The sequence below is a fragment of the Azospirillum rugosum genome (assembly GCF_017876155.1).
GTDB classification, from domain to species: Bacteria; Pseudomonadota; Alphaproteobacteria; order Azospirillales; family Azospirillaceae; genus Azospirillum; species Azospirillum rugosum.
In genome coordinates, this window is record NZ_JAGINP010000023.1 from 112758 (window position 1) to 157271 (window position 44514).

The window sequence follows — 44514 nt, forward strand, 5'->3', positions numbered from 1 at the left end:
ACGCCGGACGGCGCGAGCCGCCGCCGAAACCACCGCGATCGCCGCCCCGATCCGAAAAGCCGCGATCGCTGCCCCGATTTCCGCCCCGGTCCGCAAAACCGCGGTCACCCCGGTCGCGGAACCCGCGGTCGCCGCCCCGATCACCGCCCCGATCACCAAAGGACGGGCGCGGACCCTGCGGGCGGTCGCCCTGCGGACGCGGGGGGCGGGAGGGGGCGGCGGTGGAGGTGTCCACCGAATGCAGGACGCTGACCTGGTTGCCCTTGCGGCCTTCCACCACGTCCACCACGACGGTGGCGCCGTCCGGCAGGGCGTCGAAGCCGGCGGTGCCGACGATGGCGGCGGGGATGAGGGCGTCGGGGGAGCCGTCCTCGAACTTGACGAAGCCGAATCCGCGGTTCGGATCGTACCACTTCACGGTGGCCTGGACCTGGGTGCCGAGGACGACGGGCTGGCGGTACACGTGCTGGCGCGGCGGTTGACGGTGCATGAGACCCACTGAACTCCAAGAGGCGACGCTGACGCCGGCACGCGATCCGGCGCTCCGCAAAAGACATCGCCTGTCCCGCGCGGAATCACAAGACCGCAGGCGGGCCGAAACGCCCGCCCGCGGCCGGTATTCCCAATTTGCTTCAGCGGGCCAGCCGGTCCGGCGCCGGCGGCGGCTCCTCCGGCGGGACGGGGATGGCGTCCGGCGGGTCGCCCATCGGCGGCCGCGACGGGTCATCAGGAACGTCCGGAGGCTGGACGGGCGGCGGAACCGGCATGTCCGGCGTGGGCGGAGCCGGCGGGTGGGGACCGAGTCGGACCGCCCCCTCCACCAGCAGCTTGCCCATCAGCGGCGCCATCATCAGCCGCCCCCGCCCGTGCCGCCGGGCGTGGTCTGCGTCAGCCGCTTGGCCTGGGTCAGGCTTTCCATGCACTGCGCCTCGTCGCCGCGCTTGGCGGCGGAGCGCGCGGCGGTCACCAGGGAGTCCAGCTGGGCGTTCTGTGCCGCCTGGCCCATGGCGCCGCTCGACCCACTGCCGCCGCCCGGCCCGGCGTCGGGCCGCAGGGCGGGTGCCGTCGGCATGTTGCCGGTGCCGGCGCGCGGCGGCTCGATCACAGCGGTGTCCCCGACGGCGGGTGGCGCCACCACCCCGCCGGACTGGGCCAGCTTCTCCGAACTGGCGGTGCCGGAGCCCCCGCCGTCGCTGGCGCTCGGCGATCCGGCGGTCGAGCCGGCCGTCGAGCCGGAGGTGCCCGGCGCGGCCGGGGCCGCGGTCGGTGGCGGCGTGGTGGACAGGCTGTGGTCGGCGGCGAAGCGTTCCACCTGGTCGGCGCAGGACTGGGCCGAGGCGGCCCCGGCGCCACCCAGCGTCAGCCCCGCGGCGGCGAGCACCCCCAGAAGGGCGCGCCGCGGCGCAGTCCTCGTCAGGCCCGTCCTCATCAGGCGTTTCCCGATCATGGCGCGATTTCTCCATCAGCGGTTCACCCAACTCAACCGTGGCGAAGCCCCTGGGGTTCCCGACAACCGCGGATCGGGCCTTCGCCCGGCCTGTCGAACGTTTTTCGCGTGTTCGGCCTTGCGGCGGGTGCCATTCCGGCCCGCTGCCCTGTTGAAGGTCCGTTACGGGGTCGTTCGGGAGGGAAAGACCGCCATGCAAGCCGCTGGAAGCAAGGCCTGGACCGCGACCAAATGGGCGCTGGTGACGCTGGCGCTGGTGGGCACCACCGGCTTCATGGCCCTGAACCGGGGGGAGACGATCAACGCCGTCTGGCTCGTCGTCGCCTCGGTCTGCGTGTTCCTGATCGCCTACCGCTTCTACAGCCTGTACATCGCGCGGTCCGTGCTGCGGCTGGAGGCCGACCGGGTGACGCCCGCCGTGCGCTACAACGACGGGCTCGACTACGTCCCCACCGACAAGTACGTGCTGTTCGGCCACCATTTCGCGGCCATCGCCGGGGCCGGGCCGCTGGTCGGGCCGGTGCTGGCGGCGCAGATGGGCTGGCTGCCCGGCACCATCTGGATCCTGGTGGGCGTGGTGCTGGCCGGGGCCGTGCAGGACTTCGTGGTGCTGTTCGCCTCCACCCGGCGCGACGGCCGCTCGCTGGGCGACATCGCGCGGATGGAGATGGGGCCGGTGGCCGGCGTGATCGCCATGATCGGCGTGCTGCTGATCATGGTCATCCTGGTGGCCGTGCTGGCGCTGGTGGTGGTCAAGGCGCTGGTCGGCAGCCCATGGGGCACCTTCACCGTCTTCGCGACCATCCCCATCGCCATGTTCATGGGCGTCTACAGCCGCTTCATCCGGCCGGGCCGCATCGGGGAGATGTCGGTGATCGGCTTCGTCCTGCTGATGGGCAGCATCGTCTTCGGCCAGACGGTGAGCGAGAGCCCGACGCTCGCCCCGCTCTTCACCTATTCCGGCACGGCGCTGGCGCTGATCATCATCGCCTACGGCTTCTGCGCGTCGGTGCTGCCGGTGTGGTTCCTGCTGGCCCCGCGCGACTACCTGTCCACCTTCCTGAAGATCGGGGCCATCGCCGGTCTGGCCATCGGCATCCTGTTCGTCTGGCCGGAGCTGAAGATGCCCGCCGTGACGCCCTACATCGACGGCACCGGCCCGGTCTTCTCCGGTGCCTTGTTCCCCTTCCTGTTCATCACCATCGCCTGCGGCGCGGTGTCGGGCTTCCACGCGCTGATCTCGTCGGGCACCACGCCGAAGATGCTGGAGAACGAGACGCAGGCCCGCTTCATCGGCTATGGCGGGATGCTGACGGAGGCCTTCGTCGCCATCATGGCGCTGATCGCCGCCTGCATCCTGGATCCCGGCGTCTATTTCGCCATGAACAGCCCGCCGGCCCTGATCGGGACCGACAGCGTGCAGGCGGCCCAGACCATCACCGGCTGGGGCTTCGCCATCACGCCGGACGCGCTGGACCAGATCGCCCGCGACGTGGGCGAGCACACGATCCTGTCCCGCGCGGGCGGCGCCCCGACGCTGGCCGTGGGCATGGCGCACATCCTGTCGAGCGCCGTCGGCGGGCAGGCACTGATGGCCTTCTGGTACCATTTCGCCATCCTGTTCGAGGCGCTGTTCATCCTGACCACGGTGGACGCCGGCACGCGCGTGCTGCGCTTCATGATCCAGGACCTTTTGGGCACCGCCGTCCCCTTCATGCGGCAGACCCACAGCTGGGGCGCCAACCTGATCGCGACGTCGCTGGCGGTGGCCGCCTGGGGCTATTTCCTCTACCAGGGCGTGGTCGATCCGCTGGGCGGCATCAACACGCTGTGGCCGCTGTTCGGCATCGCCAACCAGATGCTGGCGGCCATCGCGCTGATCGTCGTCACCGTGGTGCTGTTCAAGATGAAGCGGCAGGCCGGCGCCTGGGTGACCATCCTGCCGACCGTCTGGCTGCTGGTCTGCACCCTGACCGCCGGCTGGCAGAAGCTGTTCCACCCCGACCCGAAGATCGGCTTCCTGTCGCACGCCGACCGCTTCTCCGCCGCCATGGCGGAGGGCAAGCTGCTCGCCCCCGCCAAGACGGCGGAGGAGATGGGGCGCGTCCTGGTCAACGACTACGTGGACGCGGCGCTGACCGGCCTGTTCATGGCGGTGGTGATCGCGATGGTCGTCTTCGGCCTGATCTGGATCCGCCGCGCCATGGCGGAGCCCCACGCCACCGCGCAGGAGGTCACCGGCCCGGCCGGTGCCGCCACCGCCCGACCGAGGGGGATGAGCCATGCATGAAGCCATGGATCTCTGGCTCGCCATGCGGCGGACGGCGCGGCTGATGGTCGGGATCCCCGACTACGACACCTACGTCGCCCACCGGCGCGAGACCCACCCGGACGAGCCCGTCATGACCTACGAGGAGTTCTTCCGTTACTGCCAGGACCGCCGCTACGACCCGCGCAACGCGCGCGGCTGTTGCTGAGGAGACATTGCAAAGGAGTGCTTGCTTGATGGACGAACCCCGCGAGGGCAACGCCGACGTCAGCCCCGAGGCGGAGGCCTTCTACACGGAAAGCCTGAAGCTGCTGAAGGACTCGAGCGTCCCCTTCCTGCTGGGCGGCACCTACGCGGTCAGCGCCTACACGGGCATCACCCGGCCGACCAAGGACATCGACGTCTTCTGCCGGGGCGGCGACTTCCCGCGCATCCTGGCCTATTTCCAGGACCGCGGCTTCACCACGGAGATCGAGGACGAGCGCTGGATCGGCAAGGTCAAGCACGGGGAGCTGTTCTTCGACGTGATCTTCAACTCCGCCGCCGCCATCAACCCGGTCACCGACCGCTGGTTCGAGGAGGACCACCGCGCCATCATCTGCGGCGCCGACGTGCAGCTGATCCCGCCGACGGAAATGGTCTTCTCCAAGTCCTTCGTGCAGATGCGGCACAAGTACGACGGCCCCGACGTCGTGCACATGATCCTGAAGCAGCACGAGCGCATCGACTGGAAGCGCCTGCTCGGCCACATGGAGCAGTATTGGGAGGTGCTGCTGATGCACGTCCTGAACTTCCGCTTCATCTACCCGACGGAGCGCGACCACATCCCCGCCTGGCTGTTGCAGGAGCTGCTGGACCGCCTGAACGAACGCGCCAAGCTGCCCGTGCCGCAGACCCGCATCTGCCGCGGCCGCCTGTATTCGCGCGAGGATTACCTGATCGACGTCACCGAATGGGGGTTCGCCGACGTCGTCGGCGAGGAATCGAAACATGGCTGATGGAACCCTGAAGATCGCCGCCATCGGCGACATCCACGTGGGCGAAACCTCCGTCCACCCTTACCGGGAGCTGTTCCGCGAGATCGCCGACCGGGCGGACGTGCTGGTGCTCGCCGGCGACCTGACCAACCACGGCAAGCCGCGCGAGGCGGAGGTGCTGGCCGAGGATCTGCGCGGCATCGGCATCCCCATCGTCGCGGTGCTGGGCAACCACGACTATGAATGCGGCCATGTGGAGGAGCTTCAGCACGTGCTGGAGCAGGCCGGCGTCCACTTCCTGGACGGCAACCCGCAGGAGATCCGCGGCGTCGGCTTCGCCGGGGTGAAGGGCTTCGGCGGCGGCTTCGAGAACCGCATGCTGGACGCCTTCGGCGAGCCGACCATCAAGCAGTTCGTGCACGAGGCGGTGAACGAGGCCATGCGTCTGGAAAGCGCGCTCCGCCAGTTAGAGACGGAGCGGACGATGGTCGTCCTGCACTACGCCCCCATCGCCGAAACGGTGCGGGGCGAGCCGCCGGAGATCTTCCCCTTCCTGGGCTCCTCCCGGCTGGCCGAGACCATCGACCGCTTCCACGTGCAGGCGGTGGTGCACGGCCACGCCCACCACGGCAGCTACGCCGGCAAGACCATGCGCGGCACCCCGGTCTACAACGTCGCCCAGACCATCGAGAAGGAGTCTGGCCGGCCCTACGCGCTGATCGAGGTGTGAGGGGAGAAGCGCCGGGCGTTGGGCCCCCCTCCCGACCTCCCCCCATCTTCGACGGGGGGAGGAGTTGAGCGCGATCCCGGCGGAGTTCCCTCCCCCGTCGAAGATGGGGGAGGGTTAGGGTGGGGGCCCAATGCGACCGCTCCCCACGCTCCACGCTCCACACCCCCCTCCCCACACCCCCGCCATGCGAGTTTCACGCTGGCCTTTGCGCGAATCGCCATCGTAGGGTGCGGCCACCATGCCGCACCTCCCCTCTTCCATCCCCCCGTCATGATGATCGCCAACCTTGCCGCGCTCGGCGCCGCGCTCTGCTGGGCGGCGGGCGGGCTGATCGCCATCGGGCCGGTGCGCGCCATCGGGCCGATCGCCTTCAACCGGCTGCGCATGACCTGCGCCTTCCTCGGCCTGTCGGTCGCCACCACGGCGCTCGGCACCTGGCACACGCTGGACCTGAGCGCCGCCGCCATCCTGGCCTTGTCGGGGGCGGTGGGCATCGTCGGCGGCGACACCGCGCTGTTCTGGGCGCTGGGGCGCATCGGCCCCCGGCGCAACTCCGTCATCTACGCGACCAACGCGCCGCTGACGGCCCTGCTCGCCTGGGTCCTGCTGGGGGAGGCGATGGGGCCGTGGACGGCCATCGGCATCCTGCTGGTGACGGCCGGCGTCATGCTGGCGGTCCTCTTCCGTTCCGGCAACCAAAGCCACGACTGGGAGGCGGTGCGCGGGCGCCTGCTGGTCGGGGTCGGCGCCTGCCTCGTCGCGGCCTGCTGCCAGGCGGTGGGCTCGATCATCGCCAAGCCGGTGATGGCCGCCGGCACCGACCCGATCGCCGCGGCGGCGGTGCGCGTCGGCACCTCCGGCCTGCTGCTGTTCGCGGGCGGGCTGCTGCCCGGCCAGCGCTTCGGCTTCGGGGCGGAGCTGACGCCGCGGCTGGTCGGGCAGGTGGCGGTCAACAGCTTCATCGGCCTGGGGCTCGGCATGACGCTCCTGCTGATCGGGCTGGCGCACGGCAACGCCGGCATCGTCGCCACCCTGTCGGCGACCAGCCCCGTGCTGATCCTGCCCATGCTGTGGGTCTGGACCCGCCAGCTTCCCGGCGCCGGCGCCTGGGCGGGCGCCGCCGTCGCGGTGCTGGGCGTGGCGCTGATCGTCAACCGCTAGACCAACCTCACTCCGCGTCCGGCTGCTGTTCCGGCATCGCGTCGGCGAAGGCCGGCAGCGCGAGACAGGCCTCCTCGATCCGCAGCAGGGTCGGGTAGCCGGACAGGTCGCTGCCGAAGCGGCGGGCGTTGTAGAGCTGCGGCACCAGCGCCACGTCGGCCAGAGTCGGCGTGTTGCCGTGGCAGAAGCGCCCGGTTTCCGGCTCCCGCGCCAGCTGGGCCTCCAGCCCCGTCAGGCCGACGGTGATCCAGTGCCGGTACCAGCTGTCCACCTCCGCCTGGAAGTGCCCCATGCCGCCCTTCAGGTGCTGGAGGACGCGCAGGTTGTTCAGCGGGTGGATGTCGCAGGCCACCGCCAGCGCCAGCCCGCGCACCCGCGCGCGGTCCAGCGGGTGGGCGGGCAGCAGCGGCGGGTTCGGGTGCGTCTCGTCCAGATACTCGATGATGGCGAGCGACTGGGTGAGCACCCGCCCGTCCACCTCCAGCGCCGGCACGAGCTTGTGCGGGTTGAGGTCGGCGAAAGGCTCGGCGCTCTGCTCCCCCTTGCGCAGGTGGACGAAGGCCTGTTCGGCCGTGACGCCCTTCAGGTTCAGGGCGATGCGCACCCGAAAGGCGGCGGAGGAGCGGAAGTAGGTGTGAAGCTTCATGATCCCTCCCGATTCTTATCAGCCGCGGTCCCGGCTGCCCGGAACCGTCGGATTTCGTGACACAAACCATGCCATTGTTCCGGCTACATATGTATCATGTGCCACCTATGCATCATGTGGTCGCCCAGCCGAGAGTTCCCCGCCGCATGCCCCGCCCCCGCCGCCCGGACGACCTCGTCGCACCGCTGCTCGACACCATCGCGCCCCGCGCCAAGTCGCTGATCGTCACGGTCTACGGCGACGCGGTGCTGCCGCATGGCGGGTCGGCATGGCTGGGCAGCCTGATCGAGCTGCTGGCGCATTTCGGGTTGAGCGAGCGGATCGTCCGCACCTCCGTCTTCCGGCTGTGCAAGGACGACTGGCTGATCAACACGCAGATCGGCCGGCGCAGCTACTACCGCGTGACGGAAAGCGGACAGGAGCGCTTCGCGGCGGCGGGCCGGCGCGTCTACGCCCCGCTGAACCGGGTGTGGGACCGCGGCTGGCACCTGCTGATGCTGCCCCCCGCCGCGCTGGACGCGGAGTCGCGCGACCGGCTGCGGCGGGAACTGGTCTGGCTGGGCTTCGGGGCGGCGGCGCCCAACGTCTTCGCCCATCCCGACTACGACGAGGCGGCGATGCACCGCCTGCTGGGAGAGCTGGGCGTGGCCGACAAGGTGGTGCACCTGAAGGCCACCCACGACCGCGCCGCCGGCCCCGGCGCGCTGCGCGAGATGGTGCGCGGCTTCTGGGACGTGGACCGGCTGGAGCACGACTACGCCGGCTTCCTCGGCCGCTTCCGCCCGGTCTGGCAAGCGCTGGCGGCGGACGAGGCCACCGACCCGCGCGTCGCCTTCGTGCTGCGCACGCTGATGATCCATGACTTCCGCCGCATCCTGCTGCGCGACCCGATGCTGCCGCCCGACCTGCTGCCGCCGGACTGGCCGGGGCAGGAGGCGCGCACCCTGGCGCGCAACCTGTACCGGCGGCTCCGCCAGCCGTCGGAATCCTTCCTGATGACCGCGCTGACCACCGCCAACGGCCCGCTGCCGGAGGCGCAGCCGTCCTTCGACGCGCGTTTCGGCGGCCTGACGGACGGCGACGGGGACGGTCAGCCGGACGTCCGGCTGTAACGCACGACCTCCTGCTCGATGGCGCCGAAGACGGACGCGCCGGCCGCGTCGAACATCTCGATCCGCACGCGGTCGCCGAAGCGCAGGAAGGGGGTCTGCGGCTTGCCGTCCCGGATCGTCTCGATGGTGCGCATCTCCGCGATGCAGGAATAGCCGGCCCCGCCCTCCCTCACCGGCTTGCCCGGCCCGCCGTCCAGCTTGTTGGACACGGTGCCCGACCCGATGATGGAGCCGGCCACGAGGCTCCGCGTCTTCGCCGCGTGCGCCACCAGCGTCGGGAAGTCGAAGGTCATGTCCACGCCGGCATCGGGCCGGCCGAACAGGTCGCCGTTCAGGTGCGTGACCAGCGGCCGGTGGAGCTTGCGGCCGTCCCAGGCCGCGCCCAGCTCGTCCGGCGTCACCGCCACGGGGGAGAAGCTGGAGGCCGGCTTGCTCTGGAAGAAGCCGAAGCCCTTGCCCAGCTCCGCCGGGATCAGGTTGCGCAAGCTGACGTCGTTGACCAGCATCAGCAGCCGGATGTGCCCGGCCACCTCGTCCGCCGACACGCCCATGGGCACGTCGCCGGTGACCACCGCGATCTCCGACTCGAAGTCGATGCCCCAGGCCTCGTCCGCCACCGGGATCGGGTCGCGGGGGCCCAGGAAGCCGTCGGAGCCGCCCTGGTACATCAGCGGGTCGGTCCAGAAGCTCGGCGGCATCTCCGCCCCGCGCGCCTTGCGCACAAGCTCCACATGGTTGACGTAGGCCGATCCGTCCGCCCACTGGTAGGCGCGCGGCAGCGGCGAGGCCGCCTTGGCAGGGTCGAAGGGCTCCCCCGCCGCCGGGTCGGCGTTCAGGGCGCGGTAGGCCTCCTCCAGCGCCGGCGCCACGGCCGCCCAGTCGTCGAGCGCCGCCTGCAAGGTCGCGGCAATATCGGGCACGGCGCGGCAGCGCGCGAGATCGGTCGACACCACGACGAGCGTGCCGTCCCGGCCGCCTTCTTTCAGGGTTGCCAGCTTCATGCCGGGTCTCTCCTCCCCTTGTTCCTGTTGTCCTTGAAGCTAGTTTCAACTGAAACTGTTGCAAGCAGAAAATCGCGGCGCAGGATGGTGCTTTGCAACCGTCCGCAACCTCTCCAACCTCAGGCCCGACGACCCATGGCTTCCCCCCGGCGCAAGCGCAGCGACACCGAACCCTCATCAACCGGGACCGCGAAGCTTCACCTGACCCGCTTCCTGCCCTACCGCGTCTCGGTCCTGTCCAACGTGGTCAGCCACACGGTGGCGAAGCTCTACGACAAGCGGTTCGGCATCACGATCCCGGAATGGCGCATCATCGCCGTGCTCGGCAGCGGGGAAACGCTGAGCGCGGGGGAGATCGCGCAGCGCACGGCCATGGACAAGGTGCAGGTCAGCCGCGCCATCAGCCGCATGCTCGACTCGGCGCTGATCCTGCGCGAATCGGGCGACACCGACCGGCGCAAGGCCCTGCTGACCCTGACGCCGAAGGCCCTGGAGATTTACGCGGAGATCGTGCCCCTGGCACTCGCCTACGAGGCGCAGCTGACCAGCGCCCTGACGGAGGAGGAGGCCACGCAGCTCGACCGCCTGCTGATCAAGCTGCAAGCCCAGGCCGACCAGCTGGCCGCCACCCCCAACACCCCGTAGGTCGGGTGGAGCGCCAGCGCAACCCAACACACGCCGCCACGCAGACGCTGTTGGGTTTCGCTGCGCTCCACCCAACCTACGATGCTCACGCAAAATCCTTGAAGCTGTCGGCCGCCGCGCGGTCGTAGCCCTGGCTGGCGCGCAGGAGCTGCTGCGTGTAGCCCTCCCGCGCCTCGCCGCGGCGCAAGGACGCCGCGTCCATCTCCTCCACGATGCGGCCGCGGTTCATGACGGCCAGCCGGTCGCACATGCCGGCGACGACCGCCAGGTTGTGGCTGACCAGCACGTAGGTCAGGGCGTGCTCCGCCCGCAGGCGCTTCAGCAGGTTCAGGATCTCCGCCTGCACCGACACGTCGAGCGCGGAGGTCGGCTCGTCCAGCAGCAGCACGCGCGGCTCCAGCACCAGGGCGCGGGCGATGGCGACGCGCTGGCGCTGCCCGCCGGAGAGCTGGTGCGGATAGCGGAAGCGGAACTGCGGCCCCAGGCCGACGTCGCGCAAGCTCCGGTCGATCCGCGCGTCGGCGTCGCCCAGCCGGTGGATGGCGATGGGCTCCGCCAGGATGCGGTCGATGGTGTGGCGCGGGTGGAGCGAGCCGTAGGGGTCCTGGAAGACCATCTGGCAGGACTTGAAGAAGGCCTTGTCGCGGTGCCGCGTCTGCGGCTTGCCGTCCACGGCGATGGTCCCGGTCCAGTCGTGGTTCAGCCCGACGACGGCGCGCAGCACCGTGGACTTGCCCGACCCCGACTCGCCGACCAGCCCGAAGCTCTCGCCCGGCTTCACGTCGAAGGACACGCCCTGGACGGCCGTCACGGCGTCGGCGCCATGGCCGAAGGTGACGCGGAGGTCCTGTACGGTGATCATCGCTGATCCTCCGCCAGCCCTCGTCCCCTCTCCCCTCTGGGGAGAGGGTTAGGGTGAGGGGGTCCGGCTTTTGCCGAACTCTCCGGTCCCCCGACATGGCCCCCCCCCCCCCCCCCCCCCCCCCGGGGGGGGGGGGGGGGGGGGGGGGGGCCCCGGCTTTTGCCGAACTCTCCGGTCCCCCGACATCCCCCTCACCCCGACCCTCTCCCCGGAGGGGAGAGGGAGAGATATCCTCCAACCAAGCGGGGTCGCGGGCCAGCACCGGCAGCTCCGCCCGCGTGTCGTCCAGGCGCGGCAGGCTGTCGAGCAGGCCGCGGGTGTAGGGGTGCTTGGCCGCGTGCAGCTCCGACGCGCGGCAGGTCTCCACGACGCGGCCGGCGTACATGATCAGGATGCGGTCGCAGAAGGACGCGACGAGGTTCAGGTCGTGGCTGACGAAGATCATGCCCATGCCGCGCTTCGAACACAGCTCGTCCATGATCGCCAGCACCTGCATCTGCACCGTCACGTCGAGCGCGGAGGTCGGCTCGTCGGCGATCAGCAGGTCGGGGTTGGGGATCAGCATCATGGCGATCATGATGCGCTGGCCCATGCCGCCCGACACCTCGTGCGGGTAGAGGCCGTAGACGCGCTCCGGGTTGCGGATGCGCACGGCCTCCAGCATCTCCAGCGTGCGCTGCTTGGCCTCCGCCTTGCTGGCCTTGGAATGGACGCGGTAGGCCTCGGCGATCTGGGCGCCGATGGTCATGACCGGGTTGAGGGAGAATTTCGGATCCTGCATGACCATGGAGATGCGCCGGCCGCGGATGTCGCGCAGCCGCTTCTCGGGTGCGGTCAGCAGGTCCTCGCCCTGGAAGGCGAGCTTGTCGGCGGTGACGATGCCCGGCGAGGGGACCAGCCGCAGGATGGCCCGCCCGGTCATCGACTTGCCGGAGCCCGACTCGCCGACGATGCCCAGCTTTTCCCGCCCCACGGTGAAGGAGACGCCGCGCACCGCCTGCGTCACGCCCGTGCGGGTCGGGAAGGAAATGCGGAGGTTCTCGACCTCCAACAACGGTTTGTCGCTCATCAGCCCTTCGGATCCAGAACGTCGCGCAGGCCGTCGCCCAGCAGGTTGAAGCCCAGGCTGACCACGAAGATGGCGATGCCGGGCATGGTGGCGACCCACCACTGCTCCAGCACATACTGGCGGCCGGTGGCGATCATGGCGCCCCATTCCGGCGCCGGCGGCTGCGCGCCGAGGCCGAGGAAGCCCAGCCCCGCCGCGGTCAGGATGATGCCCGCCATGTCCAGCGTCACCCGCACGATCAGCGAGGAGGAGCAGAGCGGCACCACATGGCCGAGGATGATCCGCGCCTTGGACGCCCCCTGCAACCGCACGGCGCTGATGAAGTCGCTGCGGCGGATGGTGATCGTCTCGGCCCGCGCGATGCGGGCGTAGGGCGGCCAGGAGGTGATGGCGATGGCGATGATCGCGTTCTCGATCCCCGGCCCCAGCGCCGAGACGAAGGCCAGCGCCAGGATCAGCTTCGGGAAGGCCAGGAAGATGTCGGTGACGCGCATCAGCACCGTATCGACCCAGCCGCCGAGATAGCCGGCGACCGTGCCGATCAGCAGCCCGGCCACCGGCGCCGTCACCGCGACCAGCAGGACGATCATCAGCGTCAGGCGCGACCCGTAGAGGATGCGCGACAGGATGTCCCGCCCGAAGGCGTCGGTGCCCAGCCAATGCGCGCCGCTCGGCGGCAGCAGCCGCTGCCCGAGATCCTGGGCGAGCGGGTCGTAGGGGGCGAGCCACGGCGCGAGCACCGCCATCGCCACCAGCAGCAGCACGATGCCCAGCCCGACCACCGCCAGCGTGTTGCGCGTGAAGGTCAGCCAGCCGAGGTAGAGCCGCCCCAGCTTCGCCTGGGTGCGGGACTGCGGCGTCTCCGTCGTCAGCCAGGCGCGGAGCCCGCCGGCACCGGCCGCGGAGGCTTGCGTGTGGACGCTCATCGGGCCCTCGGATCAAGCAGTCGGTACAGCAGGTCGGACAGCAGGTTCAGGCCGATGAAGACCGCACCCACCACCAGCGTGCCCCCCAGCACCGCGTTCATGTCGGCGCTGAGCAGCGAGTTGGTGATGTAGAGCCCCAGCCCCGGCCAGGCGAACACCGTCTCCGTCAGCACCGAGCCCTCCAGCAGGCCGGCGTAGGACAGCGCCACCACCGTGGTCAGCGGCACCGCGATGTTGCCCAGCGCGTGGCGCCAGATCACCCGCGCTTCCGACAGGCCCTTCACGCGGGCCGTCGTGATGTACTCCTGCCGAAGCTGGTCCAGCATGAAGCTGCGCGTCATGCGCGCGATGTAGGCCACGCTGTAATAGCCGAGGATCGAGGCCGGCAGCATCAGATGGTACAGCGCGTTCCAGAACACGTCCGGTTCGCCGGCCAGCAGAGCGTCGACGGTGATGACACCGGTGACCGGATCGACGACGCCTTCATAGAAGACATCCACCCGCCCCGGCCCCGGCGCGAACTCCAGCCGCGCGTAGAAGACCAGCAGAGCCATCAGGCCCAGCCAGAAGACCGGGATCGAATGGCCGATCAGCCCGATCACCCGGATCAGATGGTCCGGCCAGCGCCCGCGGTGGACCGCGGCCATCACGCCGGCCGGCACGCCCAGCACCACGCCGATGATCACGGCGGCGGTCGCCAGCTCCAGCGTCGCCGGGAAGACGCGCAGCACGTCCTCCAGCACCGGGCGGGAGGTCAGCACCGACGTGCCGAAGTCGCCCTGCAGCACGTCGCCGACGTAGCGCAGGAACTGCTGCCACAGCGGCAGGTCCAGCCCCAGCTCCTGCCGGACGCGGGCGTAGGTGTCGGCGGACACGCGGTCGCCGACCACGGCGATCACCGGGTCGATGGGCACCACCCGCCCGATCAGGAAGGTGACGAGCAGCAGCCCGAGGAAGGTCAGCGCGACGGAAGCGAGCAAACTCGCCCCCCGCACCACATGGCGCCGTCCCGGCACCCCCGGACGTTTCAAAATAGCGGCCAAGCTTCACCCTGGTTCAAAAGAAATTCCCTCTCCCCTCCGGGGAGAGGGAAGGGTGAGGGGGCAGTCCCTCTCCCCTCTGGGGAGAGGGTGGCCCGCAGGGCCGGGTGAGGGGGTCCCGCACCTCCCGCACGTCCGGCAAAAGCGCATCCCCCTCACCCTAACCCTCTCCCCAGAGGGGAGAGGGAATGAAGTGCGGGAGAGATAAAGGTCAGCCTACTTCTTGCTGACCTTCCAGTAGTAGTTGCTGTCGAAGCTCGGGCCCCAGACGAGGCCGCTGACGTTGCTGCGCTCCGCGATCACCTCGGTCTGCTGGAACATGATCACGAAGGGCGAGTCGTCCAGCACCGTGCGCTGAAGCTCGTCGTACATGGCGGCGCGCTTGGCGGTGTCGCGCTCCTGCACGGCGGCCTCGGTCTTCTTGGTCAGCTCCGGGATGTCCCAGGCGTTGCGCCAGGTCAGCGGCTTGGCCTTGGCGTTGTCGCTGTTGTCCGGGTTGGCCGCGAAGGTGTCGGCGTTGGTGTGCGGGTCCTGGTAGTCGGCACCCCACTGGTACAGCAGCATGTCGTGGTTGCGGGCGCGGTACTTGGTGACGACCTGCTTGCCGTCGGCCGGCAGCAGGTTGATCTTCACGCCCGCCGCCGCGGCGCTGCCCTGGATGGCCTGGGCCATGTCCATGCTGGGCGATGTGTTGCGCACGTCCATGGTGATGCTGAAGCCGTCGGGATAGCCCGCCTGTTTCAGCAGCTCCTTCGCCTTGGCCGGGTCGTACTTATAGGGGTTGTCGTTGACCGCCCCCAGGAAGCCCTTGGGCAGGAAGGCCTGATGGACGGTGCCAAGGCCGTTCATGATGGTCTTGGCCATGCCGTCGTAATCGACGAGGTACTTCATGGCCTTGCGCACCTCGGGCTTGGCCAGGATCTCGTTCTTCTGGTTCAGGCCGAAGTAGTAGAGCGTGCCCTTGGGCGACTGCACGATGCGGATCTTGTCGTTGCCGCGCAGCGGCTCGAACTGCTCCGGCTTCAGGTTGCGGGCCACGTCCACGTCGCCCTTTTCCAGCAGCAGGCGCTGGGTCGCCGGCTCCGCGATGTGGCGGACCAGGACGCGCTTCACCGCGGGGGCGCCGCCCCAATAGTTGGGGTTGGCGTCGAAGGACAGCAGCTCGCTCGCCTTCCACTGCTTCAGGACGAAGGGACCGGAGCCGGCGGAGTTGGTCTTCAGCCAGGCGTTGCCGAAGTCGCCGTTGACCTCCTTGGTCTTGACCAGCTTGGCATCGACGACGGAGGTGACGTCGGCGGTCATGCAGTAGAGCACGAAGGTCGGCGCGTAGGCCTTGTCGGTCTCGAACACCAGGGTGCGCGGGTCGGTGGCGCGGACCTTCTGGTCCACGTTCTCCGGCGTCAGGCCGAACTGGGTCAGGATGAAGGCCGGGCCCTTGTTCATCTTCACGGCGCGCTGGAACGACCAGGCCACATCCTCGGCCGTCAGCGGGTTGCCGGAATGGAACTTGATGCCGTCGCGGATCTTGAAGGTGAAGGTCTTGCCGTCGTCGGAGACGGTCCAGCTTTCCGCCACGTGGCCGTTGATCTTGCTGACGTCGTTGACGTCGAAGGTGACCAGACGGTCATACACCTGCGAGCCGTATTCGGCGCCCGACAGCTCGAAGATTTCGCCGGGGTCGAGCGTCACGATGTCGTCGAACTGCCAGGCCATCACGAAGGTGTCCTTTGGCGTCTCCGCCAGGACCGGACCGGCGCTGGTGCCAATGGCGGTGACGGCTGCCGCACCAAGGGCAATGACGGCCGCGCCGACGAGGCGGCGAGCAAACGGATTCATGATCTCCATACTCCCTGCGAGAGCCCAGACGGATCGAATTCTCTTTGGAATTCTTGGCACTAACCGCAGCGATGATCCGGCGGCACGGGACGGTCTGTCAAGCGGCGGCGGGTCATAAGGGTCTTGCCGGGGCCGCCCCACCCTCCACATCACTCCGACCACAAGGAGGACCGTCATGGACCAGGACCACGAAAACGGCCAGTCGCGCGTGCCCAAGCCGCCGAGCCGCGACGAGGTGGAGAAGATCAGCGACGCGCAGAAATACATCACCGACGACTGGACCGGCGACGGCGGAACGCCGAAGGACGACACCGGCGAACGCCCCGAGGACCGCAAGGACGGTTGAAGCCCCCTGCCCCTTGCGCGTAGCGTCGGGCGGGACCACCACGCGCGGGAAGCATCATGATCGGGAACGACGGCAAGCCGGTGTCGAAGGAGGCCTTGCGCCAGCACCTCGCCGCCTACAACACGCAGTCGCGCGGCTCCAAGGAGTTCGCGGCGATCCCGCGGGCGCTCGTCACCGTCTGCGACAACCTGAAGATGGGCAAGACCACCTACGTGAAGTGCCTGGAGGGGCAGTTGCAGCTGTCGCGCCGCAAGGACAACAGCGTGCAGGCGGGGTGAGGTGAGCGCCGGGAGTTGGGGCCCCCTCCCAACCTCCCCCCACTTCGCGGGGGGAGGGGCTTTGGTCGCGGAGCGGCGGCAGTCCCCTCCCTCGCCGAAGGTGGGGGAGGGTTAGGGTGGGGGCCCAGTGCAACCACTCCCCACCACCCCACTCACCCCACCCGCTCCACCGCGAACACCACCGCCGTGTCCGGCCGGCCCAGCGCCACGCGCACCCCTCCGAACCCCAGCATCCGCCCGCTGAGCGGCGGGCTTTCCCGGCCCCAGGGCAGCGCGCCGTCGGGCACCGGCTCCGGCACGCGCAGCACGTAGGTTGCCTCCGGATCGAGCCCCGGCAGACGCACCAGGATCGGCACTGGCCGGGTGACCAGCCGCGCGACGAGGAACAGCGCCTCCCGGCGATCCTCGGAAACCACGCCGTGCCCGGTGGCCTCCGCCCCGTCCAGGTCCAGCCGCAGCGATCGGCCGCCGTGCAGCAGCGCGCGGTGGCGCTTGTGCAGCGCGATCCAGGCGGCGAGGTCTGCCAGTTCCGAGTCGTCCAGGCCGCGGATGTCCCACTCCACGCCCATATGGCCGAACAGGGCGACGGCGGCGCGGAAGCCCAGGTCGTTGCGGCGGCCGGTGACGGTGCAGCGCTCCCGCCCGACATGGGCGCCCATGACCTCCGGCGGGAAGAACAGGCCGAAGCCGCGCTGGATCGCCAGCCGGTCGTGGGCGTCGTTGCTGTCGCTGACCCAGACGCGTTCCGTCCGCTCCAGGATGCCCCAGTCGGCCCGGCCGCCGCCGGACGCGCAGGTCTCGATCTCCACGGCGGGGTGGGCGGCGCGCAGCCGGTCGATCAGCGCGTAGAGCGCCCGGACATGCCGGCCCCAGGCCGGTTCCCCAGCCACCGCCGCCGGAGCGATGTCGCGGTTCATGTCCCATTTCAGGTAGGCGATGAAACCCGGACGGAGCAGCGCGTCGATCCGGTCGAACAGATAGTCCGCCACCTCCGCCCGCCCGAGGTCCAGGACATACTGCCGCCAGGGCGCTGGCGGGCGCGCAGGGTCGGCGGCCTGCGGCAGCTCCAGGATCCAGTCGGGATGCGCGCGGAACAGGTCGCTGTCGGGGTTGACGTTCTCCGGCTCCACCCACAGGCCGAACTCCATGCCGCGGGCGCGCACGGCGTCGGCGATGGGGGCGAGGCCGTCCGGGTACTTGCCGGCGTCCGGCCACCAGTCGCCGAGCCCGGCGCGTTCGTTCACCCGGCCGTGGAACCAGCCGTCATCGATGACGAAGCGCTCCACCCCCACCCGCGCCGCCCGGTCGATCAGGTCCATCAGCGCGCCGCGCTCGTGCCCGAAATAGATGGCTTCCCAGATGTTCAGATGCACCGGGCGGGGGCGCAACGGCTGGCGCGGCAGGATGCGGCGGCGGACATGGCCGTGGGTGCGGGCCATCAGCCCGTTCAAGCCATCCTCCGCCAGCGCCGCGTAGGCCGGCGGCGTGCGGTGGACCTCGCCGGGCGCCAGGACCACCTCCCCCGGATGCAGCAGCTCGCCGAGTTGCAGGATGCGCGTGCCGTCCGGCCGCGTCTCCACGGACAGGCGGTGGTTGCCGCTCCAGCCCAGGTGGAAGCCGCAGACCGTACCGTGCGCCACACCAAACCCACGCTCCCCCAGCACGAGGCCGGGGAAGGCGTCGTGGCTGGTGCGCCCGCGCCGGTTCTCCCGCAGCAGCACGCCCATGCTGAGGCGGACCCGCCGCTCCTGGAACTCACGGATGTAGGTGCCTTCGGAGAGCAGAGCCTCCTCCAGCCAGGCCGGCAGGGGCAGGCAGAGGGCGGCGCACCAGTCCAGGCGATAGGGCTCGGCGGCGCGGTTGACGACCTCCGCCTCCGTCCGCAGCACGCCGGTCTCGGCGTCGAGGTCCAGCACCAGCGCGACGGCCAGGGAGCCGTCCTCCGCCGCGTGCTCGATCCGGGCTCGGGAGGCGCTTGCGTCAACATCCGCCACACGCAGCCGGGGCGCCCAGCCGCCCGTCGCGTGCCGGCCGGACAGCGCCGGCTGCCCCCAGAAGCCCCAGCCGGACACCGGCAGCAACGGCGGCACCATCGGCGCGTCGAGCCCGGAGGGCGGCAAAGCCCCGCGCAAGCCGGCCTCGTCCACCCCGTCGGGCAGCGCCGGCCCCCAGTAGAGCAGGCGCGCGACGTCCCCGACCCCGAGTGCGACGCTGATCCCGCCGCCCCCCAGATGGACCACCCGCTCCGTCATGACGCCCCTCCGTGTGGTGCCCCTTTCCATGGGCATCGTAGGTTTTGGCATCGTAGGTTGGGTGAAGCGTCAGCGGAACCCAACATCACCGCGCTGGGAACCGTGTTGGGTTGCGGCTGCGCCTTCACCCAACCTACGCGAGCATGGCCCGGCCAACCGCCTCGGCGACCCGTTGCGCGTCATCCGGATCGGTCATGGAACGTGGTTCCTCCCCACACCTTCCGGCGCAGCAGCGCCGAGGCCCGGTAGCGATCCTCGCCGTAGGTGGCGGCCAGCGCGTCGAGCACCGCGACGACGCGGTCGAGCCCGATCGACTCGGCCCAGGCCAGCGGCCCGGTGGGGTAGTTCACCCCCTTGGTCATGGCCGTGTCGATGTCGGCCGCGCTCGCCACCCCGTGCAGCACGGCGTCGGCGGCCTCGTTCGCCAGCATGGCGACGGTGCGCATGACCAGCAGGCCCGGCAGGTCGTCCAGCCGCGACACGCGCTTGCCCAGCGCCTGGAACAGCCCGGCCGCGGCGGCGATGGCCCCGTCCGACGCCCCGTCGGCCGCCGCGATGGCGACGCGAGTCGCCGTTCCATAGTCATGGGCGAGGTCGAACAGGACGAGGTCCCGGCATCCGCTCTCCGCCGCGCGCCGGGTGGCGCTGCGCCCGTCGGTCAGGGCCAGCGTCACCCCGTCGAGGAGCAGCGTCCCCGCCCCGTCCCGCTCCTCAACCGCGATGCCCGCCTCGCGGATCGCCCTCACCAGCCCCTGCGCCGGGCCGAGGTGGCCTTCGACCACCACGCGGAACGGGCGGGGGACCTGCGGCAGGTCGGCCGCCGCCGGCCTCAAAGCGCCAGAGCTGTGGTCGTAGACGCCGCGGCCGGTCTTGCGCCCCAGCCGCCCGGCCTCCACCAGCTCCTGCTGGATCAGGGACGGTTGGTAGCGCGGGTCGCCGAAACAGGCGGCGTGGACCGACCGGGTCACCGCGAAATTCACGTCGTGGCCGATCAGGTCCATCAGTTCGAACGGCCCCATGCGGAAGCCGCCGCACTCCCGCATCACCGCGTCGAGCGTCGCCGGGTCGGCCGCCTGCTCCTGCAAGGCGCGCAGCCCCTCGGCGTAGAAGGGCCGGGCCACGCGGTTGACGATGAAGCCGGGGGTGGAGCGGGCGTGCACGGGGCACTTGCCCCAGGCCGCGGCGGTGGCGAACAGCGTGTCGGCCACCGCACGGTCGGTCGCCAGCCCGCTGACCACCTCCACCAGCGCCATCAGCGGCGCGGGGTTGAAGAAATGCAGCCCGGCGACGCGCTCCGGCCGTGTCAGTGGTGCTGCGATGGCCGTGACCGACAGGGAGGAGGTGTTGGTGGCGAGGATCGCGTCCGGCGCCACGACGCCCTCCAGCTCCCGGAACAGGGCGCGCTTGGCCTCCAGCTCCTCGACGATGGCCTCCACCACCAGCCGGGCGGGCGCGAGGTCGGCCAGCCCGTCCACCGGCCGGAGGCGGCCGAGGAGGTCGGCGCGGGCGGCCTCCGTCATCCGGCCGCGGGCGACCAGCTTGGCCAGCGCCTCGCCGATGCCCTGCGCCGCCTTGGCCGCGGCGCCGGGGCGCGCGTCGGCCATCAGGACGCGGTGCCCGGCCGCCGCCGCGACCTGGGCGATGCCGGCCCCCATGGCGCCGCAGCCGACGACGGCTATGGTGTCCCCCCGGCCGAGGGGGACCATCACTTGCCCTCGAACGTCGGCGCCCGCTTTTCCAGGAAGGCGGTGACGCCCTCGCGATAGTCCGCCGTGCGGCCCGCTTCGCGCTGGAGGTCGCGCTCCAGGTCCAGCTGCTCGTCCATGGTGTTGGTCGCCGCGGCATAGATGGCACGCTTGGTCAGCGCCAAGCCGCGGGTCGGCTGGGTGGCGAGCTGCCGGGCCAGCGCCGTCGCGGTCGGCATCAGCTCCGCGTCGTCCACCGCCTTGTGGATCAGGCCGATGCGTTCCGCCTCCTCCGCCGACAGCTTCTCGCCCAGCATGGCCAGCGCCATGGCGCGCTGCGTGCCCACGCGGTGCGGCAGCAGCCAGGTGCCGCCCGCGTCGGGGATCAGCCCCAGCCGGCAGAAGGCCTGGATGAAGCTCGCCGACTTCGCCGCCAACACGAGGTCGCAGCCGAGCGCGATGTTCGCCCCCGCCCCGGCGGCCACGCCGTTGACCGCGGCGACCACCGGCATCTCCAGCCCGCGCAGCGTGCGGACCAGCGGGTTGTAGTTCGTCTCCAGCGCGGCGCCGATGTCCGGCGGCCCCTGGCTCGATCCCATGGCCCCCGGCGCCATGGCGCGGTCGGACAGATCCTGCCCGGCGCAGAAGCCACGCCCGGCCCCGGTCAGCAGCAGGCAGCGCACGGCCGGGTCGCCCTTGACGCGGGCGAGCGCGTCGCGCACCTCCGCGTGCATTTCGTTGGTGAAGCTGTTGAGCTTGTCGGGCCGGTTGAGCGTCAGCGTGGCGACACCGTCGGCCACCTCGAACAGGATGTTGGCGTAATTCATGGCCGAACTCATGGGCGGATGTCCGCCGCGCAACGGGTCGTTTCCATCTCGGTCGCCTGTCCCTTCCTGCGGGTCTTCTTGTCGTATCAATGTGATACAGTTTTTGTGGCTGTTCGCCGTTTCGTGAAATATCCCACCGGAATTGTTGGCGAGGCAAGCGGTAAAACGGACCCCCGAACCGATGCAAAGAGATACAGATCAAGAGCCATACTCCGAAATCCGGTATCACGACGCCGGAGCGCTGATGTAAGGTTCGGGGATGGCTGAACCCCCGATCGGCGGCTTGCGCAGGCCCGATCGCAACGAAAACGAACAGCCGCAAAATCGAGGAAGGAGACGCCCGCATGACCGCGCAACCGCTGTCCCCGCCCCTATCCCCGCACGAGCTGTATGGGCGCCACCGCGCGACCCTGGACCAGGCCGTCGCCGCCTCGCGCGCGCGGGGCTACTGGTCGCCCTTCGCCGAGATGCCGAGCCCGCGCGCCTATGGCGAGACGGCGGCGGCCGACGGCGAGACCGCCTTCAAGGCGCGGCTGAACAAGCTGTTCCCGCTCGACCAGCCCGCGGGACAGGGTTTCGTGGGGGCGGAGCGCTCGCCCTTCGGCCTGAAACTGGGCGTCACCTACCCGAAGCCGGACCTGGACGCGCTGCTCGCCGCCGCGAAGGCAGCCATGCCCGGCTGGCGCAAGGCCGGGCCGGACGGCCGGGCCGGCGTCTGCCTGGAAATCCTGACGCGCCTGAACAAGCGCAGCTTCGAGATCGCCAACGCCGTCCAGCACACCACGGGGCAGGCCTTCATGATGGCCTTCCAGGCCGGCGGCCCGCACGCCCAGGACCGCGGGCTGGAGGCCGTCGCCTACGGCTGGAAGGCGATGACCGACCAGGTGCCGTCGGCCCGCTGGGAGAAGCCGCAGGGCAAGAACCCGCCGCTGGTCATGGACAAGCGGTTCGAGGTGGTGCCGCGCGGCGTGGCCGTGGTGATCGGCTGCGCCACCTTCCCGACCTGGAACGGCTACCCGGGCCTGTTCGCCAGCCTCGTCACCGGCAACGCCGTCGTGGTGAAGCCCCACCCCGCCGCCATCCTGCCGCTCGCCATCACGGTGGAGGTCTGCCGGGAGGTGCTGGCGGCGGCCGGGCTCGACCCCAACCTCGTGACGCTCGCCGCCGACAGCGCCGACGCGCCGATCACCAAGGAGCTGGCGACCCGGCCGGAGGTCGCGCTGATCGACTTCACCGGCTCCAGCGAATTCGGCAGCTGGCTGGAGCAGAACGCCCGCCAGGCCCAGGTCTTCACCGAGAAGGCCGGCGTCAACACGGTCATCATCGATTCCACCGACGACCCCAAGGGGATGGCGCGCAACCTCGCCTTCGCCCTGTCGCTCTATTCCGGCCAGATGTGCACGACGCCGCAGGCGATCTTCGTGCCCAAGGACGGCATCCGGGCGGGTGGCGAGCATCTCGGCTTCGACCAGGTCGTCCAGGCCATCGCCACGGCCACGGACAAGTTCCTGTCCGACCCGGAGCGCGCGGTGGAGGTGCTGGGCGCCATCCAGTCCGACGCCACGCTGAAGCGGCTGGAAGACGCCCAAGCGCTGGGCACCGTCGCGCTGGCCTCCCGCGCCATCGCCCACCCCAAGTTCCCGGACGCCCGCGTCCACACGCCGCTGATCCTGGTTCTCGACGCCAAGGACGAGGACAAGTACGGGCAGGAACTGTTCGGCCCCATCGCCATGATCGTGAAGGTTGAGGGCACCGACGACGCCCTGACCCGCGCCGCCCGCCTCGTCCGCGAGAAGGGGGCGCTGACCGCCGCGCTCTACTCCACCGACCAGGATGTCATCGACCGGGTGCAGGACACGCTGACCGAGGCCGGCGTCGCCCTGTCCGTCAACCTGACCGGCGGCGTGCTGGTCAACCAGTCCGCGGCCTTCAGCGACTTCCACGGCACCGGCGCCAACCCGGCCTGCAACGCGGCACTCTGCGACCTCGCCTTCGTGGCCGGCCGCTTCCGCGTCGTGCAGACCCGCGTCCCGGTGGCGGCCTGATGGAGAAAGGCATGAGCAGCCTGCCCCGCCCCAAGGTCTATGCGATCGACGGCGTGGTGCCCGTCATCCACCCCACCGCCTTCGTCCACCCCTCGGCCGTGCTGATCGGCGACGTGGTGGTGGGGCCCGGCTGCTACGTTGGGCCCTGCGCCAGCTTGCGCGGCGACTTCGGCCGCATCCTGCTGGAGGAGGGCAGCAACGTGCAGGACAACTGCACGCTCCACGCCTTCCCCGGCCACGACGCGGTGGTGGAGGTGGACGGGCACATCGGCCATGGCGCCGTGCTGCACGGCGGCGTCGTGAAGCGGGGCGCGCTGGTCGGCATGAACGTGGTCATCATGGACGGCGCGGTGATCGGGGAACAGGCCATCGTCGCCGCCATGGCCTTCGTGAAGGCCGGCCTGATCATCCCCCCGCGCACGCTCGCCGCGGGGCTACCGGCCAAGGTCGTCCGCGAATTGCGCGAGGACGAGATCGCCTGGAAGCACGAGGGGACGCTGGAATACCAGCGCCTGACCCGCCGTTCGCTCGCCACCATGGTGGAGTGCGACCCGCTGACCGAAGAGGAACCCGACCGGCCGCGGGTGGACAGCGGCGACGTGCAGCCGCTGCACAAGGTGAAAGGGTAGCGGGGTTCTGCCCCCTTCCTCCGCTAAACGCCAAAGCGAATGAGAGGGGGGTCGCCCCCCTCACGCATCGGCCAGCAGGTCGTCGAAGCCTTCGACGCGCTTCAGCATCGACTGCCGCAGCTTCAGCAGCGCCCGGTGCTCCAGCTGGCGGACGCGCTCCTTGCTGACGCCCAGCTCCCGGCCCAGCTCCTCCAGGGTGGCGCCTTCCTCGCGCAGGCGGCGTTCCTGGATGATGGTGCGTTCGCGCGGGCTGAGTTCGCCCAGCGCCTCGGACAGCCACTCCGACCGGGTGCGGCTGTCCCGCATGCCGATCACCACGTCCTCCGGCGAGGGCCGCTGGTCGGCGAGGAAATCCTGCCAGTCCTCGTCGGACCCGTCGGCGACCGGCGAGTTCAGCGACTGGTCCGACGCGGACAGCCGCATCTCCATCGCCTCGACCTCGGTGACGTCGACCTGGAGTTCGCTGGCGATCCACTCCCGGCCCTCCTTGGTCAGCCCGCCGCCGCTGCCGCCGCCGTTGCCCTGGCTGATGCTTTCGATCTTCGCCCGCAGGCGCCGCAGGTTGAAGAACAGCGACTTCTGCGCGGCCGTCGTGCCGGTGCGCACGATCGACCAGTTGCGCAGGATGTAGTCCTGCATGGCCGAGCGGATCCACCAGGCCGCGTAGGTGGAGAATCGCACCTCGCGGTCCGGCTCAAAGCGGCTGGCGGCCTGCATCAGCCCGACATTGCCTTCCTGGACGAGATCGCCCATGGGAAGGCCGTAGTTCCGGAAACGGGCTGCCGTGGCCACCACCAGCCGCGTGTATGCCCTGACCAGCTCATGCAGCGCCCGCTCGTCACCCGCCTCGCGCCATTTCCGGGCGAGGTCGAATTCGTGGTCACGAGTCAGCAGAGGCTCGCGCATGGAGGCCTTGATGAAACTCAGGTTCGCGCGCTGAGTCTCGGGATCGTCGATATACGCCATACGTCCCTTCCTTCCCGTCTGGGCGGCCTTTGTCCTTGGTCCGGACTCCTTGAGGGGCGCTCGACCTTGATCGACCCCTGGGTCCGATGGTCCGTCGGTTCTTCACGGGATGCCGACGGTTGGGACAACAGCCGTTACCTCGCCCCGTTACATGATCATACGCACAACGGGGGGCGTCGGATCAGCCCTACCAAATGGTTAAGTGGCCTATCGATCCGTGTAGGGACGTACGGCAGATGGAAAAAGGGGAGATGGTGTCAAACCTGGAACAGGTCCAGGATCTCGCCCGAAGGAGACAGGCAGCCGCAGACGAGGTGCCCCCCAAAGCCGCAGCCGCCGTCGAGCGTAGCGACAAAATCGGTCACGGAAACCCCGCGGCCGGCCGGGTCATAGCCCCGCACGACCCGCGAAAAGCCACCGTAAGGCGCTGACATCTGGGCGAAATTCGCCGATCCCCACCAGAAGGCGTCCCCCTGGTGGGTGAGCGGCCGTCGCACGTCCACGCCGGCGCTGACCAGCAGCACGCCGCCCTCTCCCCGGTCGGGATCCCGGGCGGGGTCGAGGCAGTAGGCGGCGCGCCGCAGCGCGTTGAACACATTTTCGTGACCGGGCCGCTGCTGCATGGCCTGGCGCAGCCCCTGGGTCCAGCGGCCCAGCATCATGGTGCCGCCGCGCGCCGCCGCCATGCCCTGCTCCACCGTGCCGCCATAGGCGGCCAGCGTGGTGCCGGCGCCGTGCTTGGTCATCCAGTCCAGCACCTGCTGCGGATCGGGCGCGAACTGCAGCTGCAGCAGCTTCTGCCACATCTCCTCCTGCGCGCCGCGCAGGTAGACGATGTCGTCGGCCTCCATCCCGCGCCAGCTCAGCAGCCAGATGCGGAAGGCGAGCAGGGCGTCGATGGTCTCCAGGATGCGCTCGCCCCAGCCGATCATGTTGCCGAGGTAGACGAGCCGGTCGCCGGGCTCGAACCGCGAGGCCACCACCTCGTGCACGGCGTAGAGGTGGTCCAGCTGCGCGTGGACGGAGCCGATGGCCCAGATGCGGCGCGGCTGGCGGAGATCGACGAATTTCTGCGGTTCAGACATCCCGGCGCACGCTCTTTCCATCCCTCGGCCCGACCTGGCCAAATCTGCTCAGGGGCAAACCTGCTTCGGTCGGCAGGGCGGGAGTTTAGGCGGCGCGCACCCGCGAAGAAAGCCGAAAACATAAGACAAAGGCGCGGCCAAAAGGCCGCGCCTCCAAAGACATAGAACCCTCGGGAGCCCCCGTGGAACGGTCAGGCGGCCTTTTTGAGCACCAGCTCCAGACGCTCCGTCGCCTTCAGCTCGTCGATCTTCTCGACGGCGGCCAGCTCGCGGGCCAGACGCTCCAGGGCGGCCTGATAGATCTGGCGCTCGCTGTAGGACTGGTCGGACTGGTCGGCGCCGCGGTACAGGTCGCGCACGACCTCCGCGATGGACACCGGGTCGCCGGAGTTGATCTTGGCCTCATACTCCTGGGCGCGGCGGCTCCACATCGTGCGGCGGACGCGCGAACGGCCCTGCAGCGTCTCCAGGGCAACCTTGATGCGGTCCTTCGTGCTCAGGCGGCGCAGCCCGGCGGCCTTCGCCTTGCCGACCGGAACCTTGAGCGTCATGCGCTCTTTCTCGAACGTGATCGCGTAGAGCTGAACCTCCATACCCGCAATGCTGTGGGTCTCGATGCCTTCGACCCGACCGACGCCATGAGCCGGGTAAACGACGAAGTCACCGGCCTCGAAGTCAAGCTTGTTCGACATTTGGTTTGGCTCTCACTTCTCGCGATCGCGCCATTTTCCCGCCCCGTTGGAGGGGGCGAAAAAGGCCCTGAGACAACGATGCCACCGTGGGGATGGGATCCTCCACGCCGCGATTGTTGTCCTGAGCCTCTTTGCGAAGGGAAAACCGGCAATGACGCTGGGGCCGGCTCCGGGGCCGTATTATAGCGATGTTACGGCCGAGTTACAAAGGCTACGCGCGGGCAGCCGTCCGGATTCTTTTGCTGCCCGCCGATAGCCGATCTGTCGATTTTGCATGGCGGCGAAATCGGCGCACCCGCCGATTCGCCCCCGACTCAGTTGCCGGTGCCCGGCTTCGCGGAGAAATACTTCTCGAACTTGCCGTCTTCATCCTTGAAAGAGTCGGCGTCCGGCAGGGCGTCCTTCTTGCGGGTCAGGTTGGGCCACTGACCGGCGTAATCGCGATTCAGCTCCATCCACTTCTCGGCCTTGCCGTCGGTGTCCGGCACGATCGCCTCGGCCGGGCATTCCGGCTCGCACACGCCGCAATCGATGCATTCGTCGGGGTGGATGACCAGCATGTTCTCACCCTCGTAGAAGCAATCCACGGGGCAGACCTCGACGCAGTCGGTGTACTTGCACTTGATGCAGCCGTCCGTCACGACGTAGGGCATGATTCGTTCTCCGCTGTTCTCGCCAGTTCCGGCGGTGTTCTCGCGCCGGGTTCCGAGTCGCTTCGATCCCCGTTCCGCCAAACGTTCCCGCCAAACGTTCCCGTGAAACGCTCTTGCGAAACGTTCCCGCGCCGGCGTTGCCGGTCGGCGTTCACGGCCAACCGTCGCGCGCGTGGCCGCAAACAGACCTTAGCCCGACCGCGGCGTTTGCCTAGCACGCCGCCTAAGATGGGATCAACCCCGCCGCATGTGTGGGCGCTTGCGCCGCAGACGCAAAAACGGCAGACACGGCCGGCGGGCCGTCCTCGACCGCGGCGAGGAAGGCGCGCAGCGTCTCCGTCTCCGGCGTGTCCACGCGGCGCACGAAGCGGGTCGGCATGCGCGCGATCTCCGGCGGCAGCGGGCGGGCGGTGAACATGCCACGCCAGGGCTCCCGCTCCACGACCGCGCGCGGCAGCACGGCGACGCCCATGCCGGCCCCGACGCAGCCCAGGATCGCCTCCAGCGAGCCGAACTCCAGGACGCGGTACGGCACCTGCCCGGCCTCGCGCATCGCCGTCTCCGCCCGCGCACGGTAGGCGCAGCCGCGCCGGAAGGCCAGCAGGGTGGTGCGCCCGGCCTCGGCGGTGATGCCGGTCGCGGATTCGACCAGCACCAGTTCCTCCTCGAAGGCCGGCTGGCTGACCAGCTCCGCATGCTCCACGGCGCCGGCGACGAAGGCGCCGTCGACGCGCCCGGCCAGCACCTCGGCCACCATCACTTCCGACGGGCCGGGCACGATGGTCAGCTCGACCTCCGGATGGTCGGCGTGGAAGCGGGCGAGGATCGGCGGCAGCCGCACCGCCGCGGTCGTCTCCATAGTGCCGACGGCGAGCCGCCCGCCCCGGCCGGCGGCGTCGGCCACCGCGTCGCGGGCCTGGGCGACCAGCCGCAGCACGCGGTCGGCGTAGTCGGCGAGCACGCGGCCGGCCGGCGTCGGGGCCATGCCGCGGCTCAGCCGCCGGAACAGGTCGACGCCCAGATCCTCCTCCAGCCGCTTCAGCCGCGCGGTCACGTTGGACTGGACGCAGTTGAGCGACTCCGCGGCCCGGCTGACGCTGCCGGTGTCCGCCACCGCCTTCACCACACGCAAACCCGCGAGATCCATGACACCGCTCCCCGGAGCCGCTCCCATCACTTTCAGTGAACTATAGCATCGAAACAATTCATTGGAAACGAAGCCGCCCGCGCGGGAGGATGGCGCCTGGAGCATGCCCAACAAGAAAACAGAATTGGAGGAAGCGTGTCATGGTCCGGGTGCTGATCGGGGGCATTGTGGCCCTGGCCGTGGCGATGGGGGTGGGGCGCTTCGCCTTCACGCCGATCCTGCCCGCGATGCAGGCGGCCACCGGGCTGGGCGCCGACGGGGCCGGGCTGCTCGCCTCGCTCAACTACCTGGGCTATTTCGTCGGCGCGCTGGGCGCCGGGCTGGTGCCGCACGGGGCCGTGCGCACCGCGGTCTTCCGCACCGCGCTGATCGCCAGCGTCACCTCCACCGCCGGCATGGGCTTCACCGACGGCATGGCGGCGTGGGGTGTCCTGCGCTTCGTGTCGGGGCTGGCCAGCGCCGGCATCTTCATCCTGGGCATCGCCATGGTGCTGGACGCGCTGGCGCGGGCGGGGCGCGAGGCCTGGAACGGCTGGCTCTACACCGGCGTCGGGCTGGGCATCGCGGCGAGCGGCCTGTTCGTCGCCCTGATGGGCGACCGGCTGGGCTGGCGCGGCGACTGGCTGTGGCTTGGGCTGGTCTGCACCGGCGCCGGCGCCCTGTCCTGGCTGTGGGTCACCGACCCGCCGCCCGTCCCGTCTTCTGCTGGTGCGGCGGCCGGCACCCCGGCCAAGCCGGCGGGCGGGACGTCGCTGCGGTCGGCGCCGCTGCTTCTGCTGACGCTGGCCTATTTCCTGGAGGGGGCGGGCTACATCGTCACCGGTACCTTCCTGGTCGCCATCCTGAAGACGATGCCGGAGACGGCGCGGCTGGGCGAGGCCGCCTGGATGGTGACCGGGCTGGCGGCCATCCCCTCCGGCCTGATCTGGGCGGCGGCCGGGCGGCGGCTGGGGCTGTGGCGGGCGCTGATCCTCGCGCACCTCGTGCAGGCGGCGGGCATCCTGCTGCCGATGACCGGCCAGCCGGCGGCGGCGGTCGTCTCCGCGGCACTCTACGGCGGCACCTTCATCGGCATCGTCACGCTGTCCTTCACGCTGGGCCGCCAGCTGTCGGGCGGGGCGTCGGCCCGCGTGATCGGGGCGCTGACCGCCGTCTACGGCCTGGGCCAGATCATCGGGCCGCTGCCGGCCGGCGTGATCGTGGCGCGCACCGGCAGCTTCGATTCGGCCCTGCTCGGCGCCGCGGCTGCGGTGCTGGTGGGGGCGCTGCTCCTGCTCGCCGGCTCCTGGGCGGCCCGCCGCCCCGCGCCAGAGGTTGCCGTCGGCGCCGGGCCGGCGTAGCCTCTCCCCCATGTTCGACCCGCTGCACCCTGAAGACGCCCGCAAGCACGCCCCCGCGACGGAGCGCAACCGCGCCCCGATCCTGGAGGTGCTGCGCCGCGTCCTGCCGCCGCAAGGTCTGGTGCTGGAGGTGGCGAGCGGCACCGGCCAGCACGCGGTCGCCTTCGCCGAGGCGCTGCCCGGCTTGACCTGGCAGCCGAGCGACCCGGACCCCGGCCTGCGCGCCAGCGTCCGTGGCTGGAGCGCCTCCGTCATGCTCCCCAACCTGCGCGATCCGCTGGATTTGGACGCAAGCGCCGCGGACTGGCCGATCGACCGGGCCGACGCCGTCGTCTGCATCAACATGATCCACATCGCGCCCTGGACGGCCGCGCTCGGCCTGTTCGCCGGGGCGGCGCGCCTGCTGCCGGTGGGGGCGCCGCTGCTGCTCTACGGCCCCTTCCTGCGCGACGGCCGCCACACGGCCCCCAGCAACGCGGAGTTCGACGCCAGCCTGCGGGGCCGCAACCCCGCCTGGGGCGTGCGCGACCTGGGTGAGGTGGAGCGCGCCGCCAGCGCCTTCACCCTGGCGGAGGTGGTGGAGATGCCCGCCAACAACCTGACCGTCGTGCTCCGCCGGCGCTGAGCCTCCTCCCTTCGCAGGTGCGGTGTTCCGCCGCAGTTCCGCGCGTCGAGCTTTTGCTATTGTTTCCCCACAAGCCTTCAGTTCGCAAACTTATTACAATTTGGGGGAAACGATGAAGCGGAAGCTGGTTCCTGACGTGGTCAAGTCGCAGGAACTCATCCTGGTGTCGGAAGACACCTCGGTCCTGACCGTCTCCAAGCTGATGGCGGAGAAGAACATCGGCGCCGTGCTGGTGGTCAACCACGGCGACCTCGTCGGCATCGTGACGGAGCGCGACCTGAACAACAAGGTGCTCTCCACCCAGATCGACGCGTTCGAGACCGAGGTGTCGGCGGTCATGACCCGCAACCCGGACACGCTGCCGCCGGACGCGGACGCCAGCGAGGCGCTGGCCCTGATGCATTCCAAGCATTACCGCCACCTGCCGGTCACCCAGGGCAAGCGCGCGGTCGGCATCGTCTCCATCCGCGACCTGTTCAAGCTCGCCTACGAGCACATGAACGCCGAGGCGTAAGCCGGTCCCTCCAATGAAAAAGGGCCGCCCCGGACAGGGCGGCCCTTTTACTTTTTCACGCGGAGGGCGTCAGTGCACCGCTTCCCGCCGGCGCTTGCGCCGGGCGGACGCCATCAGGTTCAGCGCCTCGACCAGGGCGGAGAAGGCGATGGCGAAGTACAGGTAGCCCTTGGGGATGTGGAAGCCCAGCCCGTCGGCGACCAGCGCGATGCCGACCAGCAGCAGGAAGGACAGGGCCAGCATCTTCACGGTGGTGTGCCGGTTGACGAAGTCGCCGACCGGGCCGGAGGCGAACAGCATCACCGCCATGGCGATGACGACGGCGGCGATCATCACCGGCAGGTGGTTGGACATGCCGACCGCGGTGATCACACTGTCCAGCGAGAAGACGATGTCCAGGAACATGATCTGGACGACCACGCCGGAGAAGCTGGCGACCTTCGGGGCCGATCCTTCGTCCTCGTGCCCTTCCACCGTGTGGTGGATCTCCATGGTGCCCTTGGCCAGCAGGAACAGGCCGCCGCCGATCAGGATCAGGTCGCGGCCGGAGAAGTCCATGCCCAGCAGGCTGATCAGCGGCTGGGTCAGCGTCGCCACCCAGGCGATGGAGGCCAGCAGCAGCAGCCGCGTGATCAGCGCCAGCGCCAGGCCCACCTGCCGCGCTTTCTGCTGCTGATGGACGGGCAGCTTCGCCGCCATGATCGAAATGAAGATGATGTTGTCGATGCCCAGCACGATCTCCAACGCGGTCAGCGTCAGAAGGCTGGCCCAGACTTGCGGGTCGGCGAAAAGGTCGAGCATTGAGAAAAGCGGCTCCGGCTGCTGCACACACGGCGGTGCCCGCGCAGATGTGGTCGCCGACCCTGAAGCGCAATGGTGGAGGCCGCGCTTTTTTCTAAAGAGCCGCGGATCAGTCCTCGCTGTGCAGGCGATCCACCGCGCGCCGGTCCCGCTTGGTCGGCCGCCCGGCCCCGGTGTCACGGGGGGCGGGATCGCGGTAGGGGTCCTGGATGGCCTCCTCCCGCACTGGGGGGCTGAGATCCTCGTACAGCGTGCGCGCCTCCTCCGCCGGGCCGCGGCGGCTGCCCAGCGCGACGATCTTGATGACGCGGATGTGCCGCCCCTGCGGGAAGGTCAGCACGTCGCCGGGCTTCACCGCGTAGTGCGCCTTGCTGACGAGAGTGCCCGACACGCGGACCGTGCCGCCGTTGCACAGCTTCGCGGCGAGGCTGCGCGTCTTGAAGAAGCGCGCGAACCACAGCCACTTGTCGATGCGCAGCCGACCCGCGCCGGGTTCGGGTTGGCCGTCGTCGAGGTCGTCGTGGAGGTCGGTCATCGCTGCGGCCCCCTCCCCCCCACGCTGGCGCGCGGGTCCCTCCCTCCCCCGCTTTCAGCGGTGGAGGGCAAAAGGGCGGCAGTCCCCTCCACCGCAACGCGGGGGAGGGTTAGGGAGGGGGCAATCGCAATTAGTTTCATCCAATTCCCGAAAGCTGGCGCAGCTTGGCGAAGGGGTGGTCGGTGTTGACGGGCTTTTCCGGGCGGGGCCGGGCGCGGTGGGTGCGCCGTCGCTTCCAAGCCACCGTCCCATCCTCCGCCACGGAGCGCGTGTAGCCAAGCCCCTTCAGCACGGCGCCCAGCTCCTCCGGCTTCACGCCGATCATCTGGCCGAGCGCGGCCTCCGTCACGACCGCGCCCTCCTTGACGCCCTTCAGCAGTTCCGTCTCCAGCCGGTCGAGCATGTCCACGCGCAGCGCGCGCGGGCCGGCGGCGGGGTAGCCGATGGCCTCCCAGAAGGCGGGCGGCGCGCCGGCGGCCTCCACGGAGACGCGGCCGGGCGGCGGGATCGGCACCGGCAGCGGCAGCTTGTGCTTCACCGCCCACAGCAGGCCGCGCAGCTCCACCGCCCCCGGCTTCGCCAGCGCGGTCAGGTACAGATGCGACACGCCGAGCCGCACCCCATGCTTGGCCAGCGCCTTGCGGTCGGCCCTTTCCAGCCCTTCCACCAGCGGGGCGACGGGCGCCCGCGGCAGCGCCCCCATGTTCTCCACCAGCTGGAAGGCCAGCCCGCGCGCGGTCCCGGTCAGGTCGTCCGCGTCGCGCAACGCCAGCAGCGGCCGCAGCCGGGCGGCGACGCGGTCCTTCAGCCAGCGTTCCAGCCGGGCGCGCACGCGGTCGAGCTGCCCCTGGTCGAGCAGCCCCTCGTCGAAGGGCAGCACCACCGGGCTCAGCACCGACGGGCCGGGGCCGAGCTTCGCCACCGGCAGCCCGTCCGCCGTCAGCACCCCGTCCATGCCCAGCGCGAAGGCGTCGTCCGGCTCCTGCTCGAAGGCGCGCAGGCGCGACGCCACCTCCTCGCGCAGCGCGCGGCGGGCGGCGCTCATCAGGTTGCGCGCCTCCTCCGACCGTTCCGGCGCGTCGGGGACGAAGCGGAAGCCCTCCAGCCGGCCGACGGGATGGCCTTCCACCACCACCTCCCCGTCGGCGCGCACGCCGCCCATCAGCTCCCGCCCGTCCTTCAGCGTGCGGACCAGCGTGGCGGAGCGGCGGTCGATGAAGCGTTGCGTCAGCCGCTCGTGCAGGGCGTCGGACAGCTTGTCCTCGATGGCGCGGGTCTGCCCCTGCCAGTGGACGGGGTCCTTCAGCCAGGCCGGCCGGTTGGAGATGTAGGTCCAGGTGCGGATGTGGGCGATGCGCGCCACCAGCGCGTCGATGTCGCCCTCCGTCCGGTCGAGCCGGGCGATCTGCTTGGCCACCCAGTCCTCGTCCAGCCGCCCGAATCCGGTGCGCAGGTAGCGGAAAATCTGCCCCAGCAGCCGGGTGTGGGCGTCCGACAGCACCTTGCGGAAGTCGGGGACCTGGCAGACCTCCCACAGCAGGCGCACGTTGTCGCGGCCCTTGGCGAGGTCCATGATCTCGTGGTCGCGCACCAGCGCCTGCAGCGCCAGATGGTCGTCGGCGTCGCGGGCGCGGATCAGCTCCGGGATCGGCGGGCGCTCCTCCAGCGACTTCAGCAGGTAGCCCGGCGTGTCGAAGCGCAGCTTGCTGTTGCGCCACATCAGCGTCTTGATCGTCTCGAACTCGTGGTTCTCGACGCGGTCGACCACGTCGGCCTCCAGCTCCCCCACCTCGTCGGTGGTGCCGAAGGTGCCATCGCGCATGTGGCGCCCGGCGCGGCCGGCGATCTGCGCCACCTCCGGCGCGCGCAGCCGGCGCGGGGCGAAGCCGTCGAACTTCACGATGCGGGCGAAGGCGACGTGGTCCACGTCCATGTTCAGGCCCATGCCGATGGCGTCGGTCGCCACCAGATAGTCCACCTCCCCCGCCTGGTAGAGCCCGACCTGCGCGTTGCGCGTCCGCGGGGACAGGGCGCCCAGCACCACCGCCGTGCCGCCGCGCTGGCGCCGGATCAGCTCCGCCAGCGCGTAGACGTCGGTCGCCGAGAAGGCCACGACGCAGGAGCGCGGCGGCAGCCGGGTCAGCTTCTTGTAGCCGGCGTAGGTCAGCTGCGAGAAGCGCGGCCGGCTGATGAAGTCCGCCTTCGGCACCAGCCGGCGGATCAGCGGCTGCACGGTGTCGGATCCCAGGAACATGGTCTCCACCAGCCCGCGCGCGTTCAGCAGCCGGTCGGTGAAGATGTGCCCGCGCTCCGGGTCGGCGCAGAGCTGGACCTCGTCCACCGCCAGGAAGTCCACCGCCCGGTCGAGCGGCATGGATTCCACCGTGCACACCCAATAGGACGGGTTGGGCGGCAGGATCTTCTCCTCGCCGGTGACGAGCGCCACGGCGTTCTTGCCCTTGATGGACACGATGCGGTCGTAGTTCTCGCGCGCCAGCAGGCGCAGCGGGAAGCCGATCATCCCCGTCCGGTGACCGAGCATTCGCTCGATGGCGAGATAGGTTTTTCCGGTGTTGGTCGGCCCCAGCACGGCGACCACCCGGCCCCCGACACCCAGACCGCCCCCGGAATAATCAGGGACAGAGGTCATGGGGTAAGTTTTGGGCCTGGGGACCGCCAATGCAAGCGTAAGGGTGGCTGTCTTATCGCCTTCATGCAGCAAGGTCATGCCGCATCGGCCTTATGCCTTTTGATCCGATGCGGCGCCGTCCGCATCCCCTTCCCCCCGCCTTAGGCCCTTGCGACGATGGACCGCCGGGGATTATCGCGCTTACCCTGATCCGGCCCAATCCGGAGACCTCCATGCGCCGCTTCCCCGCCCGCCCGCTCGCTATCGCACTCGTCCTCGCCACATCCGTGGTCGCCCTGCCCGCCCGCGCCGACGCGCCGCCGGTGACCGAGGATGGCGCCAAGGCCCTGGCCGCGGCGATCAAGGACGGGCTGGCGCGCTGGTTCCCCAAGCCCACGGACGGCGGCACGGAGATGCGTTGGAAGGGTGAGCCCAAGGCGACCCCGGCCGGCGACCACTACGACGTCGCCCTGCCCCCGCTGACCGTGGTGAACGACGACGGCAGCACGGCGGAGGTCGCCAGCGTCGCGCTGACCGTGAAGCCGCTGGAGGGCGGCACCCACGCGGTGACCGCCGTCCTGCCGGACACCGTCCCGCTGCTCGACGGCGGCAAGCCGTCGGCCACCATCCGGATCGGCCAGCAGCGCTTCAGCGGGGTGTGGTCGGGCGCCTACGAGTCCTTCCTGTCGGTCGACGCGAATTACGGCGACCTGTCGGTGACCAGCGACAAGAAGTCCGGCGGAAAGAAGGGCGACGCGAAAAACGGCTCCCTGACCATCGGGTCGGTCACCATGGCCGGCGAGCTGAAGCCGGATGGTGCGACGACCTGGAGCGGCCCCGGCGCCCTGTCGATCAACAACGTCCGCTTCCTCGACGACCAGAAGAAGGAGGTGATGACGCTGGCCGGCCTCACCGCCGAGGGCACCTACACGCGCGTCGACCTCGCCCGCTCCTCGGCGATGCAGCGCCTGCTCCAGGCCCACGCCGCGGCGGGAACGGAGCCGCCGCCGGCGGAGCTGATCCCGTTGGTCCAGGGCATGATGGGCGGCGGGTCGTTCCGCTTCGGCCTGTCCGGCCTGTCCGGCCGCAACCCGGACGACGGCAGCCGCTTCGCGCTCGCCCAATTTGCGGCGCGCGGCGCGACCGAGGATTTCGACAAGCCGTCGGCCAGCGCGACCATGGGATTCGAACTGTCGGGGCTGGACATCGCTCCGCCCGTCGCCCCGCAAGGCTTCCTGCCCGACCGGATGGAGCTTCAGCTGAGCCTCGCCAAGCTGCCGACCGCCTCGCTGTGGCAGGCCCTGGGCGATTACGCCGCCCTGGCCCAGGCGCAGGATTTGGATGACGAGGACGAGGACGAGGACGACGAGGAGGCCGCGGCGCCCGATCCCCAGGCGGAGGCGATCGGCAACCGGCTGGTCGGCGCCATGGCCGCCGTGGGCAGCGAGCTGCGCATCGACAAGCTGGCGGTGAACGCCCCGGCCGCTTCCGGCGACATGACCGGTGCGGTGCGCATGGCCGCCAACACCGCCTATGGCGCGGTGGGCGGGGCGACCATCCTGCTGCGCGGCCTGGACGCCGCCGCCAAGGCCATGCAGCCCAAACCCGGCAAGAAGGCCGACAAGGAGTCCCAGGACGCGCTGGGCGTCATCGCCATGCTCCAGGCCTTCGGTCAGACCGGCAAGGACGCCTCCGGCAACGAGGTGCGCAGCTACAAGATCGACCTGACCGATTCGGGCCAGATCCTGCTGAACGGCGCGGACATGAGCGCGCTGATGGGCGGCGGCGCCCCCACCGAGCCGGCCCCGACCGACAAGAAGGCACCGAAGAAGCTCTGACCCGCTTCGACGCTTATCCCCTCTCCCGCCCCGGGAGAGGGTGGCCGCGAAGCGGCCGGGTGAGGGTCCGGCAAGGATCAGCGACGGATTCTCGCGCGACCCTCACCCTTCCCACGCTTCGCGTGGGCCCCTTCCCTCTCCCCGGGGCGGGAGAGGGTATCAAGGGCATAACCTCTGGGACTCCACCGCCGGTCGCGAAACTCGTCGCCGGCGCGCTTGATCGCTCTTGCATGGGACGGCGCACTTTCACATATCTGCGCCGTCCCAAGACATCCACCAATAAGACCACCCACCAACAAGAACGATCAAGGATCCCACCATGACCGAGGAACGGCTCAGTTTCCAGGCCGAGGTCAGCCGCCTGCTCGACATCGTCGCGCACTCGCTCTACAGCGAGAAGGAAGTCTTCCTGCGCGAGCTGGTCTCCAACGCCTCCGATGCCTGCGACCGCCTGCGCTACGCCGCCCTGACCCAGCCCGAGCTATCGGCCGACGACCCGAACCTGAAGGTCCGGCTGCTGGTGGACAAGGAGGCGCGGACCCTGACCGTCGTCGACAACGGCATCGGCATGAACCGCGAGGATCTGGTCGAAAACCTCGGCACCATCGCGCGGTCGGGCACCGCCGCCTTCATGCGCAGCCTGAAGGAGAGCGAGAAGAGCGGCGATGGGAAGAAGGACGTCAACCTGATCGGCCAGTTCGGCGTCGGCTTCTACTCGGCCTTCATGGTCGCCACCGAGGTCGAGGTGCTGACCCGCAAGGCGGGCGAGGCCCAGGGCTGGCGCTGGCTGTCCGACGGCAAGGGCGAGTTCACCATTTCGGAGGTCGCCGACCTGCCGCGCGGCACGCAGATCAAGCTGCACCTGCGGGATGGCGACGACGAGTATCTGGAAGAGCACCGGCTCGCCACCATCGTCCGCAAATACTCCGACCACATCGCCATTCCGATCCTCTTTGGCGAGGGCGACGACGCCAAGGCGCTGAACAGCGCGTCGGCCCTGTGGATGCGGTCGAAGAACGAGATCACCGCCGACCAGTACAAGGAATTCTACCACCACGTCGGGCACGCCTTCGACGATCCGTGGCTGACCCTGCACTGGCGGGCCGAGGGCGCCATCGAATACACGAACCTGCTGTTCGTGCCGTCCTCCAAGCCCTTCGACCTGTTCGACCCCAAGCGCGCCCACCGGGTGAAGCTGTACGTCAAGCGCGTCTTCATCACCGATTCGGCCGAAGGGCTGCTGCCGCCCTACCTGCGCTTCCTGCGCGGCGTGGTGGACAGCGAGGACCTGCCGCTGAACATCAGCCGCGAGATGCTCCAGCACAACCCGATGCTGGCCAAGATCCGCGCCGGCATCACCCGCCGCGTCCTGTCGGAACTGGGCAAGAAGGCCCGCGACACCGAGAAGGCGGAGGAATACGCGACCTTCTGGGAGAACTTCGGCGCCGTCCTGAAGGAAGGCCTCTACGACGATTACGAGCACCGGGACGAGCTGCTGAAGCTGATGCGCTTCCGCACCACCGCCGGTGACGGTCTGGTCTCGCTGGAGGAGTATCTGGGCCGCATGAAGGAGGGCCAGGAGGCCATCTTCACCATCTCCGGCGACGACATCGAGACGCTGAAGCGCAGCCCGCAGCTGGAAGGCTTCAAGGCCAAGGGCGTGGAGGTGCTTCTGCTCACCGACCCGGTGGACGAGTTCTGGGTGCCGTCCGTCGGCAGCTTCCAGGACAAGCCCTTCAAGTCGGTCACCCGCGGCGGCGCCGATCTCGGCAAGATCCAGGGCGGCGAGGAGAAGCCGGCCGAGGAGAAGGCGTCGGAAGGTGAGCTGACCGACCTGCTGGCCCTGCTGAAGCTGACGCTCCAGGACGCGGTGAAGGACGTCCGCCCGTCGGAACGCCTGACCGACAGCGCCGTCTGCCTCGTCGCCGACGAGAACGACATGGACATGCACCTGGAGCGCCTGCTGAAGCAGCACAAGCAGCTGGGCATGGACGCCCCGGCGGCCAAGCGCATCCTGGAGGTCAACCCCGGCCACCCGCTGATCAAGCGCCTCGCCGAGCGCGCCAAGGCCAGCGGGGCCGCGACCTCGCTGGACGACGCGGCGTGGCTTCTCCTCGACCAGGCCCGCATCGTCGAAGGCGAAGCCCTCCCCGACCCCGCCGCCTTCGCCCGCCGCCTGGCAAGCGCCATGGAGAAGGGGCTGGCGTAACGCCGAACGCCACCATCCTCCTCCGCGAGAGCGGAGGAGGATGGTGGGTCAGCGCTTGCCCTGCTCGTGTTCCATGTAGGCCCGTAGCACCGCGTTGATCTTCGTCTGGTACCGCGCGCTGTTTGCCTTGAAGTAATCGAGCACGTCCTGGTCGATGCGGATGCTGATCGCCGCCTTGGAAGGCGGCTCCACCACGCGCGCCTTTTCGAACCACTCCTCGTCGGCAATGGGCGCCGCGTCCGGATCGGACGCGACCGCCGCCTGGATGTCCTTGTCGGTCTGCGCGTCCGCCTTCGACCAGTCAGTGCGTGTCGTCCGAGGCGATCCCAGTGATCGCTTGACGATACGATGTCCGCTCATGTCGGTTCGCCATCCTCGCTGAAATGAGACGACGACAGTCGCCCCGCCACGTGTAGACGACGGCCAACACACGGCCGTCCACCTCTCCAAACGCGATGTAACGCGTCTCACCATAATCGAACCGGTCATCCACGTTCTGAACGATCGGCCCTTCCCAAATCAGCATGGCGGTTTCGAAATCTACGCCATGCTTGCGGACATTTGACTGCTCTTTGTTTTCATCCCATACAAAGGATAAATCGTGCATTTTTCATACTTTACTCGGCAGGTCGTTTTTATGCGCGATTCGCAGGAATTTGGGGGCATCGTATATACAAACGTATCTCTCGTCAACGCTCCCTTGACGCCTCACCCCTCCCGCCCCTACCTTCGGCGCCTGGGTGCGGAGGGGCGCCCACACCCGAGAGAGGCGGTGCCACCCTCGCGGTTCTCGCTCAGGCGGGGGCCAGCCGATCACACATCCGACCGACCACCGTTTGCTGCCAGACATCGGGTTGCGGCAGAGCACAACGGGAGTCCGTCCATGGGGAACCACCCCACCCTTCCCGGCACCGTCACCGAGTGCCGCATCCAAGCCCACCGTCTCCTGAAGGCCGCCCGCGACGGCGACGACTCGGCGCTGCACCGCCTGTCCGCCCTGCCCACGCCACCGCGCTGGCAGCTGAAGCACGCGCTGGCCGTCGTCGCGCTGGAGGCCGGTTTCCCCGGCTGGCCCGCCCTGAAAGCCCATCTCGAAGGCGCGGGCGAAACGCCGACGGTCGACACGGAGCGCTTCTTCGAAGGCCGGGGCAGCGCCTACCTGAACCGCTGGTTCCGCGACCTCGCCACCGCGGAGGAGTCGTTGCGCGCCGACGGCGGGTGGCTATTCCCCTACCGCCACCAGTTCTTCATCTGCGAAGCCGGGTTCCTGGACGCGCGGGGTATTCCCTCCGACGATCCGGACTGGGCGCTGATCGGCCACAACTGGGCGAGGCCGGCCGACGCTGCAGCCCACGCCCGGCTGACCCGGCGCCTCGCCGCGGCGGGGCTGGCAGCGGGCGGCTAACGACCCACCCGCTCCGCGGGAAAGACAAGCGTCATGGTGGTGCCGCGGCCCGGCGCCGTCTCGATGTCGAGGCGGCCGCCGTGCAGTTCCACCAGGCGCTTGGTCAGCGGAAGGCCGAGGCCGCTGCCCACATGCTGACGGCCGAGCGCGCTGTCGATCTGGCCCCAGGGCTCCAGGGCCCGGGCCAGTTCGGCCGCCGTCATGCCGATGCCGGAATCGCGGACCCACAGCCGCAGCGTCCCGTCCCCGGCCACCCCGCCGCCCAGCGTCACCAGCCCACCGCCCGGCCCGCCGTTTGGTGTGAACTTCACGGCGTTCCACAGCAGGTTCAGCAGCATCTGGCGAAGCTTGCGCTCGTCCACGCGCAGGGTCGGCAGGCCGGCGGGCAGGACCGTCTCGATCCGCACCCCGGCCCGTCCGGCCCGCACCGACAGCAGGCGGGCGCTGCCCAGCGCGACGCCCGGCACCTCCACCGTCTCCTCAATCAGGTCCAGCTTGTCGGCGTCGGCCTTGGCGAGGTCGAGGAGGTCGTTGATCAGGTCCAGCAGGTGCCGGCCGCTCTCGCCGATGTCGCGGGCGTAGTCGCGGTAGAGGGGCGTGGCGTGCGGCCCCAGCACCTCCTGCTCCAGCAGCTCCGCGAAGCCCATCATCGCGTTGAGCGGGGTGCGGATCTCGTGGCTCATGCAGGCGAAGAACACCGTCTTGGCGCGCCGGGCCTCCTCCAGTTGCCGCTCCCGCCGGTCGGCGAGGTCGGCCAGCGCCCCGGCCAGCGCCGCCGCCGACCCCACGCCGAGGTAGCGCCCGTCCTCGACAACCACGAATCCGGACCCGGCACCGGCCCGCGCCAGCCGCCGCGCGGCCTCGGCCAGGGGCAGCGCCGCCTCGACGGTCGGGCAAGGCGCGGTCAGGACGTCGCGGACTTTGCTGTCCGCGGGCAGGCGCGCCAGGGCGTCGCGCTCCACCAGCCCCAGCACCCGGCCGTCGGCCGCGACGACCGCCAGGGCGGGAAGGCCGGGGTCGGCGTCCAGGCGCCGCACCGCGTCCGCGCGGGACGCGCCCGGCCCGATGGCAGCGGCGCGGACGGCCAGGGCGGCCGCGGTCTGTGCCTCGCCCCCGCCTTCCGGCGCCCCGCACCGGGCCGGCGTGGGGCTTTCGGCCGGCGCATCCCCTTGGATATGAACGCTTGCGTCGTCGAGAAACACGGGAAACCTCCCGCCTCTTCGCCCTTCGGACTGTCCGTCCGAAGTGGGCCTACCCAACGATCATACCCGCTGATTGTTTTTAAATTCTTTCCAAATCGCTTGGCTTAGATTTCGCGGCCAACATCACGCGGCCCACATCACGCGGCGGACGCCGCCTCCACCCCGGCGGGCTTGGCGGAGGTCACCTGCACGTCCACCGTCATGCCCAGGAAGTCCGCCGGCGCGCCGGTCCAGGATCCGGCCAGCGGCACGGCCTGGGTCGGGTCGCGGGTCACCGCCACGCGGATCAGGTTCTTGCCGCCGATGATGCCGTTGGTCGGGTCGAACTCCACCCAGCCGGCGCCGGGCAGGTAGACGTCCACCCAGGCGTGGGTCGCCCCGCCCCCGACCATCGCCCCCTCCGCCCCATCGCGCGCCGGGTCGTACAGGTAGCCCGACACGAAGCGCGCCGCGAAGCCCAGGGAGCGCGCCGCCTCCATCATGAACAGCGCGAAGTCGCGGCACGACCCGCCGTTGCCCGTCAGCGTATCCACCGGGCTCTGCGTGCCCTCCAGGTCGCGGGCCTGGTAGGTGAAGCTCTCCTTGATGCTGCGGGTCATGTTGACCAGCATCTCCTGCGTGTCGGGCGGACCGCCTTCGCCCAGCACGACGAAGCCCTTGGCCCAGTTGTCCACCACATGGTCCGGGTCCGGGTAGTGCCGCTGCGTGTAGAGCGCCAGATCCGGCACCTCCTCCGCCGTGTAGCTGAAGGGGTAGGTGCGGGCATACTCCTCGATGGGAAACTCCAGCTCGCCCAGGGGGTAATGCTCCACCCGGATGTGGCTTTCGAAGCGCAGTTCCGTCGCCGGCTGGTCGAAGCTCGCCACGGCGATGGAGTTGCCGAACACGTCGTGCAGCCAGCGCACCTTTGCCGGGGTCGGGCTGATGACCAGCTCCGTCTTCAAAAGCCGCAGGTCGTGGCTGTCGCGCGGCCGGAACATCAGCCGGTGGTCCCCGAAGGTGACCGGGTTGGCGTAGCGGTAGATCGTGGTGTGGTCGATGTCCAACGTCATCATGACAAAGCCCCCCCTTCCCTGGGCGAGCACGCAACGGCGAGGTTTGAGAATGGTTCCGAATCTTAGTATGGTGCTCGGGCATTCGGGCGGCCTGCTCCGGGGACAGGGAGGGCGCGGCCGGGAACGAAACAAAGTTAGAGACGACAACAAGGGGAATCCCCATGCCTTCGCGACTCGAGCAGCTCTGCATCGACAAGGGCCTGAAGATGACCGACCAGCGCCGTGTGATTTCGCGCGTGCTGTCGGAGGCGAACGATCACCCCGACGTGGAGGAGGTGCACCGCCGCGCCGCCGCCATCGACGAGCGCATCTCCATCGCCACCGTCTACCGGACCATGCGCCTGTTCGAGGAGGCGAACGTCATCGACCGGCTGGATTTCGGCGACGGCCGGGCCCGCTATGAGGAAGCGGGGGCGGAGCACCATCATCACCTGATCGACCTGGAGTCGGGCAAGGTGGTGGAGTTCACCAACGAGGAGTTGGAGAAGCTGAAGGAAGTCATCGCCCGCGAACTCGGCTATCAACTGCTGGGCCATCGTCTCGAGCTTTACGGCGTTCCGCTCAACCGGCGCGCCTCCGCGTCGGAGTGACACCGGCATACTCCCCTGCCCTGTCCGAATCCTTCGGACTCCTGAGTCCTTTGGATTCCCCGGGCATCCCCCGGACGGCGTTTCCATCGATTGCGGGGTGCACCGGGCGCGGATCTGTCCGTGGCCGGTGCGCGGCCCTAGTTTCAGGATGCAAACACATCATCGACGGAACCGGCCGCCTCCCATGGACGACATCAGCAAAGACCCCGTTCTCGACCGCCTCGACCGGCTGACCGAGATGGTGACCCGCCGCCTCGACAAGATCGAGGAGCGGCTGCGCTGCCTGGAGCAGGACAACGGCGAGATCATCAACCTCCTTATCGCGGTGAAGGCCGGGCTGGAGGAATGCTCCGGCGAACTGCTGATCGACGCCGAGGACGCCGACACGGACGACGCGCCCAGCCTCCTGCACTGACCACCCCTGCCCACCGCCCGCGTGCGCTCATGCGCGCATTACGTGGGTGGACTGCCGACATTCGACTTGTCGGCGAGGTCGTTCGGCCGGATAACGGCGCCATGCAGATCAGCGTCGACCCACCTGCCGCTCCCTTGGACATCGCCCACCCGGAGATTGCCCACCCGGACATCGCACGGGCCATCGCGCCGGGCGTCGCCTTCTTCGATTTCGACGGCACGCTGATCCACGGCGACAGCCTGCTGATGTTCATCGGCGAGGTGATCGGCCACCGGCGCGCCAAGCTGGCCTTCCTGGACGCGCTGCGCTCGGGCCTGCACCGCCACGCGCGCGGGCGCGGCCCCGGCGTGGACCTGTTCGGCACCATCAAGACCATCCTGCTGCGCCGGACCCTGCGCGGCGTGCCCGTGGCCGACGCGCTGGACGCGGCGGAACGGCTGGTGCACCGCGTGCGCTGGCACGCCCCGCTGGTCGAGACGCTGAAGATGCACCGGCGCGAGGGTCGCCGGGTCGTCGTCGCCACCGGCGCGCTCGACCTCTACATGCCGGCGCTTCTGCGCGGGCTGGAGGTCGACGCCCTGCTGGCGACCGGGCTGGAGGTGGCGGACGGCCGGCTCACCGGGCACCTCAGCACCGGCAACTGCGTGCGGCTGGACAAGGCGCAGCGCGTGCGCGCCTGGATCGCCGCCAACGGCCCGGTCGGCGAAACCTGGGGCTACGGCAACCGCCCCAGCGACCTGCCCATGCTCGGCGTCGTCGACCGCCCGACGATCGTGAAGATCTGAAGCACAATACGACCACTTCCCCCCTTCGTCATCGCCGCGAAGGCGCATGGGCGCTGACTTTGGCCTTCTTCTCCCTCTCCCCTCTGGGGAGAGGGTCGGGGTGAGGGGGTTGACGGGGAACCGAACAGCTCTGCATCTGCCGGGGGGCCCCCCCCCCCCCCCACCCCCCCCGGGGGGGGGGGGGGAAAAAGGCCCGACGGGCCCGACCCGGGGGGGCGGGGGGGGGGGCACACAGGACGGCGGAG

At 69.9% G+C, this 44514-nt stretch carries 44 protein-coding genes and 1 pseudogene (1 of these 45 cut by a window edge); 20 read left to right on the top strand and 25 right to left on the bottom strand.

All coding sequences use genetic code 11. The annotated features are described in order from the left end of the window. The 3 genes from J2851_RS27155 to J2851_RS27165 all read right to left on the bottom strand — a co-directional run. On the bottom strand, positions 1-490 hold the 5' portion of the coding sequence (locus J2851_RS27155) for a cold-shock protein (protein ID WP_209770239.1). Its footprint begins 221 nt before the window's first position; only the first 490 of its 711 coding nucleotides appear in the window; it begins with the start codon at positions 488-490; its stop codon lies beyond the left edge, outside the window. A gap of 142 nt (positions 491-632) precedes the next feature. Beyond that, positions 633-851: a hypothetical protein gene (locus J2851_RS27160; RefSeq protein WP_209770240.1), complete on the bottom strand. Its 219-nt coding sequence runs from the start codon at positions 849-851 to the stop codon at positions 633-635. Then, a complete protein-coding gene (locus J2851_RS27165) occupies positions 851-1447 on the bottom strand; it encodes a hypothetical protein (RefSeq protein WP_209770242.1) in 597 nt (198 codons plus the stop codon). Before J2851_RS27165 ends, J2851_RS27160 begins: the two co-directional genes overlap by 1 nt. A 193-nt stretch (positions 1448-1640) precedes the next feature. Between J2851_RS27165 and J2851_RS27170 the strand changes: the two genes are divergently transcribed. From J2851_RS27170 to J2851_RS27190, 5 genes are all read left to right on the top strand, one after another. Next, positions 1641-3737, top strand: coding sequence for a carbon starvation CstA family protein (locus tag J2851_RS27170; protein WP_209770244.1), 2097 nt, complete (start codon positions 1641-1643; stop codon positions 3735-3737). Next, positions 3730-3924: a YbdD/YjiX family protein gene (locus J2851_RS27175; RefSeq protein WP_209770245.1), complete on the top strand. Its 195-nt coding sequence runs from the start codon at positions 3730-3732 to the stop codon at positions 3922-3924. Before J2851_RS27170 ends, J2851_RS27175 begins: the two co-directional genes overlap by 8 nt. 28 nt (positions 3925-3952) lie before the next feature. Continuing rightward, complete coding sequence (locus tag J2851_RS27180; RefSeq protein WP_209770246.1) at positions 3953-4714, top strand: nucleotidyltransferase domain-containing protein; 762 nt, start codon at positions 3953-3955, stop codon at positions 4712-4714. Further along, positions 4707-5423, top strand: a complete 717-nt coding sequence (locus J2851_RS27185) for a metallophosphoesterase family protein (RefSeq protein WP_246500963.1) — start codon at positions 4707-4709, stop codon at positions 5421-5423. The genes J2851_RS27180 and J2851_RS27185 overlap by 8 nt, the downstream gene beginning before the upstream one ends. Before the next feature lie 270 nt (positions 5424-5693). Next, positions 5694-6584, top strand: a complete 891-nt coding sequence (locus tag J2851_RS27190) for a DMT family transporter (RefSeq protein WP_209770247.1) — start codon at positions 5694-5696, stop codon at positions 6582-6584. 7 nt (positions 6585-6591) lie between these two features. On the opposite strand, the gene maiA is transcribed toward J2851_RS27190, so the two are convergent. Continuing rightward, complete coding sequence (maiA, locus tag J2851_RS27195; protein WP_209770248.1) at positions 6592-7230, bottom strand: maleylacetoacetate isomerase; 639 nt, start codon at positions 7228-7230, stop codon at positions 6592-6594. 146 nt (positions 7231-7376) lie between these two features. Here maiA and paaX point away from each other — a divergent pair, with 146 nt between their 5' ends. Then, positions 7377-8342: a phenylacetic acid degradation operon negative regulatory protein PaaX gene (gene paaX, locus J2851_RS27200; protein ID WP_209770249.1), complete on the top strand. Its 966-nt coding sequence runs from the start codon at positions 7377-7379 to the stop codon at positions 8340-8342. Here the strand turns inward: paaX and J2851_RS27205 are convergent. Further along, positions 8321-9343: a fumarylacetoacetate hydrolase family protein gene (locus J2851_RS27205; protein ID WP_209770250.1), complete on the bottom strand. Its 1023-nt coding sequence runs from the start codon at positions 9341-9343 to the stop codon at positions 8321-8323. The genes paaX and J2851_RS27205 overlap by 22 nt on opposite strands. A 135-nt stretch (positions 9344-9478) precedes the next feature. On the opposite strand from J2851_RS27205, the gene J2851_RS27210 reads away from it, so the two are divergent. Beyond that, positions 9479-9988 carry a MarR family winged helix-turn-helix transcriptional regulator gene (locus J2851_RS27210; protein WP_209770252.1) on the top strand — a complete coding sequence of 170 codons (510 nt, stop codon included), beginning with the start codon at positions 9479-9481 and terminating at the stop codon, positions 9986-9988. Positions 9989-10073: 85 nt separating this feature from the next. On the opposite strand, the gene J2851_RS27215 is transcribed toward J2851_RS27210, so the two are convergent. The 5 genes and pseudogenes from J2851_RS27215 to J2851_RS27235 all read right to left on the bottom strand — a co-directional run bounded on the left by J2851_RS27215 (position 10074) and on the right by J2851_RS27235 (position 15721). Next, complete coding sequence (locus J2851_RS27215) at positions 10074-10850, bottom strand: ABC transporter ATP-binding protein (protein ID WP_209770254.1); 777 nt, start codon at positions 10848-10850, stop codon at positions 10074-10076. Positions 10851-11082: 232 nt separating this feature from the next. Next, positions 11083-11919, bottom strand: a pseudogene (locus J2851_RS27220) (ABC transporter ATP-binding protein); the annotation flags it as partial. After that, a complete protein-coding gene (nikC, locus tag J2851_RS27225) occupies positions 11919-12845 on the bottom strand; it encodes a nickel transporter permease (RefSeq protein ID WP_209770256.1) in 927 nt (308 codons plus the stop codon). The pseudogene J2851_RS27220 and the gene nikC, both read right to left, overlap by 1 nt. After that, positions 12842-13861 carry an ABC transporter permease gene (locus J2851_RS27230; protein WP_209770258.1) on the bottom strand — a complete coding sequence of 340 codons (1020 nt, stop codon included), beginning with the start codon at positions 13859-13861 and terminating at the stop codon, positions 12842-12844. Before J2851_RS27230 ends, nikC begins: the two co-directional genes overlap by 4 nt. A gap of 240 nt (positions 13862-14101) precedes the next feature. Continuing rightward, positions 14102-15721, bottom strand: a complete 1620-nt coding sequence (locus J2851_RS27235) for an ABC transporter substrate-binding protein (protein WP_209770260.1) — start codon at positions 15719-15721, stop codon at positions 14102-14104. Between the two features lie 175 nt (positions 15722-15896). Between J2851_RS27235 and J2851_RS27240 the strand changes: the two genes are divergently transcribed. Continuing rightward, positions 15897-16067 carry a hypothetical protein gene (locus tag J2851_RS27240; RefSeq protein WP_209770262.1) on the top strand — a complete coding sequence of 57 codons (171 nt, stop codon included), beginning with the start codon at positions 15897-15899 and terminating at the stop codon, positions 16065-16067. A 56-nt stretch (positions 16068-16123) separates the two neighbouring features. Then, positions 16124-16345: a hypothetical protein gene (locus J2851_RS27245; RefSeq protein WP_209770264.1), complete on the top strand. Its 222-nt coding sequence runs from the start codon at positions 16124-16126 to the stop codon at positions 16343-16345. Between the two features lie 152 nt (positions 16346-16497). Here the strand turns inward: J2851_RS27245 and J2851_RS27250 are convergent, their stop codons facing one another. From J2851_RS27250 to paaG, 3 genes are all read right to left on the bottom strand, one after another. After that, entirely contained in the window at positions 16498-18597 is a 2100-nt protein-coding gene (locus J2851_RS27250; RefSeq protein ID WP_209770266.1) for an alpha-galactosidase, read from the bottom strand. 179 nt (positions 18598-18776) lie between these two features. Further along, complete coding sequence (gene paaH / locus J2851_RS27255; RefSeq protein WP_209770268.1) at positions 18777-20303, bottom strand: 3-hydroxyacyl-CoA dehydrogenase PaaH; 1527 nt, start codon at positions 20301-20303, stop codon at positions 18777-18779. Continuing rightward, positions 20303-21121 carry a 2-(1,2-epoxy-1,2-dihydrophenyl)acetyl-CoA isomerase PaaG gene (gene paaG / locus J2851_RS27260; protein ID WP_246500964.1) on the bottom strand — a complete coding sequence of 273 codons (819 nt, stop codon included), beginning with the start codon at positions 21119-21121 and terminating at the stop codon, positions 20303-20305. The genes paaH and paaG overlap by 1 nt, the downstream gene beginning before the upstream one ends. 332 nt (positions 21122-21453) lie before the next feature. On the opposite strand from paaG, the gene paaN reads away from it, so the two are divergent. Next, the gene (gene paaN / locus J2851_RS27265) at positions 21454-23154 is read left to right on the top strand and encodes a phenylacetic acid degradation protein PaaN (RefSeq protein ID WP_211114450.1); all 1701 of its coding nucleotides are present in this window, start codon (positions 21454-21456) and stop codon (positions 23152-23154) included. 11 nt (positions 23155-23165) lie between these two features. After that, positions 23166-23783: a phenylacetic acid degradation protein PaaY gene (locus J2851_RS27270; protein ID WP_209770269.1), complete on the top strand. Its 618-nt coding sequence runs from the start codon at positions 23166-23168 to the stop codon at positions 23781-23783. Positions 23784-23843: 60 nt separating this feature from the next. Here the strand turns inward: J2851_RS27270 and J2851_RS27275 are convergent, their stop codons facing one another. The 5 genes from J2851_RS27275 to J2851_RS27295 all read right to left on the bottom strand — a co-directional run bounded on the left by J2851_RS27275 (position 23844) and on the right by J2851_RS27295 (position 28326). Next, complete coding sequence (locus J2851_RS27275) at positions 23844-24749, bottom strand: RNA polymerase factor sigma-32 (RefSeq protein WP_209770270.1); 906 nt, start codon at positions 24747-24749, stop codon at positions 23844-23846. A 257-nt stretch (positions 24750-25006) separates the two neighbouring features. Then, entirely contained in the window at positions 25007-25834 is an 828-nt protein-coding gene (locus J2851_RS27280) for a hypothetical protein (RefSeq protein ID WP_209770271.1), read from the bottom strand. A gap of 191 nt (positions 25835-26025) precedes the next feature. Next, on the bottom strand, positions 26026-26526 hold the full coding sequence (locus J2851_RS27285; protein ID WP_209770272.1) for a CarD family transcriptional regulator: 501 nt from the start codon (positions 26524-26526) through the stop codon (positions 26026-26028). A gap of 314 nt (positions 26527-26840) precedes the next feature. Then, positions 26841-27179: a ferredoxin FdxA gene (gene fdxA / locus J2851_RS27290; protein WP_209770273.1), complete on the bottom strand. Its 339-nt coding sequence runs from the start codon at positions 27177-27179 to the stop codon at positions 26841-26843. Positions 27180-27402: 223 nt separating this feature from the next. After that, a complete protein-coding gene (locus J2851_RS27295; RefSeq protein ID WP_209770274.1) occupies positions 27403-28326 on the bottom strand; it encodes a LysR family transcriptional regulator in 924 nt (307 codons plus the stop codon). Between the two features lie 140 nt (positions 28327-28466). Here J2851_RS27295 and J2851_RS27300 point away from each other — a divergent pair, with 140 nt between their 5' ends. The 3 genes from J2851_RS27300 (at position 28467) to J2851_RS27310 (ending at position 30805) form a co-directional block, all read left to right on the top strand. After that, complete coding sequence (locus J2851_RS27300; RefSeq protein ID WP_209770276.1) at positions 28467-29666, top strand: YbfB/YjiJ family MFS transporter; 1200 nt, start codon at positions 28467-28469, stop codon at positions 29664-29666. Between the two features lie 10 nt (positions 29667-29676). After that, complete coding sequence (locus tag J2851_RS27305; RefSeq protein ID WP_209770278.1) at positions 29677-30291, top strand: DUF938 domain-containing protein; 615 nt, start codon at positions 29677-29679, stop codon at positions 30289-30291. A 112-nt stretch (positions 30292-30403) separates the two neighbouring features. Then, entirely contained in the window at positions 30404-30805 is a 402-nt protein-coding gene (locus tag J2851_RS27310) for a CBS domain-containing protein (RefSeq protein WP_209770280.1), read from the top strand. Between the two features lie 69 nt (positions 30806-30874). Here J2851_RS27310 and J2851_RS27315 read toward each other — a convergent pair whose 3' ends face one another. The 3 genes from J2851_RS27315 to J2851_RS27325 form a co-directional block, all read right to left on the bottom strand. Beyond that, positions 30875-31606 carry a TerC family protein gene (locus J2851_RS27315; RefSeq protein ID WP_209770281.1) on the bottom strand — a complete coding sequence of 244 codons (732 nt, stop codon included), beginning with the start codon at positions 31604-31606 and terminating at the stop codon, positions 30875-30877. Between the two features lie 109 nt (positions 31607-31715). Further along, complete coding sequence (locus J2851_RS27320) at positions 31716-32141, bottom strand: RNA-binding S4 domain-containing protein (RefSeq protein WP_209770282.1); 426 nt, start codon at positions 32139-32141, stop codon at positions 31716-31718. Positions 32142-32277: 136 nt separating this feature from the next. After that, positions 32278-34791, bottom strand: a complete 2514-nt coding sequence (locus tag J2851_RS27325) for a helicase-related protein (protein WP_211114451.1) — start codon at positions 34789-34791, stop codon at positions 32278-32280. A gap of 212 nt (positions 34792-35003) precedes the next feature. Between J2851_RS27325 and J2851_RS27330 the strand changes: the two genes are divergently transcribed. Both J2851_RS27330 and htpG read left to right on the top strand, forming a co-directional pair. Then, a complete protein-coding gene (locus J2851_RS27330; protein WP_209770283.1) occupies positions 35004-36608 on the top strand; it encodes a hypothetical protein in 1605 nt (534 codons plus the stop codon). 319 nt (positions 36609-36927) lie between these two features. Next, a complete protein-coding gene (gene htpG, locus J2851_RS27335; protein ID WP_209770284.1) occupies positions 36928-38817 on the top strand; it encodes a molecular chaperone HtpG in 1890 nt (629 codons plus the stop codon). A 48-nt stretch (positions 38818-38865) separates the two neighbouring features. On the opposite strand, the gene J2851_RS27340 is transcribed toward htpG, so the two are convergent. Further along, positions 38866-39177 (bottom strand): BrnA antitoxin family protein, encoded by a 312-nt coding sequence (locus J2851_RS27340; RefSeq protein WP_209770286.1) that lies wholly within the window; start codon positions 39175-39177, stop codon positions 38866-38868. Then, complete coding sequence (locus tag J2851_RS27345; RefSeq protein ID WP_209770287.1) at positions 39119-39424, bottom strand: BrnT family toxin; 306 nt, start codon at positions 39422-39424, stop codon at positions 39119-39121. The genes J2851_RS27340 and J2851_RS27345 overlap by 59 nt, the downstream gene beginning before the upstream one ends. 276 nt (positions 39425-39700) lie before the next feature. On the opposite strand from J2851_RS27345, the gene J2851_RS27350 reads away from it, so the two are divergent. Further along, entirely contained in the window at positions 39701-40222 is a 522-nt protein-coding gene (locus J2851_RS27350) for a hypothetical protein (protein ID WP_209770288.1), read from the top strand. On the opposite strand, the gene J2851_RS27355 is transcribed toward J2851_RS27350, so the two are convergent. Both J2851_RS27355 and J2851_RS27360 read right to left on the bottom strand, forming a co-directional pair. Next, the gene (locus tag J2851_RS27355) at positions 40219-41424 is read right to left on the bottom strand and encodes a sensor histidine kinase (RefSeq protein ID WP_307419651.1); all 1206 of its coding nucleotides are present in this window, start codon (positions 41422-41424) and stop codon (positions 40219-40221) included. The two genes, J2851_RS27350 and J2851_RS27355, sit on opposite strands and share 4 nt — an antisense overlap. Positions 41425-41561: 137 nt before the next feature. Further along, positions 41562-42479 carry a transglutaminase family protein gene (locus J2851_RS27360; RefSeq protein ID WP_209770289.1) on the bottom strand — a complete coding sequence of 306 codons (918 nt, stop codon included), beginning with the start codon at positions 42477-42479 and terminating at the stop codon, positions 41562-41564. Between the two features lie 161 nt (positions 42480-42640). Between J2851_RS27360 and J2851_RS27365 the strand changes: the two genes are divergently transcribed. The 3 genes from J2851_RS27365 to J2851_RS27375 all read left to right on the top strand — a co-directional run bounded on the left by J2851_RS27365 (position 42641) and on the right by J2851_RS27375 (position 44269). Further along, the gene (locus J2851_RS27365) at positions 42641-43069 is read left to right on the top strand and encodes a Fur family transcriptional regulator (protein WP_209770290.1); all 429 of its coding nucleotides are present in this window, start codon (positions 42641-42643) and stop codon (positions 43067-43069) included. Between the two features lie 184 nt (positions 43070-43253). Beyond that, on the top strand, positions 43254-43484 hold the full coding sequence (locus J2851_RS27370) for a hypothetical protein (RefSeq protein WP_209770291.1): 231 nt from the start codon (positions 43254-43256) through the stop codon (positions 43482-43484). 101 nt (positions 43485-43585) lie between these two features. Next, positions 43586-44269 (top strand): HAD family hydrolase, encoded by a 684-nt coding sequence (locus J2851_RS27375; RefSeq protein ID WP_209770292.1) that lies wholly within the window; start codon positions 43586-43588, stop codon positions 44267-44269. The last annotated feature ends 245 nt before the right edge of the window (positions 44270-44514 follow it).

Excerpts from the sequence above, each read along its gene's own strand:
- J2851_RS27160 (WP_209770240.1), bottom strand. The coding sequence starts at position 851 with ATGATGGCGCCGCTGATGGGCAAGCTGCTGGTGGAGGGGGCGGTCCGA.
- J2851_RS27165 (WP_209770242.1), bottom strand. The coding sequence starts at position 1,447 with ATGATCGGGAAACGCCTGATGAGGACGGGCCTGACGAGGACTGCGCCG.
- J2851_RS27170 (WP_209770244.1), top strand. The coding sequence starts at position 1,641 with ATGCAAGCCGCTGGAAGCAAGGCCTGGACCGCGACCAAATGGGCGCTG.
- J2851_RS27175 (WP_209770245.1), top strand. The coding sequence starts at position 3,730 with ATGCATGAAGCCATGGATCTCTGGCTCGCCATGCGGCGGACGGCGCGG.
- J2851_RS27180 (WP_209770246.1), top strand. The coding sequence starts at position 3,953 with ATGGACGAACCCCGCGAGGGCAACGCCGACGTCAGCCCCGAGGCGGAG.
- J2851_RS27185 (WP_246500963.1), top strand. The coding sequence starts at position 4,707 with ATGGCTGATGGAACCCTGAAGATCGCCGCCATCGGCGACATCCACGTG.
- J2851_RS27190 (WP_209770247.1), top strand. The coding sequence starts at position 5,694 with ATGATGATCGCCAACCTTGCCGCGCTCGGCGCCGCGCTCTGCTGGGCG.
- maiA (WP_209770248.1), bottom strand. The coding sequence starts at position 7,230 with ATGAAGCTTCACACCTACTTCCGCTCCTCCGCCGCCTTTCGGGTGCGC.
- paaX (WP_209770249.1), top strand. The coding sequence starts at position 7,377 with ATGCCCCGCCCCCGCCGCCCGGACGACCTCGTCGCACCGCTGCTCGAC.
- J2851_RS27205 (WP_209770250.1), bottom strand. The coding sequence starts at position 9,343 with ATGAAGCTGGCAACCCTGAAAGAAGGCGGCCGGGACGGCACGCTCGTC.
- J2851_RS27210 (WP_209770252.1), top strand. The coding sequence starts at position 9,479 with ATGGCTTCCCCCCGGCGCAAGCGCAGCGACACCGAACCCTCATCAACC.
- J2851_RS27215 (WP_209770254.1), bottom strand. The coding sequence starts at position 10,850 with ATGATCACCGTACAGGACCTCCGCGTCACCTTCGGCCATGGCGCCGAC.
- nikC (WP_209770256.1), bottom strand. The coding sequence starts at position 12,845 with ATGAGCGTCCACACGCAAGCCTCCGCGGCCGGTGCCGGCGGGCTCCGC.
- J2851_RS27235 (WP_209770260.1), bottom strand. The coding sequence starts at position 15,721 with ATGAATCCGTTTGCTCGCCGCCTCGTCGGCGCGGCCGTCATTGCCCTT.
- J2851_RS27240 (WP_209770262.1), top strand. The coding sequence starts at position 15,897 with ATGGACCAGGACCACGAAAACGGCCAGTCGCGCGTGCCCAAGCCGCCG.
- J2851_RS27245 (WP_209770264.1), top strand. The coding sequence starts at position 16,124 with ATGATCGGGAACGACGGCAAGCCGGTGTCGAAGGAGGCCTTGCGCCAG.
- J2851_RS27250 (WP_209770266.1), bottom strand. The coding sequence starts at position 18,597 with ATGACGGAGCGGGTGGTCCATCTGGGGGGCGGCGGGATCAGCGTCGCA.
- paaH (WP_209770268.1), bottom strand. The coding sequence starts at position 20,303 with ATGGTCCCCCTCGGCCGGGGGGACACCATAGCCGTCGTCGGCTGCGGC.
- paaG (WP_246500964.1), bottom strand. The coding sequence starts at position 21,121 with ATGAGTTCGGCCATGAATTACGCCAACATCCTGTTCGAGGTGGCCGAC.
- paaN (WP_211114450.1), top strand. The coding sequence starts at position 21,454 with ATGACCGCGCAACCGCTGTCCCCGCCCCTATCCCCGCACGAGCTGTAT.
- J2851_RS27270 (WP_209770269.1), top strand. The coding sequence starts at position 23,166 with ATGAGCAGCCTGCCCCGCCCCAAGGTCTATGCGATCGACGGCGTGGTG.
- J2851_RS27275 (WP_209770270.1), bottom strand. The coding sequence starts at position 24,749 with ATGGCGTATATCGACGATCCCGAGACTCAGCGCGCGAACCTGAGTTTC.
- J2851_RS27280 (WP_209770271.1), bottom strand. The coding sequence starts at position 25,834 with ATGTCTGAACCGCAGAAATTCGTCGATCTCCGCCAGCCGCGCCGCATC.
- J2851_RS27285 (WP_209770272.1), bottom strand. The coding sequence starts at position 26,526 with ATGTCGAACAAGCTTGACTTCGAGGCCGGTGACTTCGTCGTTTACCCG.
- fdxA (WP_209770273.1), bottom strand. The coding sequence starts at position 27,179 with ATGCCCTACGTCGTGACGGACGGCTGCATCAAGTGCAAGTACACCGAC.
- J2851_RS27295 (WP_209770274.1), bottom strand. The coding sequence starts at position 28,326 with ATGGATCTCGCGGGTTTGCGTGTGGTGAAGGCGGTGGCGGACACCGGC.
- J2851_RS27300 (WP_209770276.1), top strand. The coding sequence starts at position 28,467 with ATGGTCCGGGTGCTGATCGGGGGCATTGTGGCCCTGGCCGTGGCGATG.
- J2851_RS27305 (WP_209770278.1), top strand. The coding sequence starts at position 29,677 with ATGTTCGACCCGCTGCACCCTGAAGACGCCCGCAAGCACGCCCCCGCG.
- J2851_RS27310 (WP_209770280.1), top strand. The coding sequence starts at position 30,404 with ATGAAGCGGAAGCTGGTTCCTGACGTGGTCAAGTCGCAGGAACTCATC.
- J2851_RS27315 (WP_209770281.1), bottom strand. The coding sequence starts at position 31,606 with ATGCTCGACCTTTTCGCCGACCCGCAAGTCTGGGCCAGCCTTCTGACG.
- J2851_RS27320 (WP_209770282.1), bottom strand. The coding sequence starts at position 32,141 with ATGACCGACCTCCACGACGACCTCGACGACGGCCAACCCGAACCCGGC.
- J2851_RS27325 (WP_211114451.1), bottom strand. The coding sequence starts at position 34,791 with ATGACCTCTGTCCCTGATTATTCCGGGGGCGGTCTGGGTGTCGGGGGC.
- J2851_RS27330 (WP_209770283.1), top strand. The coding sequence starts at position 35,004 with ATGCGCCGCTTCCCCGCCCGCCCGCTCGCTATCGCACTCGTCCTCGCC.
- htpG (WP_209770284.1), top strand. The coding sequence starts at position 36,928 with ATGACCGAGGAACGGCTCAGTTTCCAGGCCGAGGTCAGCCGCCTGCTC.
- J2851_RS27340 (WP_209770286.1), bottom strand. The coding sequence starts at position 39,177 with ATGAGCGGACATCGTATCGTCAAGCGATCACTGGGATCGCCTCGGACG.
- J2851_RS27345 (WP_209770287.1), bottom strand. The coding sequence starts at position 39,424 with ATGCACGATTTATCCTTTGTATGGGATGAAAACAAAGAGCAGTCAAAT.
- J2851_RS27350 (WP_209770288.1), top strand. The coding sequence starts at position 39,701 with ATGGGGAACCACCCCACCCTTCCCGGCACCGTCACCGAGTGCCGCATC.
- J2851_RS27360 (WP_209770289.1), bottom strand. The coding sequence starts at position 42,479 with ATGATGACGTTGGACATCGACCACACCACGATCTACCGCTACGCCAAC.
- J2851_RS27365 (WP_209770290.1), top strand. The coding sequence starts at position 42,641 with ATGCCTTCGCGACTCGAGCAGCTCTGCATCGACAAGGGCCTGAAGATG.
- J2851_RS27370 (WP_209770291.1), top strand. The coding sequence starts at position 43,254 with ATGGACGACATCAGCAAAGACCCCGTTCTCGACCGCCTCGACCGGCTG.
- J2851_RS27375 (WP_209770292.1), top strand. The coding sequence starts at position 43,586 with ATGCAGATCAGCGTCGACCCACCTGCCGCTCCCTTGGACATCGCCCAC.